This window comes from Methylobacterium sp. NPDC097929, assembly GCF_049543375.1.
In the GTDB taxonomy this organism is placed as follows: Bacteria; Pseudomonadota; Alphaproteobacteria; order Rhizobiales; family Beijerinckiaceae; genus Methylobacterium.
The window spans coordinates 1-57671 of the sequence record NZ_JBMVEP010000003.1; the positions used below are offsets into that span (position 1 = coordinate 1).

Sequence of the window (57671 nt, forward strand, 5' to 3'; positions counted from 1 at the left end):
CTGCCGGACAGCTACCAGGATCACGACAAGCCGGAGAAGATGTACGCCGAGGCCGGGCTCGACGCCGAGGGCATCCTCAAGGCCGTCCGCGCCGCCCTGCCGGAGCAGAAGGGCGGCCGCACCGGCCACCTGCGTCTGGCCTGAGCCCGTTCGGCGCGGTGCTTGCCGCACCGCGCCATCGATGAGACAAGCGCCGCGCCGTCCCTTGCCCGTGAATCGGCGCGGGGACGGCGGCGGCGTTCCCGTTTGCCTTCGGCCCGGCTTTCCGCCGTGGGGCCGAGGCTTCCCGAGCGAGCACGATGACAGAGCCGACCCAAAGCGGCCCGTTTCCGGCGGGGCCCGTGCTGATCACCGGCGCCAGCGGCTTCCTGGGCGCCGCCCTGGTCGATGTCTTCCGCGCCGCGGGCTTTGCCGTGCGCATCTCCGTGCGCGCCTCCTCGCCTCGCACCAACCTGATCTGGCCCGATGTCGAGATCGTCGAGGCCGACATGCGCGACCGCGCGGCGGTGGCGAGCGCGATGCGCGGCCAGCGCTACCTCGTCCACGCGGCGGCCGATTACCGGCTCTGGGCGCCGGACATGGAGGAGATCGTCCGCACCAACCGCGACGGCACGCGCATCCTGATGGAGGAGGCGCTCAAGGCCGGCGTGGAGCGGATCGTCTACACGTCGAGCGTCGCGACCATCAAACCGCACGACGACGGCACGCCCGCCGACGAGACCCGGCCGCTGACCCCGGAGACCGCCATTGGCGCCTACAAGCGCAGCAAGGTCGTGGCCGAGCGCGTGGTCGACGAGATGGTTCTTCGCGATCGCCTGCCCGCCGTGATCGTGAACCCCTCGACCCCGATCGGCCCGCGCGACGTGAAGCCGACGCCGACCGGCCGCATCATCCTCGATGCGGCGCAGGGAAAGATCCCGGCCTTCGTCGATACCGGCCTCAACCTCGCCCATGTCGACGACGTCGCCGCGGGCCACCTCATGGCCCTGCGCAAGGGCCGGATCGGCGAGCACTACATCCTCGGCGGCGAGGACGTGATGCTGGCGCAGATGCTCGCCGACATCGCCGCCATCGTCGGCCGCAAGGCGCCGACGACGCGGCTGCCCTACGCGGTGATCTACCCGATCGCCTATCTCTCCGAGCAGATCGCCCGGGTGACCGGCAAGGCGCCGCTCGCCACCATCGACGGTGTGCGCATGTCGAAGTACCGGATGTTCTTCTCCGACGCCAAGGCGCGGGCGGAACTCGGCTATTCCGCGCGGCCCTACCGCCAGGGGCTGGAGGATGCGATCCACTGGTTCCGTCAGGCGGGGTACATGAAATGAGCGCCGCGCTTCAGACCGCGACCGACGCGCGCACGGGCAAGGGTCAGCACGACGAGAACTTCCCCGTCGCCTCGCACCTGATCCATCCGCGCTACCGCGGCGCGATCCTCGCCTTCTACAACTACGTGCGGGCGGGCGACGACGTCGCCGACCACACGGGGCTTTCGCCCGAGCGCAAGATCGAGATGCTCGACGCGCTCGCCGACGCGCTCACGGGCAAGGGCGGCTCCGACCCTTCCGTCGAGCCGCTGAAGCGCGAACTCGCGGCCCACCATCAGCCGCCGACCCACGCGCTCGAACTGCTCGACGCCTTCCGCATGGATGCGCGGAAATCCCGCTACGCGGATTGGGACGAGCTGATCCATTACTGCCGCTACTCGGCGATGCCCGTCGGGCGCTTCGTGCTCGACGTGCACGGCGAGGAGCCGGCGCGGGTCTACGACACCTCGGACGCGATCTGCGCCGCGCTGCAGGTGCTCAACCACCTCCAGGATTGCGGCAAGGATTTTCGCAATCTCGACCGGGTCTACATTCCCCTCGACGTCATGGCGAAGCACGGCGCCGACGTGTCGATGCTGGGCGCCGAGCGGGCGAGTCCGCAGCTGCGCGCGGTGATCCAGGAATTGGCCGAGCGCACGCTGGTGCTGCTCGAAGAAGGGGCGCCTCTCCCCAACAGAATCGACGATTTCCGCCTGAGCCTGGAGATCGCCGCGATCCATCGCCTCGCCGTCGTCCTGACCAAGGGCCTGCTGACCCGCGATCCGCTGTCCGAAAAGGTCCATCACGGCAAGGCCGCCTTCGCGCTTACCGCGCTCGGCGGCATCGCCGCCACGCTGGTGCGCCGCCCGTTCCGGTCGCGCGCGCCCCGTCCCGCCCCCGCCGGAGCCGGCCGATGAGCGCCACCGCCACGCCCCTCCCGGGCGAAACCTCCGAGGCGCCGGCCCTGCCGGCCGCCGGCTCGTCCTTCTACACGGCGATGCGCCTGCTGCCGAAGGAGCGGCGCGAGGCGATGTACGCGGTCTACACCTTCTGCCGCTCGGTCGACGACGTGGCCGACGACGGCGGCCCGCGCGAGGTCCGCGCAACGGAGCTCGACCGCTGGCGGGCCGATATCGACGCGCTCTACGCCGGCAACCCGCCGCCGCGGGTGAAGCCACTCGAGGAGCCGATGCGCCGCTTCGACCTCAAGCGCGAGGACTTCCAGGCGGTCATCGACGGCATGGCGATGGATGCCGAAGAGGACATCGTCGCGCCGTCCGAGGCCAAGCTCGATCTCTATTGCGACCGGGTGGCGAGCGCCGTCGGGCGGCTCTCCGTGCGCATCTTCGGCATGCCGGAGGCGGACGGCATCCGGCTCGCGTGGCACCAGGGCCGGGCGCTCCAACTCACCAACATCCTGCGCGACATCGACGAGGACGCGGAGCGCGGGCGGCTCTACCTGCCGATGGAGAAATTCCACAAGATCGGGCTGATGAACCCGACACCGCAGAGCGCCCTGGCGCATCCGCGCCTCGGCGAGGTCTGCTCCGCCGTCGCGGCGGAAGCGCAGGAGCATTACCGCCAGACCTGGGCGATCATCGAGCGCAGCCCGCGGCGGGCCACCAAGGCCGCCCGCCTGATGGCGGCCGCCTATCGGCTTTATCTCGATGCGGTGGTCAAGCGCGGCTGGGCGGCTCCGCGCGCGCGGGTCAAACCCGGAAAACTCTCCCTCCTCCGCGTCGCCCTGCGCCACGGGATTCTTTGAGATGTCGGCAACGGTTCACGTCGTCGGCGCCGGGCTCGCCGGCCTCTCGGCCGCCGCCTCGCTGGCGGAGGCGGGCCAGCGTGTGGTGCTGCACGAGGCCGCCAAGCAGGCGGGCGGGCGCTGCCGCTCCTATTTCGACCCCTCGCTCGGGCTCACCATCGACAACGGCAACCACCTGCTCCTGTCGGGCAACCGCTCGTCCCTCGACTTCATGCGCCTCATCGGCGCGCCGGACGACGCCCTGACCGGCCCCGAGGAAGCCGCCTTCGACTTCGCCGACCTGAAGAGCGGCGAGCGCTGGACCCTGCGCCCCAATCCCGGCCGCCTGCCCTGGTGGGTGCTGCGGGCGGGCCGCCGGGTGCCGGGCACCCGGGCCCGGGACTACCTCGCGCCGCTCTCGCTGATGATGGCCGCTTCCGGCAACAAGCCGGGCCGGAGCGGCACGATCGGCGAACGGATGTCCTGCGAGGGTCCGCTCTACGAGCGGCTCTGGCACCCGGTTCTGCTCGCCGCCCTCAACACCGACCCGCGCGAGAGCGATGTCGGGCTCGCCGCCACCATCCTGCGCGAGACGCTGGGCGCGGGCGGGCGCGCCTGCCGACCGCTCGTGGCCGTGCAGGGCCTCTCCACCGCCTTCGTCGATCCGGCCCTGCGCTATCTCGAAGAAAGAGGCGCCCAAATCCGCTACGGCCGCCGCCTACGGGCCGTGACGCTCGGGCAGGGCCGAATCGAGCGCCTCGACTTCACCGACGAGCCGACCGCGATCGGTCCCGACGATGCCGTCGTGCTGGCCCTGCCGCCGTGGGTGACGACCGACCTGCTGCCGGGCACGCCCGCGCCGCAAACCTTCCGCTCCATCGTCAACGCGCATTTCGCCGTGCGGCCGCCCGAGGGCGCGCCGCTGCTGCTCGGCGTCGTCGGCGGTCTGACCGAGTGGCTGTTCGCCTATCCCGACCGCTTCTCGGTCACCATCAGCGGCGCCGACCACCTGCTCGACGAGAGCCGCGAGGATCTCGCGCGCCGGATCTGGGGCGAGATCGCGGAACTCAACGGCCTTGCACGGGAATTGCCTAACTGGCAGATCGTCAAGGAGAAGCGGGCGACCTTCGCGGCGACGCCCGAGGAGGCCGCGCGCCGTTCCGGCGCCGCGACGCGCTACCGCAATCTGGTTCTCGCGGGTGATTGGACGGAGACGGGGCTGCCCTCGACCATCGAGGGCGCGATCCGATCCGGGACGATCGCCGCGCAAGCCCTGTTCCGGTCCGGGATGTGCGGACGGACACAGGCACAGGGAGTGGCTTGAAGGATATGACGCAGGCATCGAGACAGTCGACGGAGGCGAGAACGATGCGAGAGGCGGCCGCGAGCAAGGTCGAGACGCTGCAGCGTCCCAGGACCCGCGACGTATCCCTCGTCGATGTCGAGCGCGGCGTGCAGAGCGCCACCCGTGCGCTCACCGAGATGACGCAGGCCGACGGCCATATCTGCTTCGAGCTGGAAGCCGACGCGACCATCCCCTCCGAGTACATCCTGTTCCACCAGTTCCGCGCGACCGAGCCGCGGCCTGGCCTGGAAGCCAAGATCGGCAACTACCTGCGCCGCACGCAGTCGAAGGTGCATGGCGGCTGGGCGCTCGTGCATGACGGCCCGTTCGACATGAGCGCGACCGTGAAGGCCTACTTCGCCCTCAAGATGATCGGCGACGACATCGAGGCGCCGCACATGCGCACCGCCCGCAAGGCGATTCTGCAGCGGGGCGGCGCGGCCAATTCCAACGTGTTCACCCGCATCCTGCTCGCCCTCTACGGCGAGGTGCCGTGGACGGCCGTGCCGGTGATGCCCGTCGAGGTGATGCACCTGCCGAAGTGGTTCCCCTTCCACCTCGACAAGGTGTCCTACTGGGCGCGCTGCACCATGGTGCCGCTGTTCGTGATCCAGGCCAAGAAGCCCCGGGCGATCAACCCGCGCGGCGTCGGCGTCGCCGAACTCTTCGTCACGCCGCCCGAATCGGTGCGGACCTGGGCGGCCTCGCCGCACGCGACTTGGCCGTGGACGCCGATCTTCGGCGCGATCGACCGGGTGCTCCAGAAGACGCAGGATCACTTCCCGAAGGTGCCGCGCCAGCGCGCCATCGACAAGGCGGTCGCCTGGGTCTCCGAGCGCCTGAACGGCGAGGACGGCCTCGGCGCCATCTTCCCGGCCATGGTCAACTCGGTGCTGATGTACGAGGTGCTGGGCTATCCCCCGGAACATCCGCAGGTGAAGATCGCCTGCGAGGCCATCGAGAAGCTCGTGGCCGAGAAGGAGGACGAGGCCTACGTCCAGCCCTGCCTCTCGCCGGTCTGGGACACGGCGCTGACCAGCCACGCCATGCTCGAAGCGGGCGGCGATCAGGCCGAGGCCAACGCCCGGGCCGGCCTCGACTGGCTCAAGCCCCTCCAGATCCTCGACATCAAGGGCGACTGGGCGGCCACCAAGCCCGACGTGCGCCCCGGCGGCTGGGCCTTCCAATACGCCAACCCGCACTACCCCGACCTCGACGACACCGCCGTGGTGGTGATGGCGATGGATCGTGCCCAGCGCCAGCACGGGCTGGTCAGCGGCATGCCCGACTACACGACCGCGATCGCCCGCGCCCGCGAGTGGGTCGAGGGTCTGCAGAGCGCCGATGGCGGCTGGGCGGCGTTCGACGCCGACAACAACCACCATTACCTCAACCACATCCCGTTCTCGGATCACGGGGCGCTGCTCGACCCGCCGACCGCCGACGTGACCGCCCGCGTCGTCTCGATGCTGTCGCAGCTCGGCGAGACCCGCGAGACCAGCCGGGCGCTCGACCGCGGCGTCACCTACCTGCTCAACGACCAGGAGAAGGATGGAAGCTGGTTCGGCCGCTGGGGCATGAACTTCATCTACGGCACGTGGTCGGTGCTCTGCGCGCTCAACGCCGCGGGCGTCGATCCGCAGAGCCCGGAGATCCGCAAGTCGGTGGCGTGGCTCATCCGCATCCAGAATCCGGATGGCGGCTGGGGCGAGGACGCCTCCTCCTACAAGCTCAACCCGGAATTCGAGCCGGGCTACTCCACGGCTTCGCAGACGGCCTGGGCGCTGCTCGCCCTCATGGCGGCGGGCGAGGTGGACGACCCGGCGGTGGCCCGCGGCGTCAACTACCTGCTGCGCACGCAGGGCCAGGACGGGCTCTGGAGCGAGGAGCGCTACACCGCCACGGGCTTCCCGCGGGTGTTCTACCTCCGCTACCACGGCTACCCGAAGTTCTTCCCGCTCTGGGCCATGGCCCGCTTCCGCAACCTGAAGCAGGGCAACAGCCGGCAGGTGCAGTTCGGGATGTGATATTTTCGGGAGTTTTCCCAAATTCGGAAAACGGGCGGCGTGGGGACAATCCCGCGCCGCTTTCGTTTGTGCCGACAGATGAGCTGCGCCAAGCCGGTCCCCTGCATCGGCTCCTCCTCGACGCGAGCCTGCGAGACGATTGTTGATCCCCTGGGAACACCTCGACACCGCTGCCATCCCTGGCGAGACGGGCACGTTGCGCTTGATGCGCCGCGGCAGCGAGTTCTCGATCCAGCTCGACCGCAACGAACTCATGAACAGCCGCCTCAGCGGCTCCGAGGAAGCGCTGGCCCGCCTCTCCGCCGAGCGGATCGCGGGTGAGCCGGCGCCGCGGGTGCTGATCGGCGGCTACGGCATGGGCTTCACCCTGCGTGCCGCCCTGGCCTGCCTGCGGGCGACGGCGCAGGTGACGGTGGCCGAGATCGTGCCGGCGGTGCTGGCCTGGGCCCGCGGTCCGATGGCGGAATTGACCGGCCCCAGCCTCGACGATCCGCGTGTGACGATCCGCGAGGCGGATGTGGCCGCGGTGATCCGCGAGCGGCCGGGCGCCTTCGACGCGATCCTGCTCGACGTGGACAACGGCCCCGACGGCCTGACCCGCAGCGCCAACGACCGCCTCTACGACGCCGCCGGCCTCGGCGCGGCCCGCGCGGCGCTCCGCACCCGGGGCGTGCTGGCGGTGTGGTCGGCCCATCCCGACGCGGCCTTCACCCGGCGGTTGAGCCAAGCGGGTTTTTCCGTGGAGGAGGTGGCGACCCGGGCGCGCGGCACGCGCGGGGCCCGGCACGTGATCTGGTTGGCGGCGCGGCGCTGACGCCTTCCTCACGACCGCCGAAGCCAAATGACCGGCGGCTGCGATTCAGAGAGGGAAAGCCGAGGACGGCTAACGGTCGCGCAACTTCGCCGCAGGATCGACGCTGTCGCGCAGGATCGGATCGCTGATCGTCTTCAGCTTTGCATCGCTTTCCAGGCGATAGGCGCGTGCATCCTGGGCGATGGCGTCCATCCGCTCCTGCGCCCTCTGCAGGACTTTCTCGACCGCCCCGACATCGAGAAAGGAGTTCTTTTCGGGATCAAGCGCGGCCTTGGCCTTCTCCCAGTTCTGAGCGGTCCGATCAGCCTTCATCCGCTTTCTCCAGCTTCTCCAGATCGACCAGAAGTCCCTCGAAGGAGGCGACGGCCACGGCCTCGACGATAGTCCGGAAACTCTCAATGGCTGATTTCGCCGGGCGTTCGTTGCCATCGATGGAGACGACGAATTCCGGTTCCGTCACGGAGGCGTCGGTCCGGAATATAGGAATGCACATGACCCATTCCATGCCCTGCCAGACCTGCTTGCGCCGGAAGCGGTTGATGCGGCCGGTCAAGGCAATCGCGCTCGGGAGTGGCACCGTTTCGAAACACGCCTCGCCGCGCCTCCACGTCTGCCCCATAGCGGAACCGTCCATGGGCAGAAGCAGCCTCTCGTCGAGGTCGTCGCCGTAACCTGCACCGTACCGCAGGCGGAGCGACCGGCTGTGTCCCTCGTCGCACATCGCGAGCGAGACGCGGACACGGCGCTTCTCCGCGCCGAGCCGCCCCTCAACGGGTGTCGTGTCGAGCAGTTGCTCGACGAAGGCCCTCATGGCCTCGCAGGCCCTCTGGTAGAGGGCTGGCCGCTCGAACAGGCGCCGCTCGAGTTCCAACTCGGCCGCGGTCGTCGAGTCGGCCACCTGCTTGAAGACGGCAGATTTCTCGAGGTCGAAAGCCAGCACGTCGAGTTCGGTCTTCAACTCGATGAGTTCGAAGCGGCCGACGGCCCGGAGATTGAGGACCCCGGACCCGAACAGGGCGGTCCTAATGGCCGCGGGCAGCCAGTTGGTCGGCCCGATCTCGCCGCCGTCGCTCGAGGCGTCGGCGATCTCGAAGGCAAGGGTGAGGGTGTCGGGATCGAGGTTTCTCTCCTCGTCGAAGGGCCAGGCCGGCAGGTTCGAGACCAACCCGCCATCCACGAAGGTCTCTCGGCCGATCTTCTGAGGCTCGAACACGAGCGGGATACTGATCGACGCGGCGACGGCTTCCGCGACCGGGATCTCGGGCGTCGTCTCGGCGGAGAACAGGGCCAGCCGGCGTGTCGAAAGGTTCGATCCGACAATCTTGAGCGGAAGCAGGCCGCCCCTCCCGAAATCCTTCATCCGCACGATCCGGTCGGGCTCCTGCGGGAAGACCTTCCGGCTCATCAGCGTGCAGAGGGCCTGCTTGAAACGCTCGAGTCGCGCGAGGCCGGCCAGATGCGAGACGACCCAGCGCCCGGCGAGCCCGAGAACGGCGATCCATGCGGCCCAGAGAAGCACGGCGTAGAGAACGCCCGCCATCGCAGCCACGAGGAACGAGAGCAGGAGCAGAAGACCGGATGCGAGCGCCAGCGCACCCACGATCGTCCCGAGTCCGCTCTGAAGGACGCGACGGAGCACGGCAACCCTGTCCCATCCGCCGGGACCGAACAGATCGGGGGCCGTCCTCAGTTCCGGGTCGATTCGCGCGAGTTCGTCGAGGAGTGTCGTGCCGGCTTTCGGATCGACCATGTCGTCGGCGCCGAAGCCGGCGGCCTTCAGCGCCGCGACGATCGCGCCGGCCGACGTGCCCGACACGCCGTAGATCGCGACGTTCTTGTTTTCCAAGGCCTTGAGAGCGCCGATATGCACCAGACCCTTGGCGCCGCCCCCTGCGAAGGCCGTGTAGATGGGCAGGGTCTTCTCGTCGGCCTCGCGGCCGGCTCGCATCTCGATCGCCACGTCCGGTCGTCCTGCCGATTCGCCGCTCGTGGGCTCGGTGAACCCACGAACGACAATTGACAGATCAGGAACTCAACGAGAAGTAGAGCCGCAGCAAAAGTTCACGTTTGTTACGGGCGACGAAGGCCGCCGATCACGCCCCCCGACGCGCCATCAGCTGCTCGATCAGCGTGGCACCCGTCTCCAGGGCGGCCAGTTCCTCGACCACCACCGCCACCGTCTGCGCGATCTGCTCCGGCGTGTGCTCGGAGGTCATGAAGAAGCGCAGGCGCGAGGAGCGCTCCGGCACCGCCGGGTGGATGATCGGCTGCACGTTGATGCCGCGCTTGAACAGCCGGTCCGAGAGCGTCACGGCCTTGAGCGAATCGCCGATGATGATCGGGATCACGGCAAGGCCCAGGCTCGTGCCGGTGTTGAGGCCGTGCTTCTTGGCCAGCGCCAGAAACTGGTGACCGTTGCGGCGCAGGCGCTCCACCCGCTCGGGCTCAGCCTGCATCACCGAGAGCGCGGCCTCGGCCGCCGCGGCCAGCGGCGGGGACATGCCGACGCTGTAGACGAAGCCGCCCGCGGTGCATTTCAGGTACTCGACCAGCGCCGAGGGGCCGCAGATGTAGCCGCCGCAGGAGGAGAGCGTCTTCGAGAGCGTGCCCATCCAGATGTCGACGTCGGACGCATCGACCCCGCAATGCTCGTGCAGGCCCGCGCCGGTACGGCCGAGCACGCCGAGCCCGTGGGCGTCGTCCACCATCAGCCAGCAATCGAAGCGGCGCTTCAGCTCGACGAAGGCGGCCAGATCCGGCGCGTCGCCATCCATGCTGTAGAGGCCCTCGACCACGATCAGCGCCCGGCGATGCTCGTGGCGCGTCGCCTCCAGGAGTTTTTCCAGGGCGGCCGGGTCGTTATGAGCGAAGGAGCGGCGCTGGGCACCGGAGAGCTGCGCGCCCGTCACCACGCTGTTGTGGATCAGCGCATCGTGGAAGATCACGTCCGGCGCTTCCAAAATGGCGCCGATGGCGGTGACGTTGGTGGCGTGCCCGCTGACCAGGACCACGCAGGCATCCGTGCCGTAATGGGCGGCCAGCGCCCGCTCCAGCTTGAGATGGCCCGGTCGCTCGCCCGCCACGATCCGGCTCGCCGAGGCCGAGGTGCCGAAGGCCTCGATCGCCTTGCGCGCCGCCCCGCTCACCGCCGGGTGCCCGTTGAGGCCGAGGTAATCGTAGGACGAGTAGTTCGAATAGGCCTGCCCCTCGATGCGGGTGTTGGCGCCCGCCCGGGTCTCGTGCACCCGGAAGAACGGGTTGCCGAGGCCGATGAGGTCGGCGGCCGAGCGCTGCAGGCGCAGCTCCCGGTAGCCGGTCAGCTTCTCGAAATCCTGGATCGACTCCTCGGCCGCTCCCCTGTCCTCGACCGGGGCGGGGCCGGCGGGCCGCGCGTTGGCGCGGCCGAGCCGGTTGGTGACGAAGCTCGCGAGCGCGGCCCGCCCGTCCTGCGGGCGTGACGGCTGGGTCATGGCAAGATCTCTTTGATGTCCGCGACGTTCTTCTCGACGAGTTCGTTGAACGGCGTCAGCGTGGCGGCGTCGAGGTCGCCGACATGCTTGGTGGCGAGGCTGAGCGTGACGCCCGCCGCCTCATCCACCGGCGCCGCCACCGCCTGGATCAGGGTCTCGGTCAGCTCGTTGACGGTGAGGCCAGAGGAGATGCCCGCGGGCGGCGCGTCGAGGGCGAAGCGCTCCTGAAGGCTCGCCCCCAGTTCCACGCCCATCAGCGAATCGAGGCCGATCTCCGAGAGCTGGCGCACGCGGCTGATGTCGTCCTTGGGCAGGCGCAGGATGCGGGCGATGTCCTCGACGATGGCGTCCGAGACGGTCTTGCGGACCGTATCGATGTCCGCGGAGCGCAGCAGCGCGCCGATATTGATGGCGGCCACCGTGCCGGATTCGGCCTGCTGATCGGTGCCGAGGCTGCCGTAGCTCGGCGAGCGCAGCGTGGCGAGGCGCTCCCGTGCCTTGCCCCAGTGCATGGCGGCGATGGCGATCACGCCCTCGTCGCTCGCACCGCCCTGGCCCTCCAGCGCCTCGGCCATCAGGTCGAGGCAGAGGCGGGCCTCCATCGGCGTTACGCCGACGCGGGAGGCCAGCGTCTCCATCACCGCCTTGTTGCGGGCGAGCACGCCGACATCGCCGATGGCGCCCCAGGCGACCGCGAGTGCGGGCAGGCCGAGGCGGCGGCGCTGGCGGGCCAACCCCTCCATGAAGCCGTTGGCGGCGACGTAGGAGCCCTGGCCGGGATTGCCGATAAAGGTCGTGGCCGAGGAGAACAGCACGAAGTAGTCGAGCTTTCGCCCACGGGTCGCGGCGTCCAAGTGCCCAGCGCCGATCACCTTGGGGGCGATCACCGCTTCCAGCGTCTTCGGCTCGATCGCGTTGATCAGCCCGTCCTGAAGCACCATGGCGCCGTGGATCACGCCGGCAAGGCGGTTGCCCGCGGTCTCGATGCCGTCGATCAGCGTCTCGACCGCGCGGCGGCTGGTGATGTCGCAGGCCCTGGTCTCGACCGTCACGCCGCGGGCGGCGAGTTCGGCGATGACCGCGCGGCCCTCCTCGCTCGGCCTGCCCGAGCGGCCGACGAGCACGATGCGCTTGGCGCCCCGGTCGGCGAGCCAGCGCGCCGCCTCGACGCCGAAGCCGCCAAGACCGCCGGTGACGAGGTGAACGCCCCGCTCGGCGACCACGAAGGGCTGGCGCTTGACCCGCGCCACGGAGCCGGGTGCCGGCGGCGTGACGACGATCTTACCGACATGCCCCGATTGCTGCATGAGCCGGAAGGCGTCGGAGGTCTCGTCGGCGGCGAACGGCTGGTAGGGCAGCGGGCGCAGCCCCCCTTCGGCGAAGAGTGCCATCACCTCGCGGAACATCCGCGCACCGTCCTCGCCCTGGTGCTGAAGCACCTGATCGAGATCGACGCCGAAGTAGGAGAGGTTCCGGCGGAACGGCCGCAGGCCGATATGGGTGTTGGCGACGTAGTCGCGCTTGCCCAGCTCGACGAAGCGCCCGAACGGCCGCAGGCAGTTGAGCGAGCGCTCCATCATCTCGCCGAACAGCGAGTTGAGCACCACGTCGACGCCGTCGCCGGTGATGCGGCGGACATCGTCCACGAAGGCGAGCGAGCGCGAATCGAGCACGTGCTCGGCGCCGAGCGCGGCCACCAGCGCGCGCTTCTCCCGCGAGCCGGCGGTGGCGATGACCCGCGCACCCTTCCACTTGGCGATCTGGAGTGCGGCGAGGCCCACGCCGCCCGCGCCGCCATGGACCAGCAGCCACTCGCCCTTGCGCAGACGGGCGCAGGTGCAGAGCGCGTAGTAGGCGGTGAGGAAGGCGACCGGCACGGTGGCGGCGGCCGCCGGATCGAGCCCCGCCGGCATCGGTGCCACGACCATCTCGGGCACCACCACGTGGGTGGCGAAGCCCGACTGGGCGAAGGCGACGACGGGATCCCCCACCGCGAAGTCGACGACGCCCGCGCCGATGGCGGTGACGCGGCCGGAGACTTCGAGGCCGAGGCGGGGGCCGGCGAAGCCGTCCTCCAGAATCTCCTCCGGGAGCATCGAGAGTGCCCAGAGCACGTCGCGGAAGTTCAGGCCGGTGGCCGCCACCGCGATCTCGACCTCGCCGGGACCGGGGGCGGCGCGCTCGGCCGGCCCCCAGACCATCTCGTTGAGGCCGCCCGTGTTGGAGCGCTCCAGCCGGGCGGCCGGGGCCGCCTCGCCGGCCGTGTTCGCGGCGCGGCCGGGATGGAAGCGCACGACGCGGGTGGCGTCGGCGTCGAGCACGATCTCGGTCTCCTCGGTGCCCGACAGGATCAGGGCGCGCAGCCGCTCGGCCGCGTCCTTCGAGGAGAGGGCCGGCGCGAGGTCGATCCGGCGGACATCGAGATTGGCCGCCTCGTTGGCGAGGGTCCGGCTGAAGGCCCAGACGCCGGCCTCGACCGCGGCCGCCTCGCCGCCCGCGTCGCGGGTGGCGCCGGGGGCGACGACCCAGAGCCGGGTCTGGCGGCTGCCGAGATGCTCGGCGCAGCGCTTCAGGCTGAGGCAGCGGTCGCGCAGCCGCGTCGCCGCCTCACCCTCGCCGGCGAAGGCGCCGGCCAGGAACACCACGGTGTCGGGCGTCTCGCGCTCCAGTTCGAGCAGCGACTGCTCGGAATCGAGGATGATCGAGACGTGGACGCCGCTGGCCACCAGCAGGGTCGCGAGCGACGAGGCGGTCTCGGCACCGAAATCGTCGTCGGAGCCGACCACGAAGGCGAAGCTCTGGCCGTGGCCGAGGGCCGGACGGACCGGGGCCTCGGCCACGAGGAGCAGGTCGTCGCCGTTGGCGGAGGCGGCCCGGTCGGCCGAGACCCGCACCAGCCCCGAGGCGCTGAGGCGGCGCTGCCAGCCCGTCACGTCGTCGAGGCGCGAGACCGGCATGCCGGGAGCCGCCTCCTCGAACCAGTCCGGCGCGAGGCCGAAGACGAGATCGCGGAACAGCGAGGCGCCCGGCTCGACGGCGACCAGCAGCCCGCCCGAGGCCAGGGCCGCGGAGAGCTGTCCCGGCAGGGCCTTTTCGGAACGGTGCAGCACGTCGCTGGCCAGGACGAGGTCGAAGGAGGCGGCGGGCAGAGCCTCGCCGGCCTCGGCCACGGTAACCGAGCCCGGCAGGGCGAGGCGGGCGCGCTCGGCCAGCCGCCGGTCGGTCTCCAGCACGGTCAGGCGGGCATCGGCCTCGCGGGCGAGCGAAGCGGCGCGGGCCGAGAGCGGCCCGAAGCCGACCTGAAGGATGCGCAGGGCGCGATCCTGCGGCAGGCGCTCGCGGCTCCCGGCGACGATCCGGGCGATCACCTCGGCGGAGGCGCGGGCCGTGGCGCCGCGCAGGTGGAACGCGTCGAGCGCCGCCGGCGGCAGGCTCGCCGCGGTCACGGCCTCGCCCGCCACGATCCGCCCGACCAGCGCCGTGGTGTCGGCGAGCAGCACCAGCTCGGCGGCCAGTTCCGGATGGTCGGCCGCGATCCAGCGCATGGTCTCTTCGGGCGCGGGCAGGGTCACGTCCCGGCGCAGGCGCCAGGTTCCCTTCTCCAGCGTCGCGAGGCCGCTGCTCTCCAGGGCGTAGAGCGCGTTGACGGCCCAGGCGTGCAGCGCCTCGGGCAGGCGGCGGTCGAGGATCACCCTCCCCTTCTCGGACAGGCCCTCGGCCAGCCGGTAGGCGAGCGCGGTGGCCCAACCCTCCAGTAGCAGGTGGCCCGGTCCGAGATCGGCCGTGTCCGGCGCGGTCACGGCGGCAAGGCTCGGACGCACGCGCTCGGCCACGCTCGGACGCCGCTCCAGCGGCAGGGCGGTCGGCTCGGTGGCGCGCTCGACCCCTTGGGTGATGGCGTAGGCATCGAGGTCGCTGCCGCCCTTGACGCGCAGGGCCTGGAAGCGGCCCTCGCAGATCGTGGCGACGACCTCGCCCTCGGCATCGGTCAGGGTGAAGTCGGCCAGGATCGAGCGCTCGTTGCAGCGCCGTGTGCGGATCTCGGCCCGCGCGATGGCGCCGCCGGGGCGCAGCAGGCGCACCTCGCCGAAGCGCACCGGCACGTAGGCCTTGGTGGCGCCCTCACCCATCAGCTCGGCGAAGAGCAGGATCAGGCCGTGGAAGCAGGAATCGAGGCGCGCGGGCACGAGGCCGTAGCGGGCGTCGGCCTCGGCCGGGATCAGCTCGGAGACGATGGTGGTCTCGTCGATGCGGGCCGAGGCCGCGACCTGCCGGAAGTTCTCGCCGAAGCCGAGGCCGGAGGCGAGCGCCCGGCGGTAGAGCCCTTCCCCCGAGATCGCGTGCTCGGCCGGCACCGCGAGGTCGCGGCGGGCCGGCGCGGGGAAGTCGCCCTCGATGATCTTGGCCGAGGCGTGGAGCTGCCAGGGCGTCGGGGTCAGGCGCGGACGGCTGAGGATCTGGATCTGGTTGCCGGAGCCGGACAGGCGCACCAGCACCTCGCGCAGGGATTCCTCGGCGAACACCATCGGCGAGAGAATCTCGACGTCGGAGAGCGTGACGTTCTCCGCGCGCAGCGCCTGGCGGGCGACGTGCAGCGCCATCTCGACGAAGGCCGCGCCGGGCAGGATCACCTGTCCGTCGATGCGGTGGTCGTCGAGTTCGGGCACCAGGGCGGCGTCGAGATGGCCGTGCCATTCGAGCCCATCGGGCGCGAGCCGGGTTCCGGCGAGCGGGTGGTAGGGGCGCGGCGCGGCGCCGGCCCCCTCGGTCGTCTCGGCGAGGCGGAACGGCCGACGCTGCCAGGGGTAGTGCGGCAGGGCGACGGCACCGGCGGGGTCGGTGCCGAACACCGCCGCCTCGTCCACGGCGGCACCCGCGACCAGGGCGGCGGCGACCGCCTTGGCGATCGGATCGCCGCCGACGGGCTTGCGGTGCAGCACGCCGACCGAGGACACCTCGATGGCGAGCGGTTCGATGGCGTCGCCGATATGCGGCAGCAGGGTCGCGCGCGGGCCGACCTCGACGAAGACGCGGGCACCCTGGCGGGTCGCCTCCTGCAGCGCCTCGCAGAAGCGCACCGGCTCGCGGATGTTGCGCCACCAGTAGCCGGCACCGAAGCGGGCGCCGGGCAGCACCGTGCCGGTCACCGTGGAGACCATGGCGGTGTGGCCGGCGGCAGGCTTCAGTCCGTCGAGGTCGCGCAGGAGCGGACGCTCGGTCGGGTCCATCAGGCGGCCGTGGAAGGGGTATTCGAGGTCGAGCTTGCGTCCGCGGCGGCGCTTGCGGGCGAGCGCCTTCATCGCGGCCTCGATGTCGGACTCGGGGCCGGCCACCGTGATCGCCTTGGGGCTGTTGTAGGCGGCGATGTCGAGGGTCGGGTAGTCGGCGAGGAAGGCCTCCATCTCCTCGACCGGCCCGAGCAGCACGGCCATGGTGCCGAAGCCGCGGGTCGATTCCTGGTGCTTGCTGCGGAAGAAGATCACCCGCACCGCCTGGTCGAGGCTCAGGTTTCCGGCGGCCTCCGCCGCGGCAATCTCGCCGACGCTGTGGCCGAGCACGAACCGGGGCTTGAGACCCCGGGCGCGCAGGGCCGCGGTCGAGGCGCTCTGGATCGCGAAGATCAGCGGCTGCGACACCCGGGTGAGCGAGAGGCGCGCGTCGAGATCCTCGGCGAACATCGCCTCCTTCAGCGACCAGCCGGAGAGCCGCTCGAACAGCCCGTCGACCTGATCGAAGCGGGCGCGGAAGGTCGCGTTCTCCTCATAGGCCTCGCGGCCCATGCCGACCCACTGGCTGCCGTTGCCGGAATAGACGAAGGCGACCTCGGCGTTGCGCTCGACGGCGGTGCCGACCACGGCCGCATCGCTCTCCTCGCCCTCGGCCAGGGCGCGCAGGGCGGCCGGCACGTCGGTGGCGGGGGTCAGCGGCAGGGCCAGCCGCGTGGAGAGACGCTCGCGGCGGTGGAACGCGGCGGCCGCCACGCGGGCAGCTTCCTCCGGCGCGGCATCGTCGAGGCGCGCGGCGTAGTCGAGGGCGAGATCGTTCAGGGCGGCCCGGCTCTGGGCCGAGAGCAGCAGGATTTCCGGCGCGCGACCGGCGTCCTTGGCTGCGGCGACCGGAGCCGGGTCGGTCAGCACGACGTGGGCGTTGGTGCCGCCGAAGCCGAAGGAGTTCACGCCGGCGAAGCGCTCGGTGCCGTCGCGGGGGAGCGCCAGCGGCGCGCGGTTGACCGCGAGCTTCAGCGCCTCGAACGGAATCTCGGGGTTCAGCTCGGGCGCGTGCAGCGAGGGCGGCAGCAGGTCGTGCTCGAGGGCGAGGCTGGCCTTCAGGAGGCCCGCCAGGCCCGAGGTCGGCTCGGTATGGCCGATGTTGGTCTTGATCGAGCCGATCGGCAGCGGCGCCTGGCGCGGCTTGCCGAGCTTGGAACCGATGGCGCCGGCCTCGATCGGGTCGCCGACCGGGGTGCCGGTGCCGTGCGCCTCGACGAAGGCGATCCGGTCGAGGTCGATCTCGGCATCGCGGTAGACCTGCTCCAGGAGCGCGCCCTGGGCATGGCCGGAGGGCAGCGAGATGCCGGTGGTGCGCCCGTCCGAGTTGACGCCGCTGGCCGCGATCACGCCGCGCACCGCCCGTCCGCTGCGGGCGGCAGCCTCGGCCGATTGCAGGATCAACACGACGCCGCCCTCGGCGCGCACGTAGCCGTCGGCGCTGGACGAGAAGGCCTGACACAGGCCGGTGCGCGAGAGCATCTGCGCGTTGGAGAAGGAGATGAAGTTGAAGGGGCTCGCCAGGATGTTGGCGCCCGCCACCACGGCGGTGTCGACCTGACCCGCCTCGATCGCCGCGATCGCCGCGTTGAGCGCCACCAGCGAGGACGAGCAGGCCGTGTCGAGGGTGAAGCTCGGGCCCTTCAGGTCGTAGATGTAGGAGATGCGGTTGGAGATGATCGAGAGCGTGTTGCCGGTGGCGGCGTAGGCGTCGCCCGAGGACGGGTCGAGAATGCGCAGGTTGCCGTAATCGAGCGCCGAGGCGCCGACGAACACGCCGATATGGCTGCCGGCCACGGCCGAGGGGCGCAGGCCCGCATCCTCGAACGCTTCCCAGGTCAGCTCCAGCAGCATGCGCTGCTGCGGGTCCATCTGCTCGGCCTCGCGGGGCGAGATGCCGAACACGCCCGGATCGAACGACCAGATCTCATCGAGCACGCCCGCCGCCCAGGTGTAGCTCTTGCCCCGCTCCTGCGCCCGCGGATGGCCGTAGGCCTGCAGCGACCAGCGGTCCTCGGGGATGCGCGAGACGGCGCAGCGCGCCTCGGTCAGGAGCTGCCAGAGGCCCTCGACGTTGGAGGCGCCGGGCAGGCGGCAGGCGCGGCCGACGATCGCGATATCTTTGCGGTGAGTCACGTCGATCCGTTTATGCTCGTGAAGCAGGGACCGGGCCTCGGCCGGTGAAGGGCGACTTCACCGAAACCCAGAACGTTTCGCAAACCGTCCGTCGTGTCGCGGCCGCCCTGAGACGGCCGCCGACCACCGGAAGTTTCACGGGGCGTTCTAGTATGACCGTCAGGACCGTCCAACCCGCTTGGCTGCAACCTCTCCCTTAATCCAGAGAGATTGGGAGATTGTGTGGCACGTATTCATCAGTGAAACGTTGACGGCTGAGGCTCGATGCGCGGTCGAGGTCAACAAAAATCAGCATCGGCGAGCAACGCGAAGTCGAAAATTGCCACAATTCCGCCGCGACCTGGGCGAAGATTTTGTGAAGACTATCGATACTAGTCGATGCGGAAGATCAAGAAATCTGTCCCGCCCGCCCGCGCGGGAGCGAACAATTCTTCATCCGCGCAAGTCGCCCCTCGCCCGCGGGCCAGATCAAAGGCGGCTCAACTCCTCTCAGCCCTCGCCCGCTCTCCGCGCGCCGCCGAGGGCACTCAAGCAACGCCGACGCCGGAATAGGCGAAACCGTGCCGCTCGGCCTCGCCGGAGGCATAGACGTTGCGCAGGTCGACGAGGACGGGCGCGCGCATCAGCCCCTTCAGCCGGGCCAGATCCAGCGCCCGGAAGGCGTTCCACTCCGTCACGATCACCAGCGCGTCCGCGCCCTCCGCGCAGGCATAGGCATCCTCGGCATAGGCCACGCCGTCGAGCAGGGGCCGCGCCTGCTCCATCCCTTCCGGATCGTAGGCGATGATCGCCGCGCCCGCATCCTGCAGGCCGGCGATGATCGACAGGGAGGGCGCGTCGCGCATGTCGTCGGTATTGGGCTTGAAGGTCAGGCCGAGCAGCGCGACCCGCTTGCCCCGCACGGAGCCGCCGCAGGCCGTGATCACCTTGCGCGCCATCGCCCGCTTCCTCTGATCGTTGACGGCCACCACCGTCTCCACGATCCGCACCGGCGTGCCGTGCTCCTGCGCCGTCCTCACCAGCGCCAGCGTGTCCTTGGGAAAACAGGAGCCGCCGTAGCCGGGGCCCGCATGCAGAAACTTGCCGCCGATGCGGTTGTCGAGCCCGATGCCGCGGGCGACCTCCTGCACGTTGGCGCCCACCTGCTCGCAGAGATCCGCGATCTCGTTGATGAAGGTGATCTTGGTGGCGAGAAAGGCGTTGGCGGCGTACTTGGTCAACTCGGCCGTGCGCCGGCCGGTCAGCAGGATCGGCGCCTGATTGAGGTAGAGCGGGCGGTACACGTCCTGCATCACCGCGGCAGTGCGGGCATCCTCGGCGCCGATGACGATGCGGTCGGGCCGTTTGAAGTCGCCGATGGCCGCGCCCTCGCGCAGGAATTCGGGGTTGGAGGCAACCCCCACCTCAAGGTCGGGGCGCGCCTCGCGCAGGATGCGCTCGACCTCGTCGCCGGTGCCCACGGGCACGGTCGACTTGGTCACCACCACGGTCGGGCCGGTGAGCGCCTCGGCGATCTCCCGGGCCGCGGCGTAGACGTAGGAGAGGTCGGCAAAGCCGTCGCCGCGGCGCGAAGGCGTGCCGACCGCGATGAACACGGCCTGGGCCCGCGCGACGGCGGGCTTGAGGTCGGTGGAGAATGTCAGGCGGCCCTGGCGCACGTTCTCGGCGACCAGCGCGTCGAGGCCGGGCTCGTAGATCGGCATGCGGCCCTCTTCGAGAGCGGCGATCTTGGCCGGATCCTTGTCGATGCAGACCACCTCGTGGCCGAAATCGGCGAGGCAGGCGCCCGATACCAGGCCGACATAGCCCGACCCGATCATCGCGATTCGCATCGATGTCTCCGCATGAGAAGCCGGGCCCGCTTCGACGGTTGTTGCGGTGCACTCTCTAGCCCGGTTCGCCCGGCGCGCAAACCGGCGCCCCGCCTCACAGCCGATAATGCGCCGCGGCCCGGGACAGGTTCGGATTGTAGTAGGGGTCGGCCCGCAGCACCGGCGCCCAGCGCTCGCGCATGACCCGCGATTCGGCCTCGAAGCGGGCGCGCTTCTCCGGCGTGTCCTCGGCCCCGCGGCTCTTCGACTCGTGGTGGACGAGCCGGGCATGCGGCGTCCAGACGATGCGGTGGCCCGCCGCCCGGATCTTCAGGCACAGGTCGACGTCGTTGAAGGCGACGGCCAGATGCGCGGCATCGAACCCGCCCACTTCGGAAAAGACCGCCGCGCGCAGGGCGAGGCAGGCGCCCGTCACCGCCGAGACCTCCTGGGCCAGCACCATGCGGGCGAAGTAGCCGGGCTCGGCTCCCGGCAGGCCGAGATGGCTGTGGCCGGCGATGCCGCCGATGCCGAGAACGATCCCGCCGTGCTGGATCGTGCCGTCAGGATAGAGGAGCTTGGCGCCGACCGCGCCGACCTCCGGATCGCTGGCGATCGCGGCGAGTTCGGTGAGCCAGCCGGGCTCGATCACCTCGATGTCGTTGTTGAGGAACAGGAGAAGGCTTCCCGCTGCGGCGGCGGCTCCACGGTTCGACAGGTCCGAGAAGTTGAACGGACCCGGCGCCGCCAGCACCCGGAAGCGCGGATCGGAGGCGTAGCGCGCGAACAGATCCCGCGTGGCCGGCTCGGTGCTGCCGTTGTCGACGACGATGACTTCGAGAGCCGGGTAGTCGGTGCGCGCCAGCAGCCCGTCGAGCGCGACGGCGAGCAGGTCCGCCCGGTCGCGGGTCGGGACAATCACCGAGACGAGGGGCGCCGGCTCCGGCAGGGGACGGACGAGCCGGTTGAAGCCCTGCGCCCCCCGCTCCGCCCGCGCGCCCCTGCGGGCCGCCACCTCCTGGAGCGCCCGCAGGCGCGCATCCTCGGCCCGGGCCAGCGCCCGGTCGGAGAAGGTGCCGGAGCCGGCCGCCGCCCGCCAGTGATAGAGAATTCTGGGGATGTGGCGCACGCGCGCGCCGTCGAGTCCCTCGGTCAGGCGCAGGAGCAGGTCGTGGTCCTGGCTGCCCTCGAAGCCGGGGCGCAGCCCGCCGAGCCGGCGCAGGGTCTCGACGCGCACCGCGCAGAGATGGTTCACGTAGTTCTGGCCCCACAGCAACTCGCGGTCGAAGCCCGACTTGAAATGCGGCTCGAAGCGGCGGCCCTGGGCATCGACCTTGTCCTCGTCGCTGTAGATCAGTTCGAGGGCGGGGTCCGCCCGCACCGCCTTGGCGACCTCGAACAGCGCGTTCTCCGAAAGGAGGTCGTCGTGGTCGAGGAAGGCGGCGTAGGCGCCGCCGGCCAGTCCCAGGGCGTCGTTGGTCGCCCGCGCGATGTGACCGTTCTCGGTCCGGCGCAGATGGCGGATGCGCGGCTCCTCCGCCGCGTGGCGGGCGATCAGCCGGGGGATGCGCGGGTCGGTGGAGGCGTCGTCGGCGATGCAGAGTTCCCAGACCGGGTAGAGCTGCGCGCGCACCGAGCGGATCGCCGCGTCGAGCACCCGCGGATCGGGATCGTGGACCGGCATCAGCACGGAGAGGAGCGGCGGCGCCTCCCAGACCGCGATCTCGGCGCGGATGCGGGCGCGGTCGGCCTTCGACAACCGATCGAAGCGGGCGATCCAGGCGGCGTAGCCGGTCTCGGCACGGTGGGCGAGCGCGCGGGCGATCAGCCCGCGGGCGCGCACCTTCAGGCCGAGCAGGCGCCACGTGACCGCCTGCGCCGTCAGGCCCGGCTGACGTGAGGCCGCGCGCGCCACGATCATACCCCGGCCGCGGCGACGGATCGCGAACGCCTCGAGCGAGAAGGGGTTCGTGCGCGAGAGCGCGCTCAGGCGCAGGGCCGCGACACCCGGCGGAAGCCGCCCGGTCCAGGCGAAGGCGTCGCCGCCGACCGGCTCCTCGGCCAGGACGAGGCTCTCCCCATCCGCCGACACCGCGCTGAGCAGGGCGCGCGGAATGCCGCCGCCGCCGGGATCGCGCCATGTCAGACTCACCCAGGCGCCGCCGAGGCGCACGCCGGTGAGGTCGATGCGCAGGTCGATCCCGTCCGCGCCCGTGACGGGCAGCGCCCGGCGGCCCAGCCGTGCCCGCTCCGCCATGGCCCCTCAGGCCTCCCAGCTCTTCGACACGGAGGCGCGCACGGCGTCGCTCAGCACCGTGTCGTAGAGCACCATGTCGCGGGCAAAGCGCATGCCCCGGAGCAGTTCGGCCAGTTCCAAGGTCTCGTTGGGGATCGGCAGGGGCAGCGGCAGGGGGGCCTCGATCCCGAGATGGTGGAACATCGAGGCCATGAAGGCTTCGAAGTAGTCGCGGTGGCCCACCACGTCGATGCGCGACAGCACCTCGACCGCGATGATGGAACTGGCCGGCATCAGCCGGTCCTCGGGCACGTGCGTGCTGAGCTGGCGCGTCAGGGGATTGTAGAGCAGGTGATAGGCCGGCTCCGGCATCATCCGGAACAACCGCTTCAGGCTCTTCACGTCGGTGAAGTCGTAGTCGAGCGTGAAGGCCGCGGCCTCGACGAGGTTGCCCAGGCGCCAGTGCTGATCGGGATTGGCGGCGATGGTCGCCCGCTCCCGCAGCCAGAACAGGCGGCTCGCCAGTTCGACGAAGGGATCGTGGACGAGCAGCATGGTGACCGCGCCGCTCTGGACGAAGTGCCCCTCGTAGCGCGGGAAGATGATCGAACCGGCCATCAGGCAGGAATCGAGCGTGACGGTGTCGAACATCGCCCGCAAGATCTCGTCCGGAAACCGGCCGATCCCGAAATACGACTGCCGGAAATAGGGGAAGAGAGAGGCCTGGATCACCGTCTCGGGACGGATGTGCCCGTTGAGCAGGATGGCCTTCTTGTCGGTCAGTCCCGCATCCGGCGTGCGCCGGTAGATCATGACGTTGGTGTCGACGTCGTAGATCTCGAGCCGCTCGATCCCCGCGAGCCCCGGCACGTCCGTGTCGCGGATCTCGAAATGGCACTGGCCCGTGGCGTGCCAGCCCAGATGGATGAAGTTGGGATCGGTGTGGATGGCCGAAACTTCGGCCACCCGGCGCCCCTCGATGGAGACGGAGACCCGGCTGATCGCCAGCGGGTTGTCCGGCACCACCCAGCCCCTGATCACGTCGCCCTCGTCGGACGAAAGGAGAAACCGCATCCTTGCTCGCCGTCCTCGGCCCTTGCCTGATCCGCGATTCCCTTCGGCCCGCCGACCGCGGTGCCGGCGGAGATCCCGGCCCACCTGCCCGCGCCTGAAGCACCTGCCCGCGCCTGAAGGAAGAGCCGGTCGCGACCTTGCCGCGTGCAACGCCCTCTTAGCCGATTTTTTCAGGGGGCGCGCAACGGCGCGGATGGAGGACGAGCCTGCCGCACCGCCGCCGCGCGCGAAGGATGAGAAAATCCGCCAACCTCCCGCTTGCGGAGCCGCCCGGCACCGGCTATAGCCGCGGCCTCGCAGGACGCCGGGGTCACCCGGCTCCCTGCCGGGGCGCGTAGCTCAGCGGGAGAGCACTACCTTGACATGGTAGGGGTCACAGGTTCGATCCCTGTCGCGCCCACCATCCTAAACCCTTAGGGTGATTGACGAATCTCAGGCCCCGGAAACGGGGCCTTTTTCGTTGGGTCGGAAACCCACGCGAAAACACCCCACTCGGAAGGGCTGTCCGGCAGAGTGGTCGGCGACGCGGGCGCCGGCGCACGACCGGACCACGAGGCGTCACGGCCCCATGCAGTCACCGCCCGCGCGGCCCGCGCGAGGGCACGCGTGCGGCCTCCCGCGGACGCACTTCGATCCGACGTCGGGCCGCGGTTGACCGTGGACCCTCATCCGCGTTGCCGGGCCGAACACGGCGCGGTCGCGCCGAGCGCCGTGAGCCCCATCGTCGGCATCCGTGTCGCTGTCCGCTCCGTCGTGCAGCGCAAGACGTCGCCGGCCCGGAAAGGCCCATCGTAGACGGTGGAGCGGTCCCCTACTTGGCGTCGGCGGGCTGGGCTGTCGCTTGCGGGCCGGCGGAGGCAAGCGGGAAGGCGACCTTGCAGCGCTGGCCGCCGGGCAGCTTGAAGTCCGGGTTCGGCAATTCGAGGCGCACGCCGAAGGTGCCGCTCGCCGCGTCGAACACCTGATCGACCACGCTGACCTTGGCCTCGTAGGCGCCGCCGATCGGCTGGTCGAGCACGACGGTGGCCGGCATCCCGAGCGCGATCTCCTTCCAGCGGGAGACCGGCAGGTAGGCCTCGACGTAGAGCGGATCGAGCTGAACCAGGGTGAAGATCGCGCTGTCCTGGCGCACGAACTCGCCCGCCGACATCAGCCGCTCGGTGACGATGCCGCGGATCGGGCTGCGGATCATCCGCAGTTCGAGCTGCGCCTCGGCGCGCTGGAGTTCGATGCCGTTGAGCTTGTGCTTGAGGATCTCGGTCTGAAGGTCGCGCCGGCCGATCTCGTAATCGGCCTCGACTTGGTCGAGCTTCTCCTGGGTGACGATGCCCTTCGAGAGCTGGCTCTGGCGGTCGAGGCGGCGCTTGTAGAGCTCAACGCGGGTCTGCTGCGCCTCGATGCCGGCCCTCGATTCCGACTGCGCCCGCGACAGGGCGACGTTGGCCTCTTCCACGCTCGAGTCGAGACGGGCGATGATGTCGCCGGCCTCCACCATGGCGCCGCGGTTCACCGGCACGCTCTTGAGGATGCCCAGGGTGGCAGAGCCGATCTTCAGCTTCTGCGCCGGCTCGACGACGCAATCGACGCGGGCTTCCTGGGCCTGGGCCGCGGCGGGGAGGCAGAGGGCCGCAAGGGCCGCGAGGGCCGCATGGATCCCGGCTCGTCGCGTTCCGGCCTGAAGGGTCATCGCGAACATTCCTTACTCAGCGTGGCCGGCAAAAGCCAAAATGCGGTCCTGCATCTGGTCGGACTGCAGGAGGTCGGCGCGCATGCGCCCGTGCAGCCGCTCGGTGCGCAATTGGGCGTGGCGCAGCAGGCGGCGGCCCAAGGCCTGGCCGCGCTTCGGGCCGAGCAGTGCCATGATGCGCCGAGCCAGCCCGCGGCTGATGAGCCCGCTCTCCATCAGCGGGTCGTCGAGGGAAAGGATCGCCTGGAAGCAGCCCGGCTCGCCCTGACGACCGCTGCGGCCGGCGAGTTGGTCGTCGATGCGCCGCGCATCCTGCCGCTCGACCATGATGACGTGCAGGCCGCCGAGTTCCGCGATGCCGGGGCCGAGCTTGATGTCGGTGCCGCGCCCGGCCATGTTCGTCGCCACCGTGATGCGGCCGCGCTGCCCGGCCTCCGCGACGATGGCGGCCTCCTGGCCGTCCTGAGCCGCGCTCAGCACCGTGTGCGGCAGTCCGGCTTCGGTGAGGTACGCGCTCGCCCGCGCAGAGGCCCCGACCGAGCGGGTGCCGACGAGGACGGGGCAGCCGCGCGCGTGCAATTCGGCGATGCGCGCCGTCACCCGCCGCCACTTCGCCGCCTCGTCGGGCAGGACCTCGTCGAGCAGGTGGCGCCGCTGCACCGGCCGGTGCGTCGGGATGCGCACCACCGGCAGACGATAGACGGTCCAGAACTCGGCGGCGACGCCGCGGGTGGTGCCGGTCATGCCCGAGAGCCGGGGATAGCGGCGGAAGAAGCGCTGGTAGGTCATCCGGGCCAGCGTCGAGCGGGCTCCGGACAGGTCGCAGCCCTCCTTATGCTCGACCATCTGGTGCAGGCCGTCGCTCCAGCTCCGGTCCGGCATCACCCGGCCGGTATTTGCATCGACGATGACCACCTTGCCGTCACGCAGGATGTAGTGCTCGTCCCTGTGGAACAGGTGCAGCGCCGAGAGCGCCTGACGCACCAGCCCCTCGCGGGTGACGCGCCCGCGCCAGGCCGAATCCTGGCCGGGCGCCTCGCTCCGAGCGAGGTCGGCGATCCGCGCGCGGCCGGGATCGGTGAGGACGATCCGGTGCTCGGCCGCCTCGATCCCGTAATCCTCAGGGTTCTTCAGCTCCGCCGCGATCTCCATGGCGCGGGTGAGCACCTCCGTGCCGAACTGCGAGCCGGCCGGGGCCGAGATGATGAGCGGCGTGCGGGCCTCGTCGATCAGCACGCTGTCGGCCTCGTCGACGATGGCGAAGTGCAGGCCGCGCAGGCGGAGCTGGGCGAGCCGGCTCGCGCTCGCGTGCAGGCTCTCGAGCTTGAGGCGCACGTCGCTGGCGCGCTGGCCCAGCGCGATGCGGTCGCGCAGGTAGTCGAAGGCGAGATCCTTGTTGGTGCAGTAGGTGATGTGGCAGCCATAGGCCTGCGCCCGTTCCGGCTGCTCCTGCTTCTCCTTGATGACGCCGACGGTGAGTCCGAGCGCGGCGTAGAGCGGACGCATCTCCTCGGCGTCGCGCTCGGCGAGGTAGTCGTTGACCGTGACGACGTGGACCGGAAGGCCGGCCAGCGCCGCCGCGCCTGCGGCCAGCGTCGCCGTGAGGGTCTTGCCCTCGCCGGTGGCCATCTGGGCGACGCGCCCGTCGAGGATGGCGGCGGCCCCCATCATCTGCACGCCGTAATGGCGCTGTCCCTTCACGCGCCCCGACATCTCGCGGATCAGCGCGAAGGCCTCTGCGATGTCGGCATCGCGGAAGGTCTTCCGGGCGCGCAGGGCCCCCGTGATCGCCTGGATGCGGAATTGCAGCGCTTCTTCGGACAGCTCGGCGATGTCGTCGGCCTGCGCCAGGGCCGCGCGGGCGATCCGCGCGTAGCGGCGGGCGGCCCAACCGGCGAGCCCGACCCGCACGCCGCCGATCACCCGCGCGGCGGCCTGATCGAGCCGGCTCGCCTTGAGCGGCTTGCGCTCGGAATAGGCGCGGGCCGGCGGCACGCGGAAGGCGGCCCCGGGCGCTGAGCCGGCGGAGAGGACGAGGGGATCAGACACGGAACTGGCTCAGGAACACCTGCCGCAGGCTGCGCAAGGCGCGCCACGCGATCGGCTCCGCCCCGTGATCGAACCGGATATAGACCCGCTCGCCGAGCACGTTGAAGGGGAGGCCGCCGGCGAGCTGGACGTCGAAGACGAAGATGCTCTGGAGCGCCACGGGCTTTTGCGGGTTGCTGGCATCCACGGCGATGATGCCGCCGCCCTGCGTTGCGAGAGCAAGGCTCGGAATCTCCTGCTGCGCCCCCGGCACTTCCCGCAGGATCGAGCCAGCGCGCACTTCCTCGGGCTTCTCGGCCAACCGCGCAGCGACGCCCTGCGTCCTGCTGCGGACCAGATCCACATCCGTCTGCGGCACCACCACCCGCACCACGGGGTCGTCGGCGGTGAGCACGTAGCCGATGCGCTCGCCCCGGCGCAGATACCGCCCCGGCAGGTCGACGGCGCCCGGCACGATCAGCCGGCCGGCCTGAGACGCCCGCACGGTGAGGCCAGCCTGCCGCTCGCGGTAGACCCGCAGGATCTCCTGCGTGCTGGCGATCTGCTCCTGGAGAATCTGCGCCTGCACGCGGTCGCCGAGCCGGGCGGCGTCGTAGCGCAGGCGCAGTTCGACGAGTTGCGCCTCCAGCACTGCGACGCGGCTGTCGAGACTTGGGTCTTCGAGCGTCGCCAGGGCCTCGCCGGCCTGCGCGTCGCGGCCGGGCTCCACCAGCAGCGTGGTGAGGATGCCGTCAGTCTTCGTGCGGATCTGCGTGTCGTCGGGCGCCCAGACAACGCCCTGCGCCATCGTCGTGTAGGGCAGGGGCACCACGAACAGCAGGGCCAGCAATGCCGCCGTGGCGACGCTCGTGAGAGTCGCCGCCCGGCGCCGGCGCCGGTTCAGCTTCGGATCGGTGAGGATGAACTTGAGGCCCTTCAGCAGGGGCGAGACCACGGTGCCGAACAGCGCGAGCCCGGCCAGCAGCACGCCGAACACGAAGTACTGCGTGGCGATGAAGCTCGCGATCGCGATCGAGACGGTGGTACGGTAGATGAAGGCGGCCACAGCGTAGACGAACAGCCAGGGCCGCTCGCCATCCGCGGTCACAGGACTCTTCGCGCCCTCGATCTTCAGCGCGTAGCGCTCGATCAGGTAGAAGACGTAGCGGTTGGCCCGCGAGCCGAGATTCGGGATCTCGATGAGGTCGGCGAAGATGTAGTAGCCGTCGAAGCGCAGGAGCGGGTTGCCGTTGAACAGCAACGTCGAGACGCTGCCGATCACCATCACGTTGAAGGCCGCCGCCCGCACGAGGCCGGGCTCGGCCGTGGCCCAGACGATGGCAGCGAGGCCCGCCAGGAACAGCTCGACGAAGATGCCGGCGGCCGCCACCATCATCCGCTGCCACTTGCTGGGGAAGGCGGCGGAGGTCGAGGCATCGACGTAGGGCGCCGGGAACAGCACGAGCAGCATGACGCCGACCTCGTGCACCTCGCCGCCCCAGGCCTTGGCGGCGCAGGCGTGCCCGGCCTCGTGCAGCGCTTTGATGATGGGGTAGAGGCACATCATCAGCGCGACGTTCTGCGCCGAGAGCATCTGGCCCGCGACATCGCCGGTCAGCTCGCCCGCGTGCAGGCCGGCCACGACGAGGCCGGAGATCACCACCGCGAGCCAGACCGCGAGCCCCCAGACCGAGAAGAGCGGCCGGAGGTACGGCGCGAGCCGGTCGAGCAGCGGATCGGGGTCGAAGAGCGGGAAGCGCAGGGCGAGCGGGTTCTTGACCCGGGCGATCAGGGTGCGGCGCGCGGTCGATTCCGAGCGCTCGGCGAGCTCGGCGAGATCCGGCGGCAGGTCGCCCTGGAGCAGGTCCGAGCCGTGGAGCTGCGAGATCAGGCGGATCGTGTCGTCCTGGGTCGGCGGGTCATCCTCGTTGCGGTGGGCGGCGGCTTCCCACACCTCCTGCAGGGTGCGGCGCCCGTCCATCATGCACAGGATCAGGTTGGCGGCGGGCGAGAGGCGGTGGAAGCGCCCGGTCTGGTGATCCTGAAGGACGTACCAGACCTCGCCGCGAAAGCTCTGCCGGTGGATCTCGGCGTGGCGGCGCAGCCGCGGGCGCAAGTTCGCGACCCGGTACCACGACTGGCTGAACAGGGATTGGGACACGCCTCGAACCCCTCACGGCCACCAGTGCCAGGCCGCGAGGCGCAGCCAATCGACGATCGGCCGGGCCCAGATCCAGGCGAGCAGGCGCCGGTCGACATCGACCTTGGCGATGCCCTCCATGCCCGGCCGCAGCCGGGTGGCGCCGTCCTCGATCCGGCCCTCGACCCGGAACAGGTTGCGGCCGTTCCTGGCCTCGGCCACCGGGGTGATGGTCTGGATCGTCAGCACTTGCGGCTGGTCGGGCAGGGAGGTCGCGAGCATGTGCCCGGTCTGCCCCTCGTGCAGGTCGGCGATCACCCGCTCGTCCACGCTGAGCACGACGCGGTAGCTGTCGAGCGGCGCGATCTCGAACAGCACTTGCCCGCGGCTGATGGCGCCGCCGATGGATTGCGAGAGGTCGCCGGAGACGATCAAGCCGTCGAAGGGCGCGGTGAATTTCGAGCGCGCGATCTGCTCGTCGAGCAGGCGGATCTGCGCGTCGGCCTGATCGATCTGGCTCTTCACCACGTTGATCGTGGCGGGCTGCCGGGTGGCGAGCGCCTTGTCGTACTCGTAGGTGCGCTGCTGACGCTCGGTGACCCAGCGCAGGCGCTCCAGGGCGAGATCGCGGTCCTCCAGGGCGGCGAGGAGGTCGCCCTTGCGCACCGTGTCGCCGGCGCGGTGCCCGGCGGTCTTCAGGTAGCCGTCGTAGGAGGCGACGACGGAGCGGCGCACGAGGCCCTCGACGCGGGCGTCCGCAGTCACGCGGTAATCGATCTTGATCACCGAGAGCGCCAGGACCACGGCCAGCACCGCGGCAAGGCCGAGCTTGAGCCCGGTATGGTTCGGACCGAAGACCAGCCGCGCGCTGTTCATCAATGCGTCGGCGGCCTTCAGCACCAGCCAGCGGTCGTTCTGCCGCTTGGCTTCCAGGACCGGGCCGATGGCGGCGGCGCAGGCGCTCACCTGCTCGACCGTCTCGAGGCTGAACGGCTGGTTGGCGGGCCGTTCCAGGGTGATGGCGCCGACGAAGCGGTCATCGACGAGCATCGGCACGGTCAGCACCCGGCCACCATATTGCAGGCGGGCGAGGTCGGCATGCGCCGTGGTGACGGTGGCCTCGTTCTCGGGCGGCGGGAACAGGATCAGGCTGCGCTGGTCGATCGCCTCGTTCATGCAGGCGCCGAGACGGCGCACGAGGTTCATCTCGCGGCCGAACTGCGCCGAGTGCGAGATCGCCGTGATCCGGGCGCTCCCGCGCCGCATGAAGCCGATCGCCGCGCGCTGGCAGGAAAAGGCGATGGCGAGGTCCGTCACCGCGGCGGTGCAGGCGGCGGAGAAGCGCGATTGCTCCAGCACCCCGGCGAGCAGGTCGAGGACGGAGCGCGAGCGGGCCAGCGTCCGGCGCTCGCTCCGTCCGATCAACTCGGCCTGCTTGGCGACGAGCCACGCGCTGCCCCACTGCACCTGACGGATCGCGGCGCGCAGCTCGTCCTTGTCGAGGCTGTCGAGGGCGAAGGCGGTAACGGCGAAGCACGCCTCGTCCAGAACCAGCGGCAGCGCGATCCACGCGCCCGCCCCCTGCGGCGCGGCGCCCGGATGCGGCCCGGCCTCCGCCATCGCCTGCACGACCGGGCGGTTCTCGCGAAGGGCGGCCTCGGCGGTCTCGCGCAGGCCGGCCTCGCATTCGGACTGAGCCGGGAACACGGCGAGCGGGGCGAGCCCCACCGAGGTTCCCGGAAGCAGGACGCAGGCCCGCGGGGCGCCGAGCATCGGCGCCTGGAGCGTGAGCCACGCTTCCGCCGCCGCTTGAAGCGTCTGGGAGGTCCGGAGCACCTGCCACAGAGCGGGCTCCAGCAGGGAGAGGCGCGCGGCCGGACCCGCTGCGGACACACCCGCCGCGGACGAGCCCTCCACCGCCAAACGCTCGCTCATGGCCCCCGGATTCCTTAGATGACGGCGCTCAGGGTCTTGTTAGGGGAGGGCCGCACCGTCACGCCGTTCGGCGCGGCGGCGGAGCCGGATGGTCAAGCGTCGAGGTCGAGGCGTCCGTGCCGGTTCTCGTACTCGGTCAGCACGCCGCCGAGGACGGAGTGGAGGCGCTTGGCCGCGAGCGGCGTGAGGATCACGCGGTTCGAGAGATCGACCACCACGCTCTCGGTCTCGGCGAGGTTCCAGGTCCGGTTGGTGCCGAAGAACAGATCCACCTGCTCGCGGGTGCCCTGCACGTTCACGACGTTGGCGAACTGCGTCGACATGCTGTCTTCACGCCATTCGATCGCACGCACCTGATCGGCGGCTCCGGGCTTGCTGCTCTCGCTCACGACTGCTCCCTCATCTGCGCGCATCCCCGCGCGACGTAACCTCGGGCTCCTCGACATCGACGGCGGGCCGATGCCATGCTGGATCGCGAAGCCCAAGTTCTCGTTAAGACATTGCACGAATAAAGCCGTCGTTGAACGACGGCTTGCCTTGCGAACCCAGCGAAACCAAGTCGCCTTGCATTTATGGCACACAGGGCGATAGGAGCTATTGCACGGCTTGTGCGATTCGATCACGAATGGAATGTGGCGGCGGCGATGGCCACGACGAAAAATGCGTTGATCCAGCGTCTCAATTCAAAACCTCCTTCGTGCCGGAGGTTTGATCGGGTCTCTTGCCGTAGCCTGAGCTTGGCTTCACGCTGATGCCGGGTGGGGGAGGGAGCTGGATCTCGGCGTCGGAGGCGCCGGGCGCGGTGTTTCCGCGCGTGGACCGCTTCCTCGAAAGCGAGGCCGCCGCGCACGCTCTCAGCTTCGCCTTCAGCTCGGGATTGATCGACCGGCTCGCCCGCCGGGCGGATATCGCGGCGGCCGGCCTTGCCGACGAGTTTCGGTTCGAACGGCCGCAATTTGCCTGCCTGACCGGCCTCCTCGTCGGCGCCGGCATCGCTACCGAGCCCGCGCCGGGCCGAATCGGGCTGAGCGAGGCGTTCCGCGCCGTGCTGCCCTGCCGCGACCTCATCGAGGCGAAGCTCGCCTTCGCCGCCGCCGCATCCGAGGATCTGCGCCGGCATTTCCCCGCCTTCGTCGCCGACCTGCCGGCCTTCATGGCGGCCTCGCGCACCTTCGAGCTGTTCCGCTACGACCGCTGCTTCGAGATCACCCCGGACAACCTCGACGCGACCCGGCGCTGGGTCGCCTACACCACCTGCCTGACCCGCTACGAGGCCGGGCCGGGCCTCGACCGGATCGAGCCCGGCCGGCATCGGCGCCTGCTCGATCTCGGCGGCAATAGCGGCGAGTTCGCCGCCCAGGCCTGCCGCCGCGCCCCGGCCCTGAGCGCAACGGTGTTCGATCTGCCCGTCGTCTGTGCGCTGGGTGCCGAAAACCTCGCGGACCGGGCGGAGGGCGCCCGCGTCGCGTTCCTGGCCGGCGACATGCGGCGCGATCCCCTGCCCGAGGGGCACGACCTCGTGACCTTCAAGTCGGTCCTGCACGATTGGCCGGCGGACGAGGCCCGTGCCCTGCTCGAACGCGCCGCGCGCGCGCTCGCTCCCGGCGGGCGTCTCGTGATCTACGAGCGGGCGCCCATGGCTCTGCGCGAGCGCCCCCTCGGCTACGTCCAATCCGCCGACCTCGTGTTCCAGCCCTTCTTCCGGGATGCCGAGCTCTACACCGAGACGCTGGCCGCTCTCGGCTTTGTCGATTGCAGCGTCCGCCGCCTCGCGCTCGAAACGCCGTTCCACCTGATCGAGGCGCGCAAGCCCGGCGGTGCGCGATGAGCGCGCCCTTCGTCGTCGCCATCAGCGGACCGCCGGGCAGCGGCAAGACCACCCTGTCCCACGCCCTGTCGGAGCGCTTCGGCGGCGCGCCCGTGCTCGCCTACGACGCCTACGAGGAAATCACCGGCTGGCCGCCGGAGCGGGTGGCGGCGTGGCTCGCGGACGGCGCGCCCCTCGACGCGGTGCCGGTGCCGGGGCTCACCGAGGATCTGGCCCAGCTGCGGCGCGGCGAGCCCGTGCCTGACCGGGAGCGCGGCGGCACGCTGCGCCTGTCGCGGCGCGTGGCGCGCCCCGTGATCGTTCTCGACACCCTGCTCGGCCGAGCCCATCCCGGCACGGGCGCACAGATCGACCATCTGGTCTGGCTCGATCTGCCCCTGGACGTCGCGCTGGCGCGCAAGCTGCGCAGCTTCACCGGTGAAGGGCAGCGCGACCCCTCTGCGGCCTCCGGGCTTCTTGCGGGGCTTGATGCCTATCTCGGACGCTACGACACCCTGCTGCACCCGACCTACGCGCTCCAGCGCGAACGGGTCCGGCCGGCGGCCGACCAGATTCTCGGCGCCGGCACGCTCGCCGAGCACCTCGACGCCATTCAATCCGAAATCCAATCTACCCTCACGCCCGTCCCGACGCCGACGGCGTGAGGGGCGATGCTCGCGGAGCCGATAACTCGATGTTCAGGTCCGAACGCTCCGCGCCTCCGCGCTTGGTCGTCGCCGGCGGCGGGCCCGCCGGCTGGATGGCCGCGCTCTATCTGAAACGTGTCCTGCGCCGGGCCGGCTGGACGGTCACCCTCGTCGGGTCGGCCCCCGCCGCGGGGGCCTCCGCCGCCCTGGCGACGCGGCCTGCCTTCACCCGCTTCCTCAAGGGATTCGGCATCGACGAGGCGATCTTCATGCGCCGCTGCGCGGCGACCTATCGGCTCGCCAGCCGCTACGACGATTGGTTCGCCGAGGGTCAGGGCCACTGGCATCCGTTCGGGGCCTGCGGCCCGCGGATCGCCGGCCGCGACCTGTTCCACTACTGGATGAAGCTTCGCAGCGAGGGCGCCGAGGACGAGGCCGGAGATTACGCCGATTACGCGCCCCAGGCGCTGATGGCGGCCGCAGGGCGCGGGCCCCGCCCCGTGGCAGACCGGTCCTCGCTCACCGAGTCCGGCGATTACGGCTATCACCTCGACCGGACCGCCCTCGTCCGTTTCCTGCGCGAGCTGGCGCTCTCCGAAGGCGTGCGTGGAGTGACCGGGCGGGTCCGCGAGATCGAGCGCGACCTGTACGGCGATGTCGGCGCCCTCGTTCTCGACGGAGGGCTGAAGGTCGAGGGCGATATCTTCCTCGATTGTACGGGTGCCACCGCGCAACTCATCGGCACTGCGCTCGGCGAGGCCTGGGTCGCGGGCGGCGGCCCCGGAGACCGCGTGGCCCGCCTGTCCCTCTCGCGATCGCCCGAGGTGCTGCCCTTCACGGCCTATCGCGGCCGGGCGGAGGGATGGACGGCGTCGCTGCCGCTGGCCGATCGCACGGAGCACCTCTTCGTCTACGACAGCCGGACCACGCCGCCGGATGCGGCGGCGGCCACCCTGCGACGCGTCTTCGATGGCGAGGCGGGCATCGTCGACGCGGAACTCCGTCACGGTCGCCGCGCCGCACCGTGGCAGCGCAACGTCGTCGCCCTCGGTGCGGCGGCCGGAGCGGTCGAGCCGCTCCTCGGTTTCGATCTCGATCTCGTCCTGGCCGGACTGGAGACCTTTCTCGCCACCCTGCCGCGGCAGGGGGAAGGGGGCGATGTGCTCCGCCGTGCCTATGCCGCGCGCCTGAACCGCTTCCACGACGATGCGGCCGAGGCGGTGGCCGCGCATTACGTTCTCGGCCGCCGGTCGGAGCCGTTCTGGGCGGCCGCCCGCGCGGTGACGATCCCCGACCGGCTCGCCGACCGCCTCGACCTCTACGAGTTGGCCGGGCATGTCGCGTTGAGCGAGGAGGCGCCGTTCAGCGAGGGCGATCACTACCTCCTGTTCTCCGGTGCCGATTTCCTGCCGCGTCGGCCCTTCGCTCCGGTCGATGTCGCCGATGGCCGCGAGATCGCCCGTCTGCTCGCCAGCATCCGTGCCCAGTCGGCCCAGATCGCCGAGGCCATGGCGCCGCATGTCCGTCTGATGGACGCGTTGCACGGCCAGGCACCCGTCGCCGGGCCTGCGGTGCGCATCGCGGCGGCTTCGGCGCCGGTCGGCCCGGCGGGCTTGCGCCGGACGCCGGAGGGCGCGCGTCTCGCCGATCTGGTCGCGGGGCTCGGCCAGCCCTTCGGCTACGAGCGCTCGGTGAAGGCCTCCCCGGCGGGATTGCAGACCGACCGCTTTCTCATGAGCCTGCACCGCGCGAGCCTCGGCCTCGCGCCCGAGACGACGCTCGACCGGCTGGCCGCCGGGCTCGGACTGCCGGAGCGGGAGCGCGCGGAGGCCGCCGGTCTGATCGGCGGGGCGGACATCCTCCATCTCGGCTACGAGGACGGCCCGTCGGGCGCGCTCTACAAGCTCTATGTCGAATGGTCGTCGCGCACCGACGCGGCCTGGACCGGAGCGGACGAGGCGGGCGCGGAGCCGATGCTGGTCCATCGCGCCTACAAGTGGAAGCCGGGGGGAACGCATCCGCCCGTCGTCACCCTCTACCACTGGCCACGGGTGCGCGGCCCCGAGGAGATCGAGACGCGGTTGAACCGGATGGCCGGCGAGTGGGGGGCGGTCGGCGCGCCCGCCCGCGACACCGCCCAGGCGATCCTGCTTCTGGCGCAGGAGCGCGGGCGCGGTGCGGTCCACTATCTCGAAGCCCGCGAAGAGCCGGGACGGCGCCTGTCCTACGACCTCAACCTCTATGCCTGCGGCCTGACCGTGGCCGATGCGGAGCCGCTGCTCGGCCAAGCCTTCGTCGATCTCGGGACGCCGCGCGAGGCGGCCGCAAGGGTCCTGCGAGAAAGGCTTCAGGAGACCTTGGGGCATGTCGCCGGGGGTGTCGGGCGAGACGGGCAGCCCTTCGTCACCGTGTATTCCGGCGTCGCGGGCGGATGACCGGCCTCGACCCCGCCCGCTTGGAACTGTCGGCGCCGGGTGACCGCTACGCCGATTACTGCCTGTGGAATTACGAGCCGGTCGGGCCGACGGCGGGACGCCTGCGGCAGGCGAGCCTGCTCTGGCACTCGCTGGCCTGCGCGGGCGCAGATCCGAAGCTGTTCGCGATCTGCGACGCGCTGCGCGACGGCCTCGGGCCCGGCCGCAGCGTCTGGGGCGCCAAGCTCCGGGACGGTGTCACCACCTGGGAGTTCTACTTCTACGATTACGCCCGGCTGGAGCGCACGGCCTCGATCGAGCGCGTGCTGTCGATCCTGGCGCCGTTCGCGCCCTGCGATCTGCGCTATGCGGGCGCGCGGCCCTACTTCATGTTCTCGCTCGACCTCGACGACAGTTTGGCTCGGGGCGAGCGGAACCTCGATCGCCTCAACATCTATGTCGGCAATCCCGGTAGCAGCGTCTCGTCCGGACTCAGCTACGGGCTCACCGCCGACGGCCTCGTCTTCGACAACCTCTACAGCTTCTTCGACGCCGCTCGCGAGCGTGACGCGATTGCGGCCAAGGCCGCCTGCTCGGCCCATTTCGATCTGCCCGGCCTCGATCTCGACGCGATCCTGTGGCCCGAACTGATGCGTTGCGGCGTCGTGGTCGTGGCCAACAAGCGCCTGTGCGACGGCGTCTATTTCTCGCGGGTGGGCATCGACGGCCTCATCGCCTTCCTCGACCGGCTCGCCTATCCGCCCGCGATCCGCGACTTCGTGCGTTCGGAGCGGCGGCGCCTGTCACACCTGCTGTTCGATGTCGGGATCGACTACGCGGTGATCGACGGCAGGCTGACGGTGACGAAGAGCGCGTATTACGGTCTGCTCTGAAGGGCTGGGACGACGCCATGGGACGCTACGACCACGCTGCCTACGTCTCCCTGACGATGGAGTTTCGCTGCAACCTCAAATGCGTTCACTGCATGATCGAAGGCACGATGGACCGGCTCGCGCCGGAGTCGGATGCGCATTTCGAGGAGGTCCTCGCCCTTAACGCCCGCGAGCGGCGCTGGGTCGGCCTGATCTTGACCGGATCCGAGATCACCCTGCGGCGCGACCTGCCCGAACTGGCGCGCCGGGCGCGGGCGAGCGGCTTTGCGCATGTCCGCATTCAGACCCACGGCATGCATCTCGGCCAGCCGAGCTACTGCCACCGGCTGGTCGAGGCGGGCGTCGACGAGTTCTTCGTCTCCATCGCCGGCAGCGATGCGGCGAGCCACGACGCGCTGACCCTGGTGCCGGGCTCGTTCGAGCGCGCCCTGCGCGGCCTGGAGACCCTCGACGCGATGGAGGGCGTCGAAACCCTGACCAACACCGTCGTGACCGAGCGGAGCTACCGCCTGCTGCCCGATCTCGTCACGCGGCTCGGTCATCTCCGGCGCCTGACCCAGATGGAGTTCTGGGTCTACTTCCCCATGTCCGAGCGCGACGAGAAGGGCCTCGTCGCCCGCCACGCCGATGTCCTGCCTTATCTGCGCGAGGCGGTCTTGCGCGCCCGCGCCTTCGGGCGCGCCGTCGAGGTGAAAAACTTCCCCGAATGCCTGCTCGGCGAACTGGGCAATGCCCTCGTCAACGGCCAACCCGAACTGCACATCGACCCGGATTTCTGGCGAGAATTCGAGCGCAACGGCTTCTATCAATGCGCCCACCGCGAGGCCTGCGCCTCCCGTGAATGCCTCGGCCTGAATACCGCCTACGTCGCGAAATTCGGGCTCGAAGCCGATCTCGTTCACCCCTTGCCCGCGCCCCGGCGGCAGGCATGGAGCCGGGCTCCGGCCTGAACCGGCGGTGCCGCCTCTCCGGCAAGGGACGCGTCGAAACAAGGTTCCTTCGCGATCCGATCGTCTCGTCCCGCCGGCCACCCTTCGGGACGATGCCCTATTGGTTCCCGAGCCGGGGCCACCAGTCGTGTAGGACGTCGAGATCGGTCCGCGTACCCTTCTGGGCGAGGGCTACCTGCTCGGCCCGGAACTCGCTCGCAGTGACGCCGAACTGGGCGCGGAAGCTGCGGCTGAAATGGACCTTGCCGCGAAACCCGAAATCGGCCGCGAGCCGGGAGAGGCGGCGGGTCTCCAGCGGGTCGCTGAGGGCGGCCCGGACGGCCAGGAGCCGGCGTTCCTGGACCGAGCGCATGATGCCGCCGTAGGGGGCGAACATCCGGTAGAGGGTCGCGCGCGACACGCCGATCTCGTTGGCGATCATCTCCGGCGACAGGTCCGGCGAGGCGAGGTGGGTGCGGATCGCCTGCTCTGCGAGCGTGAGGTGACAGGTAGCGAGCGTCGGCGTCGCGGCGGACTCCTCGGTCCGGGACGGATCGAGGAGCGCGCGCAGGAAATCGAGCGTCTGCGCCACGACCTCCTCGACATCCGGCTCTTCGATCAGCGTGCTGCGTTCACGCAGCGCGATGAGATGGGCGGCCAGAAGTCGGTTGCGCCCGGCATCGAGCCGGGGCGGCAGCGGGTTGTCGGCCAAGCCCGGCAACAAGGCTCTCGGGACGACGAGCGCGATCGTGTCCGACGAGGCCGCGAGCGTGTCGACCTCCTGGGCGAGGTCGATGATCGCGACCTGAGATGACCAGATCGTGGTTTGCTGCCCGCTGATGAGGCCGCTGAAACCGCCGACATTGTAGAAGTGGAAGAGGATGTGATCCGACGTGCGGGCGATGAGGTCTCGGTCGCGGCGATAGCTCTGCGCCCCGAACACCACCCGTGCCACCATGATGTCGCCGATGACGGCGCCGCTCGCCGAGCCGGTGGGGCTTTGCTGACCCGGATGGAAGGCCCGCGGCTCGAACAGGGGGCCGACGACGCCTTTCCAGATTTCAGCCGCTGTTTCGTGAGGCAGCCCGGTCGTGAGGTAATCCAGCCGCTGGAGAAGGGTCACGTGACGATCGACTTCCAAGGAAACGAGCGGGAGCCTTTTCCACTTTCGGCTATGGTCGCCGAGATTTGGCAGAAAAGGAGGGAAGATTCGTGATTATGCCGTTCCCGACGAGCTTATTGGAAGAGATACGATTGATATTGGAAAATATTCCAACATAGACTGCGAAACATCACTCGCGTCCCTACTATATAACCCTGAGTTGTGCCGCGCCCTCAAGGCATCAAGGAAGCTAAAGTAGCCTGTGGGGGTTTCAAGAGGCACCGTCCTCTGCAGTCATTGCTTGGACGATGGCCGGGGCATTCGTTGCCGCTGGCCCAGCGCTCCCGATTTCATCGTGCAGAGCAAATCCCATCGCATAATAGCGTATGTTTTAGTTCATGCGCTCGTCGATTGGCGAAATTTTCAATAGAATTTTGCAAAATATCTTTGGGATAAAATCATCGCAGCCCGATTTGTAGTATTTTTCTATTCATTTAGAAGAGATTCTGATGACAACATTCTGCCAGTGCTTCGCCAGCCATGCAGATCGATTCATCAATGGCGTAGCAACCCTGTACACGCGTGCCGGCCTATCGGAGCAACCGCCCAGCTTCGACGGTGTGTCGAGCCGGGCACAGCCCTTTGACAATTTTTGCGACGACCTCGCGCGCGATGGCTTCCGAACCCGCGCAATTGAGAATGGGCCGCGATGACAGATCCTCTTGGGAGGCCGTTGCGGACCTGCCAACGAGGTCAGCATCTGAGACGCTGGATCAATCGAAAAAACGGAACCATCCCTCCGCAGCGTGGGGCGGTACTGATATGCAGCGGAGGGCGAAGATGCGGAAATCGCACAAGCGTCGCAATGTGGGGTCGGAATGAGTAAGCAGCTTCTCATCTACGAGCGTGCCGTGCCGGTCACTCGGCAACGTCACGGATCATGGTCCGTGAAGGCCGGTGCGTCGTTCGATTTCGCCCGCGGCGTCAATTCGGTGCCGCTCATGGTCGCCGAGTTTCCGAATTCGGCGGCCGAATATGCCATCGTGTTTGGCGGTGCTGCCGACGAGATCATTCCGGTCGCTCTTCTCGGAATTCGCGACAACGAGAACTTGTACGTATCCGAGTCGGGTTCGTGGAGCGGTTCGTACGTCCCGGCCTTCCTGCGCCGTTACCCGTTCGTGTTTTCGAGCGACAACGCGAACGAGGCCGATGCCACCTTCACGCTCTGCGTCGACGAGGATTTCTCGGGCTGCAACGACGAGGGTCGCGGCGAGCGCCTGTTCGACGCCGACGGCGAGCGGACACAGTATCTGCAGAACGTCCTGGGCTTCCTTCAGGCTTATCAGGTGCAGTTCCAGCGCACGAAGCTGTTCGTGAAGCGCCTGCAGGAGTTCGGCCTTCTGGAGCCGATGCAGGCGCAGTTCACGCTGCGCAGCGGTCAGCGCTCGACGCTGTCCGGCTTCAGCGTGGTCAGCCGGGATCGCCTGAAGGCCCTGTCGGCCGAGCAGCTCGCCGAGCTGATGCAGGCGGACGAGATGGAGCTGATCTACCTGCATCTCGCCTCACTGCGGAACCTTGCGCCGATCGCCGAGCGCATCGGTGCCCCGGCCGAGGCTGCGCAAGCGGACGAGACCGCACCGGCCTCCCCGGCCGACTTCGAGACCTCGGGCAACGCCTGATCTCGAAGCGCTCCCGGTCGAGGCCGGGAGCCATGGGCCGACGCGCAGCCGCTGAGCGCCGGCCGAAATCCAAAAATAGCGGTGGTGATGATCCCGGCGGCTTAGCAGGCCTGCCGGGACCTGTGTCTTTGCGCGCCCGGTCAGGCCGCGCAGGTTCCGGTTGGAGAGAGCGGCATGGCTTTTCCGTTCAAGTCGGAAGGCTTCTGGGGTCCCCTGTTCCGCCGCCGCGACCGTGCGCGCATGGCCGTGGAGACGCCGCGCGCCGCGCGCCCGTCGAAGCGTCAACTCGTCCTGCATCTGAAGACGAAGGCCGGAAAGCTCTTCAACCGCGATCGACTGATTTTCGATCCGTTGGAGCCGCGCGTTCTTCTCAACTCCGACATCACCTATCAGATCGGTGCACCGACCGACGCTGCGACCGTCGAGCATCAGCTTCTCGTCAAGCTGATCCAGCGCGACGAAACGATCAACAGCACCACGAAGACGGTGCAGCGCATCCAAGTCTTCGATTACACGAATGGAACGCAAGGCACGAACCCGCTCCATACGTTCGGCATCATCGATGCGAGTTCAAACCAAGCCTACACACTTCAAGGATCGGGCGGCAAAGAAGCCATCACGGTCGATGCCGATTCCTTCAAGCTTCTCGGTAACACGCAGAAGCCGATTCTCGCCTTCACGGATCCGACGGGTGCCGGCGCGAGTCCGAACAACAATCTCGACAACACCATCTCCCTCCTGAACACGCCGACCGGCGCCGCGCGTTCGGGTGCGGAGTTCAAGCTGACGGGCGTCAATTCCGGCGAGATCGCGTCCGGCAAGTTCGCGGGTCATTTCTCGAACGTCGCCAACCTCGTCGGTGCCGCTGCGGGCGACGACACGCTGACGGTCGGCGCGAGCGGCAGCCTCAGCGGAACGTTCGGCGGCGGCAAGAAGAGCCTCCAGCTCGACATCTCGTCGATCGTGGCGGGAAGCATCGACGCGACGCTGTCCGGCAGCGGAAGCAGCTACACGCTGGCCAAGACCAGCGGCTCCTCGGCGGCGACCTTCGGCAGCCTTGCCTTCACCGCGCCGACCACGAGCCTCGGCGTGATCCTGGGCAGCGGCGACGACACGCTCCACCTGGCCAGCCTGCCGCCCGCCCCCTCCTTCACGATCAGCGGCGGCGCGGGCGCGGACAGGATCGTCTTCGACACCGATCTCAACGCAGCGTCCGGAAATCTCGCCGTCACCTTCGATGGCGGCGCGGGCGACGACAGCATCGCCGTATCGGCCAACCTGAGCGCGCTGGCGGGCGATCTCGGCATCGTCTTCAAAGGCGGCGAGGGGGCCAACACACTGAGCGTCGCAACGGGCAAGACCCTGTCGGCCAGCGGCCAAGTCACCATCGCGGCCGACGCGACCGTGACGCCCGTCCTCACCACATCCGGACTCGATCGTTCCGGCAGCGCGACGGCGCAGATGGCTGTCACCGTCAACGACGGGGCCGTCATCCGCGGAACCGGCGTGAAGGTTGCCGTCCGCAGCGACATCGCGATCGCCGATACGGCGCCGGCCGACACCTCGACCATCAGCGTCACCGCCAACGGGCTCGCCGGAATCACCCTCGCCGGTACGGTCGATGCGGGGACGGGCGACGCTGTCCTGACCACGGACGTCAACAACGCCGTCACGCTGACCTCGACCCTGACGTCGCAGCTCAAGAGCGTCACGCCGAGACAGACCAACAGCTCGACGATCGCCGTCGGTGCCAAGGGGGCGGTGAACGGCGGGACCGTGAAGATCGCCGCCAACACGGTGGCCAAGGTCGACGTGAAGGCCATCGGGCTCGTTCTGCCCGGCGTCCTGACGGTGACCGACGCCGCGGCCGGCACCTTCGATAAGGTCAAGAGCGCGATCAAGGGCGAGGGCAGCTTCAGCGACATCTTCACGCCCGCCGAACTCGCAGCCAAGGCCCTGATCAAATCGGTCGAGACGACAATCAACAACACGACGCAGGTGACGGTCGCTCCGAGTGCGGTGAGCACAGACCCGCGGATCAAGCAGACCGGCCCCGGCACCATCGCCGGCAGCGATCCTGCCCTCGCGCTCCAGATTTCGGCCGACGACAAGACCGACTCGACGATCACGCTCGTCGCACGGGATGCCACGGCGGTGCCGGGGTTCCAGTTCGACGACCCGGCGCTCGACGCTGCGGCGAGCGCGGCCGCGAAGGCCGCGGCCGCCATCAACATCCTCAACGTGTTCGGCCTGACCGGCACGCAGACCGTCACGCGCCTCACGAGCGTCGATCTCGGCGTGCCGGCCGCCGGAAGCCTTCCCGCCGGCGCGCCCGCCGCGGGCGATATCGCCCTCGTGTCGGCGCAGGGCGCCGCCGGGATCCATGCCGCCAATGCCGGTAGTCTGGCCGTGCGCATCCGCGCCGCCACCGACGCGACCGATCCGGCCAACCCGGAGACGGGCCTCGTCGCGGGCGACGGCGAGACCGACAATTCGCTGCCCGCGCCGATGAAGGCCGGTGCGGCCCAGATCAACGTGAACGATACCGTGCGGGTCGCCGTGCGCGGCGTGTCCGTCGCGGCCGCGTCCCTAGCCGTCGCGGCCACCAACGACACCACGATCGAGTCGCGCGCCGTCCAGGCCCGCAACCTGCTGACCGGCTCCACCAAGGCCGTCGTCGAGACGGCGCGCCTGACCGCGACCGGCGGCGCCATCTCCGTTGTCGCGATGGATGCGACCAAGGCGCAGGCCATCGTCGAGCCGATCCGGACCGACACCCTCGAGGAGGAGAGCGACGCGGAGGAGACGAAGCGCGAACTGATCGGGATCGCCCGCAGCTCCGCCGTCAACACGGTCGAGCGCGACATCACGGCGACCGTCACGGATTCGGTCGTCACGGGCGCGCAGGGTGTTGCGCTGACCGCGCAGAACGCCCTCGACCTGACCACCAACGCGAAGGCCGTCGTCGCGGCGAGCAAGCTCGGCGTGGCCGGCTCCTACGCCGTCAACATCGTGCTCGGCAGCACCACGGCGACCGTCCGCGGCGGAAGCATGAGCGCCGCGACCGGCGACATCTCCGTCAACGCGTCCGACGTGACCAACATCGATTCACGGGTGCAGACCTCGGTCGGAGGTGAAAGCAAATCCGGCGGCACGGCCATCGGCGGTGCGGCGGCCTTCAACATCGTCGGCTACCGGCCGGACGGCCTGACCGGCAGCGACAAGCTCGCCGACAAGGTCGTCGGGATGGCCATCGACGCCATTCTCGGCAGTGGGTTCTTCACCTTCGCCGCCACCCAGGCGACCCGTGCACGGATCGAGGCGGCCACCGTCGCGGCAACGGCCGGCGGCGTCGGAGTGAAGGCGATCAGCGCCGGCACGGTGAACGCCACGGTCAGCAACACCGTGACCGTTTCGACCCCGGAGCAGTCGCGTCTCGACGAAGCGAAGGCCCAGGCGACGCGCACGGCGATCAACAAGGCCCGGACCTTCCTCGGCAAGGCGACGCTGAGCAGCGAGCCGGGCGCGGTGACGAGCGCGGGCTCGCGCAGCATCGGCGGCCTGATCGCGACCAACCGCATGAACCGTTCGGCCACCGCCGAGGTGATCAGCGGCGCAACCATCACGAGCGGGGGGGAGCTCGGCGTCCGCGCGACGGACCTGTCGACGATCAACGCCAACGTGAAGCTCGTGGCGTCGAGCCAAGCCGCCAGCGACGGCGGACTGCCGACGAAGCAGCCGCAGATCCAGTCCGACTACAAGCTGAGCGCGAGCCAGCCGGTGGCGATCACCCTCGGCCAGCGCGTGGCCGTCGATTTCTCGACCCTGCTCGGCGAGCAGGCGATCAAGACCGTCAGCACCCTCGACGCGATCAAGTCCAACCTGCCGTCGACGACGAAGCAGGCCCAGAGCGGCACGACGCCGGGCAAGGCTCCGACGCTGAAGGCGGTCACGACGGGCGATGTGGTCCTCGTGAGCCCCGGCCATCCGGCCGGCAGCGGCGAGGTCGGCTCCTATTACCGCTACATCAAGACGCCGACCGCACCGGCGACGTCGGATTCGATCGACCTGTCGAAGGAGAACTTCACGGGCCCGAGCTGGGAGCTGATCGGCGCGAAGGGTGACGTTTACGCCTATATGGGCGCGGATCGCACCGCCGCGAACAAGCTCGACCTCAAGACGGCGACGTTCTCGAATCGCGATCTCTGGCGCCGGGTCAGCGAGACAGAGGCCGCGCCGGCCAACACGACCGGATCCGGCGGCACCTCGGCCGGCGGCATCGTCGTGCGCAACGAGATCAAGGGCGGCGTCACCGCCGCGATCAGCGGCTCCACCGCCACGACGAAGGTGAATGGCGGCGTCGTGGTCGCGGCCGAGCGCGGCGCGACGATCACGTCGAAGGCCGATGCCACCGTCGAGGCGATCGCCACGATCCGGGAGCAGACCGGCGAGACGGCCGAAGGCACGGCCGGCAGCGGGACGGCGAGCACGGTTCCGGGTCAGACCTCGGCCTTCGACAAGTCCAGCACGTCGAATTCGAGTGCGCTCGCGATCAACGCGGTGATCGCGACCAACACCATCCAGTCGGCAGCCGACGCCTCCATCACCGATTCCGAGGTCACGACCGCGGGCGACGACGGCGCGGTCGCGGTCGAGGCGAAGACGACCGGCTCGATCGAGGCCGAAGTCCAGGCGCAGATCACCGCGCTGTCGAGCGGCCCCTCCGGTACCGAAGACGCCGCGGCCGATCCCGCCGCCGGCGGCTCGACCGGTGGCACTCCGACGCCGACGACGGGATCGGGGCAAACGACCGCGCCGACCACCACGGCACGGGCGGGCGGCATCCAGCTCGCCTTCAACGCGATCGGCTACGAGAGCAGCAATCTCGGCTTCGACACCCTCAACGCCCTGGTCGGGACCAATCTCGGTAACCCGGCGACGGCGCAGGCCAGCGCGCGCATCACCAACACCCGGGTCACGGCCACGGGCGCGGTCAGCGCGACGGCCGAGTCGGCCGGCACGATCGCCTCGACCCTGAGCAACGAGGTCACCGCCGCGGCCAAGGCCGCGAGCGTCAACTCCCTGGCGGTCTCCGGTCTCGTTGCGATGAACCGCGTCAGCGGCGCCGCCGAGGCGGTGATCGATGCCCGGACCAAGACGGTCTCGGGCACGGACGTCACGGTGTCCGCCACCGATACGGTCGGGATCGAGGCGGAGACCGCCCTGGCGGCCTCGGCGTCGTCCGAGAAGACCGGCTCGGTCAGCGGCCTCGGCAAGAACGCCGAGGCGCTGCTCGGCGAGTACACCTACACCACCGCGTCCGGCAGCCGGCAGGTCAAGTTCGGCGAGAAGATCCGCCTCAGCGACAGCTGGGCCGGCAAGGGCGAGAAGGGCGCGGTGTACCAATACATGGGCGCCGACTTCACCGCCGCCGAGGATCTCGGCAACACGGCGCGGGACTTTGCCGACTTCGCGCTCTGGAAGAAGCTCGACGCCACCAACGTCGTGCCGGGTGCGACCGGCGGCTCGGCCGCTCCGACCGGAAAGATCGCGGCGGCGAAATCCTCGGCGATGGCTCTCGGCGGCATCTTCGCCCGCAACGACGTATCGGGTCAGGCCAAGGCTTGGATCGTCAACACCGCCGTTCAGGCCACCGGTGACGTCAGCGTCAGCGCGAAATCGGAGGCGTCCATCAACGCCACCGACGAGAGCGAGGTCGAGGCCGAGGGCGGTTCGGCCGCCAACGGCGTGCTCGTGTCCAACAACGTGCAGAACGGCGCGCTCGCCTACGTCAAGGACAGCACCGTCACGAGCGAGGACGGGGGCGTCAGCGTCTCCGCCGAGAACACATCGACGATCGAGGCGAGTGCGGCCGGGTCCGTTGCCGGCGAAACGACGGCGGTCGGCTTCACGCTCGCCTTCAACACGGTCGGATTCCGGCAGCAGAACCCGCTCTTCAACGCCGTCGACACGATCGTCGGCGATCCGCTCATCGCCACCGCCACCAACGGGGAAAACCCGGCCGGCGCCAAGGCCTACATCACCGCCTCCACGGTCACGGCCAAGCGCGACGTCTCCGTCACCGCCGACAGCCAAGCCAAGATCACGGCCGAGGCCGGCAACAAGGCCGAGCAGGCCGATTCCGAGGAAACCGTCCACAAGGCGGAAACCGGTGCGCGCGGGATCTCCGCGGGCGCGGTGCTCGCCATGAACAAGGTCAGCGCCCGCGCCGAGGCGTTCATCGGCGCGGAAACCGTCGCCGCTCAGGCTCCGGCTCAGACCGCCGCCACCGTCGCCTCGACCGATGGCGCCGTGACCGTTTCGGCCAAGAACCAGGCCGGCATCGAATCGACCAGCACGATGATCGGTGCGTCGTCGGTCTCCGGCAGCGTCGCCGAACTGGCCAAGAAGGCGGTCGCCACCGCCCTCAACATCTACGACTACTCCTCGAAGTCCGGCACCAAGGCGCTGAAGGCCGGCGACCGCGTGCGGCTGGCGGCCGATTTCACCGCGCCGGCCGGATCGAGCTCGAACACCGACGCCAAGCGGACCGAGGAGCCCACCCTAAAGGGACGGGTCTTCATCTTCGTCGCGGCGTCCGATGCCTCGGTCGATCTCGCAACCGAGGATTACACCAACGCGGCCCGTTGGTTCGCGGTCGATGACGGGGCCATCGTGTCCACCAAGCCGACGGCGACCGGCACGACACCCGGAACCACGACCGGCGACACCCTGGACAAAGACACGACCACCATCAAGACGGCGGAAGGCACCACGACGATCACGCGCCAGAAGGCACGGTACACGTCGAACGGCGGCTTCCAGGACATGATGGCCGGCCAGGGCGTGCTGCTCTCGAAGACCGACACCCTCTCGAAGGGCGAGAAGGGCACGATCTACATCTGGCGCGGGGCGGACAACACGCGGGTCACGCTCCACGGCGAGGACTACACCAGCGACAACTGGATTCCGGCTGCCGCGAAGACGGTCATGCCGAAGCTCGATACGGTGGCCAACCCGCCGGCGCCGCCGACGCCCGCCGCGGGCTCGACGGCTCCGACCCCGACCGCCCGCACGCCCGGCTCGTCGTCCAAGGCCTTCGGCGGCCTCATCGTGTTCAACGAGGTGACCGGCGGCGCGGGCGCCCGCATCACCGATGCCACGGTCACCTCCGCTCTGGACCTGACGGTCCATGCCGCGGATGCCGCCGACATCTCGGCCACCCTCCTCAGCACCGTGACGTCGTCCGGCGGCACCTCCTTCCAGTCGAAGACCGGCACGGCCGGCACCAGCGGCGGCACCGGTGGCGGTACGCTCATCGCGGCCAACGGCATCGCCGCCACCAACGTCGTGCGCGGCGGCGCCGATGCCAGCGTGCTGCGGTCGACGGTGGAATCCACGACCGGCAACCTCGAAGTCAGCGCCGAGAACGAATCCGGTGTCGATGCGCGCATTCGGGCGTCATCGACGACGTCGGGTGGCCAGGGGGTGTCCGGCGCGGTGACGCTCGCGTTCAACTCGGTCGGCTACGAGACCCAGAACCTGCTCTTCAACGCCATCGACACGCTGATCGGGCAGTCGGCCATCTCGGGAGCCTTCGGCGGCGAGATCGGCGCGGGCGCCAAGGCGACGATCGTTCAATCCTCGGCGAAGGCCGGCGGCGACCTGACCGTCTCGGCGACCTCCGCCGCCAAGATCAACGCGACCGTCAGCAATGCCGCGACCTCCTCGGCCGATGTCGCGATGGTCTCGGGCGGCGCCGGCACCGGCTTCGGTGTCGTTCTCGTCTCGAACAAGGTGAGCGGCAGCGCCGTCGCCCTCATCGACAACACCGGGGTTACCCGTGACATCACGGCCGGCGGCGCTCTGGCCGTCACGGCGACGGATGCGGCCGGCATCACCTCGAACGTCCAGATCGTCACGAGCTCGACCGTCACGAAGAGCGACGGCGGTGCCGTCACCAATCAGTCCAAGCTCAACAAGTACCTGCCGTCGGACTTCTCGACGAACCCGAACGAGGTTCAGTCGGCCACGATCCAGTCGAACATCGTCAAGAACCGCGCCGACTGGGCACCGGCCGAATTGCTGGCCTTCGAGGAGAAGGTCACCGCGCAGATCACCCGCGTGAAGGGGCTGATCGAGGAGCTTCAGGCCGGCCCCGCGACGCTGCTCAAGCAGGTCGAGACGAAGCTGCTCGAACTCAGGGCAGGCAAGGTTACCGCGGAATTCCTGGACAAGATCAACAAGACCCTCGTCGATGGGCTCGAGGGCATCGATCTCACCAAGATCCCGAGCACCGACCAGACCGGACTCGCGACGCGGATCACAGCGGCGGCCGGCGCGCTGTCGGCACCCTTGGGCGACGAGGCCGCTGCCGACGCGGCGCGCCTTGAGGCGCTGAAGGTCGCTGCCGAGGCGGCGCGCCTCGGCTATCTCGACGAGGCCGCGCTGCGCAACAGCGCCGACCCGGCCGAAAAGAGCGTCGGTCAGTTGATCCGCCTGCAGGTCGCCGTCGATCGCGCGGTCATCGAGACCGCCGGCAAGATCCTGGAGCTGAAGGACGGCCTGAACAGCTTCCTGAAGCCGTTCGGCCTCAGCACCGACAGCATCGGCGCGATCGACCTCTCGGCCTACGGCCAGCTTCCGAAGACCGCGAACGCGCAGGACGTCACCTTCGGCACGCGGGTGCGGATCGCGGACGGCTATGCCAAGCCGACCTACAAGGCCGGACAGGGCGAAATCACGGTCAAGACCGGCGAAACGATCGAAGATTTCTCGGGCAAGATCTACAAGTATGTCGGCGCCGACGTCCTGGTCGAGATCAGCTCGAGCGACCCGGATTTCACGGATGGGGCGAAGTGGAAGCTGATCGCCGACAAGTCCAGCGCCTACAAGGCCGGCGACATCTTCATCTACATGGGCGGCGACGCGAAGATCGACCTCGCGGCCACCGACTACACCAACAAGCTCCTCTGGAAGCGCGCTCTCGAGTCCAACTTCATTCCGGACGGCCTGAAGCTGCCGACCACCGGCACGGGAACGGGGACAGGAACCGGCACGACCACGCCGGCCCCGGCCACGGCTTCGACCGAGACGGTGGCACCCACGGGCGACCCGTCGGCCAACAACGCTGCCAAGACCGGTACGGTCGCGGCGCAGCCCTCCGCCTCGCTCGCGATCGGCGGCCTCGTCGTGCTCAACAGCGTCCACGCGGACGCCGTCGCGCGCATCACCGGCGTCACCGCCGAGGCGGGCGGCACGGTCACGGTTCAGGCGAGCGAGACCGCCACGATCAAGGCGACCGCCGACAGCGCCGCCAACGTCAAGTCGGCGAGTTCCTACAAGCCGACGAGCGGCACCGGCACCCCTGCTCCGGCCCCGACCACGCCGGCCGATCCCTCGACGGACCGGACGCTCGGCACGAAGAGCCAGCCGACGAGTCTCGCGCTCGGCGGCATCATCGCCACCAACGCCGTTCTCGGCACGGCGCGGGCCGAGATCGTCGACAGCACCGTCACCGGCGGCGGGATGACCGTCGATGCGACCAACACCGCCACCATCGACGCCACGGCCAAGACCGCGACCTCCAGCGACCAGGGCGCGGTGTCGATCACGCTCGCCTTCAACACCATCGGCTGGAAGGAGCAGAACGTCCTGTTCCGCGCCGCGGATACGATCACGGGGCAGCCGCTGATCGCCGCCGGCAGCGGCAACGACGCCGACCCGTCGGGCGCGCGCGCGCAAATCCTGCGCAGCACCGTCACGACGACGGACGCCAGCGGCACGCTCGCCGTAACCGCGCGTTCGGACGCGTCGATCAACGCCCAGCTCACCAACAAGGCCAGCGCATCGCAGGCGGTGCTCAAGGATGCGAGCGCCTACGCGATCGGCTTCGCGCTCTCCGGCAACCTCGTGAATTCCGAGGCGGTGGCGCGGATCGACAGCAGCAACGCGGCCGGCACTGCCATTGACCCGACGAAGACGCTCGACGCCGCCGGCGCGGTGACGATCTCGGCGACCAGCAACGGCAGCATCACCTCCCTGAACAACCTCTCGGCGATCGCCAGCCTCACCAAGCCGAGCGTGCTGCAGGACTTCGCCGACAAGATCCTCGGCAACTATACCTACACCACCGAATCGGGCTCGAAGACCGTCACGTTCGGTGACATCGTGTTCGCGAAGGTCGGTGGCGTCGAGAAGCTCTACGTCTATTTCGGCGACACCAAGCTCGTCTCCGACCTGAAGACGGAGAGCTACACGGAGGCCAATGGCTGGCGGGAGAACAATCTTCGCGAATTCGTGAAGTTCCTGCCGCCGGGCGTGCTCAACCTCGGCGACAGCAAGGATGTCGCCGGCTCGGCGACGCCGCCGGCCAACAACGCGAACACCACCAGCGGCCAGACCCCGTCGAAGCCCTACGCCGTCGCCGTCAGCGGCATTCTCGTGACCAACGACGTGCGCAGCGCCGCCACGGCGACGCTCACCGGCATGACCGTCGTCAAGGCCGGCGACATCAGCGTCCAGGCGGAGCAGAAGGGCGCGATCACCGCGACGGTGAACAGCAAGGTCGAGTCGAAGCTGAAGCCGGGCACCAAGGCCGGCGACAAGCACTCCGTCGCGGCCCAGGCGGTGATCGCCTCGAACGTCGTGATGGGCGCGAGCACCGCCACGATCGACCGCAGCCCGCTCGGCGACGCGGCCGCGAACACGACCGTCGGCAACGTCGCGGTGGGCGCCCGCAACACCGGCGCGATCACCGCCACGATCGACAGCACGGTCGATTCGAGCGAGACCGCCGTCGGCATCACCGCCGCCTTCAACAAGATCGGCAGCCCCAGCACCAACGCGGTGTTCGACCTCGCCGAGTTGCTCGTCGGGATCGATCTCGACAGCCAGATGACCAAGGGCGGCCAGTTCGCCGCGACCGCCTCGATCTCGGGCCAGCCGATCAACGCCATCGGCAAGGTTTCGGTGGAGGCTCTGTCCAAGGCGACGATCAACGCCACCATCGAGAACGCCGTCACCTCGATCGGCTCGGCCGCGACCACCGTCGGTGCCGTTGCCGGCTTGAACTTCGTGCGTGTCGGCACTTCCGCCACCATCGCCGACGTGACGAGCCTCAAGGCGGCCGGCGGCGTGGCCGTCAACGCCCGCAGTGCGTCCACCGTCGACGCCGTGGTCAAGGCTCCTGTCACGGCGGTGGTCTACAACATGCCCGACACGAGCGGCGCCTCGGGCGGCACCAACACCTCCGGTAACACCGGCAATACGGGCAACACCGGCGGGACCGGCACCGCGACGACCACGCGCTCGATTTCCGTCGCCGCGAGCTTCGCCCGCAACACCATCCTCGACGTCGTGCTCGAAGCCGGCCTCGACCGGATCGGCGACCTCACGGCGAGCGCGGGCGATGTCAGCGTCACCGCCGCCAACACCGCCACCATCACCGCGAAGGTCGCGGCCACCGCCATCGCCGTGCTGCTGAGCACCGAGGACGGCAAGAATCTCGGCGTGTCCGGCAGCGGCGCCTTCGGCGTCAACACGATCCTCGGCGGCGTCGAGGCGCGGATCGCCGACAGCCGGATCACCGCGTCCGGAAGCCAGGCTCCGAGCGTCACCGACGGCCAGGGCAACATCACCGTCTCCGCCAAGAGCGCGGCCACCATCACGGCTTCGGTCGAGGCCGCCGCGGCGGCCGTCATCGTCGGCAAGGGCACGGCCCAGGCGGTGGCGATCGGCGTCTCGCTCGCCTTCAACATGATCGGTTACAACCTCAGCCTGATCCCGGTCGATGGCACCAGCAGCCTCGCGGCCGACAAGGCGCGCTCGCTCGACGTCAAGGCGAACGTCACCAAGTCACGGCTGGCGGCCGGGCGCCGGGTGTCGGTCGAGGCCGAATCGGGCGGCCGGATCGAGGCCCGGACCCTCGCCACCGCCATGGCGGTCGGCGTTTCGACGGGCGGCAGCTCCGGCGGCTCCAGCACCGACGGCAACGTCGCGCTGTCCGGCGGCGGACTGTTCGTGCGCAACAAGGTCGTGACCTCGGCCTCCGCCGTCATCGACGGCACCGGCAGCAGCGACGACGCGGTCACCTCCGGCGCGGGCGGGATCAACGTCTCGGCCACGGACACCGCCGTCATCCGGGCGACCTCCGTCGCCCTCGGCCTCTCGGCCAACCTGAGCGCGGATGCGAGCAACACCGCCTCGAAGTCGACCCTCGCCATCGCCCTGTCGCTCGCCGACAACTCGATCACCAGCGAAGTGGCCGCGCGGATCACGCAGGTCGCCAATCTCGCGACCCTCGGCGACGTCGCCGTGGCCGCGAACCGCAGCGCCGACATCTTCGCGCAGACCTACGCCGCCGCCGTCGGCGCGCAGGTCTCCTCGAAGGGCGATGGCGCCTCGGTGAGCGGGGGCGGCGCGCTCTCGATCAACACGATCAAGGGATCGACGATCGCCGAGATCACCGATTCCAAGGTCGGGGACAGCGCCAATGGCGGCGCCAAGGTCGGCAGTCTCTCTGTCTCGGCCACGGACAGCGCCAAGATCGCCGCGCTGTCCGGCGCGGCCGCGATCACCCTCGCCGGTTCGGCCGACGGCAAGGCGACGGGCGTCGCCTTCGGCGTCTCCGCCGCGCAGAACGTCATCGGCGGTTCGGGCACGGCGGTGCGGGCCACGGTGGCCGGCACGCCGGTGCGGTCCACCGGCGCCGTCGGCGTGCGCGCCGAGTCCAAGGCCGATATCGATGCGACGACCGTGACGGTCTCGGTCGGCGTCTCGGGCAGCGGGACCGGTGACGCGCGCACGGCGAGCCTCGGTGGCTCGGGCGCGCGCAACGCCGTCAACGTCGCCACCACGGCGGAGCTCTATGCGGCGGACGGCGCGTCTGTCGCCATCGAGGCGGGCAGCCTCGCGGTGTCCGCCAAGAACGCATCGACCATTTCGTCGGATGTCGGCGCGGCCTCGGTGGCCGGCTCGTTCGGCCAGGGCAAGTCGGTCGCGGTCGCCCTCGCGGCCAGCGTCGCGATCAACGAGATCGGCGGCAACGTCACGGCGACCGTGAAGAACGCCGACGTCACGACCCTCACCGGCGGCGTGACCATCGACGCGACGCGGCAGGGTACCATCGAGACGCGCGCCGCAGCGGCCAGCGTCGCGGTGAGCGCGAGCGCCGACAAGAGCATCGCCGTCTCCGGTGCCGGCGTCGCCGCGGTCAACAAGATCAACAGCAGCACCACCGCCACGGGCCAGAACGCATCGATCGACGCGAAGGGCGATGTCGCCGTCTCGGCAAGCAGCAGCGCCACGATCAAGTCGCTCGTCGTCGGCGCCGCGGCATCCATCGGCGGCGGGGCCGGCGATGGCGGCGCGGGCGCGCTCGGCATCTCCATCGCCTATAACGAGATCGGTGCCTGGACCGCCTACGACGAGTCCGCCCACACGCTGAGCGAGGCGCCCGCGCTCGGGAGCCGCGCCAACGTCTCGGCCACCCTGGTGGGCAGCCGCGTCACCACGACGGGGGCGCTCTCCGTCGCGGCGAGCGCCAACAACACCATCACGACCGACATCGTCGCGATCGCGGCCGGCGTCACCGTCGCGGGCGGCAAGGCCGGCGCGGTCAGCGTCGGCGGCACCTTCGCGATGAGCAATATCGGCCTCGCGGTCGCGGCCTCGATCGACGGCGACAAGACCGGCGCGACGCCGGGCTTCCAGGCTGCGAGCGCCACCGTTTCGGCCCAGGACATCTCGACCATCACGACGCAGGCGCTCTCGGCGAGCCTCTCGCTCGCCGCCGCGTCCGGCAACGCCGTCTCGATCGCCGTCGGCGGCAGCATCGCGCTCAACTCCATCGCCAACGATGTCTCGGCGAATGTGAAGAACGTCGGTCGCGGCCTGCAGACCGTCGGCGCGATCCTCATCTCCGCCAAATCGGCGGGCGCCATCACGGCGAACGCCGCCTCGGCCGCCATCGCCGTGGCCGCATCCGGCTCGAACGCCGTTCCCGTCAGCGCGGCGGTGACCTTTGCGCGCAACGTCATCACCACCAGCACCCGTGCGCAGGCGAGCGAGAGCACGCTGACCACGACCGGCGCGGGCGGTACCATCAGCGTCAAGGCCGAGGCCTCGGCCGCGATCAACGCCGCGATCCTGGCAGCGTCCCTGGCCGCGGGCGTCGGCGGCAGCAATGCCGCGGGCGTCGGGCTCGGCGCCGCCATCGCCGAGAACCGCATCGGCGTCTGGTCCTCGACGGGGACCGATGCGAACACCAGCTACGCCCTGGCCAACAACGGCGGCACCGTCGTCGAGGCGTCCCTGACCCGCGTCGGCGTCGATGCGAAGGGCGCGCTGAGCGTCGAGGCGACATCGAAGAACGTCATCAAGGCGAACATCGCGGCGATCTCGGCGGGCCTCGCGGGCGGCGGCTCGAATGCCGTCGGTGTCAGCGGCGGCGCCACGGCCGTCATCAACGCCATCGGTGTCACCACGCAGGCCTTCATCGAGGGCAACGGCGTGGGCGGCAACGCGATCGAGGCCGGCGCCGTGACCGTGAGGGCGGCCGATACCTCGAGCATCACCGCCAACGCGCTCACCGCCGCGGTCAGCGCCGCCTTCGGCGGCTCGAACGGCGTCGCGGTCTCGATCGGCTTCGCGCTCGCGCTCAACACCATCAACGCGGCCACCCGGGCCAGCGTGAACAACGTCGGCGACGGGATCGACGCCGGCACCGGTGCCGTCCTGGTCGATGCCCTCAGCAACGCGACCATCACGGGGACGACGACCGCGGCCGCCGTCAGCATCGGCGGCGGCGGATCGGGCGGCATCGCCATCGCCGGTGGCGGTGCGCTCGCCTTCAACACCATTCGCCCCGTCACCCGGGCCGTGATGGCCGCCAGCACCATCACGCAGAGCGGCACCGTCACCGTGACCGCCGCGGCCACGTCGAAGATCTCGGCTCTCGTCGCGGCGGCCTCCCTTGCCGTCGGCGTTGGCGGTTCGGCCGGCGTCGGCGTGGCGATCGGCGTGGCGATCGCCGCCAACCAGATCGGCGACTGGACGTCGTCCGGCGAGGGACGCAACCGCGTCGATACCGCCGCCGCGACCCAGGGCTCCGTCGTCGAGGCGCTTCTCACGGGCAGCAGCGTCAAGACGAGCGGCGCGCTGACGGTCGGGGCGAACTCGGCTCAGGCGATCGCCGCTCAGGTGGCCGCCGCAGCGGCCTCCATCGGCGGCGGCGGTTCGGCCGGCGTCGGCGTCTCGGCAGCCGGCGTCTCGGTCACGAACGCCATCGCGGTGGCAACCCGCGCCGTCGTCGACGGCGACGGTGCGTCCGGCATCGAGGCCGGCAGCGTCTCGGTCCGCGCCTCCGACATCTCCACGATCGACGCCTTCGCCGGGTCCGCCTCGCTCGCGGGCTCGGGCGGCGGCGCGGCCGGCGTCTCCGTGGCGGTCGGCTTCACACTGGCGCTCAACAGCATCGCCGGCAACGTCGAAGCGGCGATCAAGAACGCCGACACCCTCCTGCGCACGACCGGACCGCTCGGCGTCTCGGTCAGCGCCTCGCGCGCCGGCCGCATCAACGCGGCGGCAGCGGCGGCGGCGATCAGCATCGCGGGCGGCGGCTCGGCCGGCGTCGGCGTGTCCGGCGGCGGTGCCTTCGCCTCGAACCGGATCCTCGGCTCGGTCAGCGCAACGGTCGATGCGAGCCGCATCACCACGACCGGCAGCGGCGGACTCACGGTGACGGCGACCGGCTCGTCGGAAATCACGGCGATCATCTCGGCATTGGCCGCGTCCGGCGGCGGCGGCGGTGCGGCCGGCGTCGGCGTCGCGCTGGGCGTCAGCGGTGCCGAGAACCGCATCGGCGAATGGTCCAGCACGGGCCAGAATGCCGAGCGTGTGGACACGCTCGGCAGCAGCGGTGCCACGGCCGTCCAGGCCTCGGTCAAGAACTCTTCTCTCGACATCGCCGCGGCCCTGACGGTTCAGGCGACGGCGAGCCAGAAGATCACGGCGACCGTCGTGGCGGCATCCGCCGCGATCCAGGGCGGCGGTGCGGCCGGTGTCGCGGGCGCTGCAGCCGGTTCGGTGGCCGCCAACGCCATCGGGGTCGAAACCTCGGCCACGATCGACGGTGACGGCGCCGGCCCGGACGGCATCAAGGCCGGCAGCGTGACCGTCTCGGCCGCCAACACGGCCCAGATCTCCGCCGTCACGGGCGCCGCCTCGCTCTCCGGAGCCGGCGGCGGCGCGGCCGGCGTCGGTGTGGCGATCGGCTTCGCGCTCGCCATCAACAGCATCGCGGGCGGCATCCAGGCGTCGATCTCGAACGTCGATGCCGGCCTGACCACCCGCAGCGGCGGCGTTTCGGTCGGCGCGCGCAACGATGCGCGCATCCGGGCCAGCTCCGCAGCGGCGGCCGTCTCCATCGGCGGCGGCGGTGCCGCGGGCGTCTCGGTGAGCGGCGGCGGCGCCGGTGCGTCGAACGTCATCACGGTGCGTACGAACGCCTTCGTCGCCAACAGCGCGCTGATCGTGCGCGGCGGCAAGTCCACGGTGTCGGCCGGCTCGAATGCCGACATCCAGGCCCTGATCGTCGCGGCGGCGGCGGCCGCCGGCGGCGGCGGCGCGGCGGGCGTCGGTGTCTCGGTCGGCGTCGGCGCGGCGGCCAACACCATCGGTGCCGGCAACCAGATCCAAGCCTATCTCAGCAATGCGAGCGTCGATTCCGACAATGCGCTCGACGTGACGGCGGTCTCGAACCAGACGATCCGGGCGGATGTCGGGGCGGTCTCGGCCTCGATCCAGGGCGGCGGCGCGGCGGCCGTCAGCGTGGCGGGCTCCGGCACCGGCGCCTCCAACACCATCGCCGTCGCCACGCGCGCCTATATCGACGGCGACGGCGCGACCGGCATCACGGCGACGCAGATCGCCCTGTCCGCCAAGGACACCTCCGCGATCACCGCTTCCGTCAGTTCGGCGGGCATTGCGGGCGGCGGCGCCGGCGCGGCCAGCGTCGGTGTCACGGTCTCGGTCTCGATGGCGACCAACCGCATCGGCAACACGGTCGAAGCGCTCATCCGTAACGCCGATACCGGCGTCACCACGACCTCCGGCGACATCGCAGTCGAGGCCGAGAGCAGCGGGTCGATCCAGGCGATCGCCACGGCGGCCTCTGTGAGCG

The 57671-nt window shown here is 70.0% G+C and carries 26 protein-coding genes and 1 tRNA gene (1 of these 27 running past the window's edge); 14 read left to right on the top strand and 13 right to left on the bottom strand.

Translation table 11 applies throughout. From position 1 onward, the window contains the following. The first annotated feature begins 299 nt into the window (after positions 1–299). From hpnA to ACPCJR_RS10435, 6 genes are all read left to right on the top strand, one after another. The gene (hpnA, locus tag ACPCJR_RS10410; RefSeq protein ID WP_391512368.1) at positions 300–1325 is read left to right on the top strand and encodes a hopanoid-associated sugar epimerase; all 1026 of its coding nucleotides are present in this window, start codon (positions 300–302) and stop codon (positions 1323–1325) included. Next, entirely contained in the window at positions 1322–2221 is a 900-nt protein-coding gene (gene hpnC / locus ACPCJR_RS10415; RefSeq protein WP_391512367.1) for a squalene synthase HpnC, read from the top strand. Before hpnA ends, hpnC begins: the two co-directional genes overlap by 4 nt. Continuing rightward, positions 2218–3069, top strand: a complete 852-nt coding sequence (gene hpnD / locus ACPCJR_RS10420; RefSeq protein WP_391512366.1) for a presqualene diphosphate synthase HpnD — start codon at positions 2218–2220, stop codon at positions 3067–3069. Before hpnC ends, hpnD begins: the two co-directional genes overlap by 4 nt. Before the next feature lies 1 nt (position 3070). Continuing rightward, positions 3071–4372, top strand: coding sequence for a hydroxysqualene dehydroxylase HpnE (gene hpnE / locus ACPCJR_RS10425; RefSeq protein WP_391512365.1), 1302 nt, complete (start codon positions 3071–3073; stop codon positions 4370–4372). A gap of 44 nt (positions 4373–4416) precedes the next feature. Continuing rightward, complete coding sequence (gene shc / locus ACPCJR_RS10430; RefSeq protein WP_391512364.1) at positions 4417–6420, top strand: squalene--hopene cyclase; 2004 nt, start codon at positions 4417–4419, stop codon at positions 6418–6420. A 142-nt stretch (positions 6421–6562) separates the two neighbouring features. After that, on the top strand, positions 6563–7234 hold the full coding sequence (locus tag ACPCJR_RS10435; protein ID WP_391512363.1) for a spermidine synthase: 672 nt from the start codon (positions 6563–6565) through the stop codon (positions 7232–7234). Between the two features lie 69 nt (positions 7235–7303). Here ACPCJR_RS10435 and ACPCJR_RS10440 read toward each other — a convergent pair whose 3' ends face one another. The 7 genes from ACPCJR_RS10440 to ACPCJR_RS10470 all read right to left on the bottom strand — a co-directional run bounded on the left by ACPCJR_RS10440 (position 7304) and on the right by ACPCJR_RS10470 (position 23228). Next, entirely contained in the window at positions 7304–7546 is a 243-nt protein-coding gene (locus ACPCJR_RS10440) for a hypothetical protein (protein ID WP_391512362.1), read from the bottom strand. Then, positions 7536–9194, bottom strand: coding sequence for a patatin-like phospholipase family protein (locus ACPCJR_RS10445; protein WP_391512361.1), 1659 nt, complete (start codon positions 9192–9194; stop codon positions 7536–7538). The genes ACPCJR_RS10440 and ACPCJR_RS10445 overlap by 11 nt, the downstream gene beginning before the upstream one ends. A gap of 133 nt (positions 9195–9327) precedes the next feature. Continuing rightward, positions 9328–10704, bottom strand: coding sequence for an aminotransferase class I/II-fold pyridoxal phosphate-dependent enzyme (locus ACPCJR_RS10450; RefSeq protein ID WP_391512360.1), 1377 nt, complete (start codon positions 10702–10704; stop codon positions 9328–9330). Beyond that, a complete protein-coding gene (locus tag ACPCJR_RS10455; protein ID WP_391512359.1) occupies positions 10701–18107 on the bottom strand; it encodes an SDR family NAD(P)-dependent oxidoreductase in 7407 nt (2468 codons plus the stop codon). The genes ACPCJR_RS10450 and ACPCJR_RS10455 overlap by 4 nt, the downstream gene beginning before the upstream one ends. Positions 18108–18634: 527 nt before the next feature. Beyond that, positions 18635–19939 carry a UDP-glucose dehydrogenase family protein gene (locus ACPCJR_RS10460; RefSeq protein ID WP_391512358.1) on the bottom strand — a complete coding sequence of 435 codons (1305 nt, stop codon included), beginning with the start codon at positions 19937–19939 and terminating at the stop codon, positions 18635–18637. 94 nt (positions 19940–20033) lie between these two features. Further along, positions 20034–22175, bottom strand: a complete 2142-nt coding sequence (locus tag ACPCJR_RS10465; RefSeq protein ID WP_391512357.1) for a glycosyltransferase family 2 protein — start codon at positions 22173–22175, stop codon at positions 20034–20036. Positions 22176–22181: 6 nt separating this feature from the next. Continuing rightward, on the bottom strand, positions 22182–23228 hold the full coding sequence (locus ACPCJR_RS10470) for a hypothetical protein (RefSeq protein ID WP_391512356.1): 1047 nt from the start codon (positions 23226–23228) through the stop codon (positions 22182–22184). Between the two features lie 328 nt (positions 23229–23556). Between ACPCJR_RS10470 and ACPCJR_RS10475 the strand changes: the two genes are divergently transcribed. Continuing rightward, a tRNA-Val gene (locus ACPCJR_RS10475) sits at positions 23557–23631 on the top strand. Between the two features lie 408 nt (positions 23632–24039). Here ACPCJR_RS10475 and ACPCJR_RS10480 read toward each other — a convergent pair. The 5 genes from ACPCJR_RS10480 to ACPCJR_RS10500 form a co-directional block, all read right to left on the bottom strand. Then, positions 24040–24915 (bottom strand): efflux RND transporter periplasmic adaptor subunit, encoded by an 876-nt coding sequence (locus ACPCJR_RS10480; RefSeq protein ID WP_391512355.1) that lies wholly within the window; start codon positions 24913–24915, stop codon positions 24040–24042. Positions 24916–24927: 12 nt separating this feature from the next. Further along, positions 24928–26964 carry a preprotein translocase subunit SecA gene (locus ACPCJR_RS10485; protein ID WP_391512354.1) on the bottom strand — a complete coding sequence of 679 codons (2037 nt, stop codon included), beginning with the start codon at positions 26962–26964 and terminating at the stop codon, positions 24928–24930. Continuing rightward, a complete protein-coding gene (locus tag ACPCJR_RS10490; protein WP_391512353.1) occupies positions 26957–29104 on the bottom strand; it encodes a PqqD family peptide modification chaperone in 2148 nt (715 codons plus the stop codon). Before ACPCJR_RS10490 ends, ACPCJR_RS10485 begins: the two co-directional genes overlap by 8 nt. 12 nt (positions 29105–29116) lie before the next feature. Next, on the bottom strand, positions 29117–31018 hold the full coding sequence (locus tag ACPCJR_RS10495) for an HlyD family efflux transporter periplasmic adaptor subunit (protein WP_391512352.1): 1902 nt from the start codon (positions 31016–31018) through the stop codon (positions 29117–29119). Positions 31019–31110: 92 nt separating this feature from the next. After that, positions 31111–31407: a DUF3467 domain-containing protein gene (locus ACPCJR_RS10500; RefSeq protein ID WP_003606160.1), complete on the bottom strand. Its 297-nt coding sequence runs from the start codon at positions 31405–31407 to the stop codon at positions 31111–31113. Between the two features lie 413 nt (positions 31408–31820). On the opposite strand from ACPCJR_RS10500, the gene ACPCJR_RS10505 reads away from it, so the two are divergent. From ACPCJR_RS10505 to ACPCJR_RS10525, 5 genes are read left to right on the top strand one after another with little or no spacing between them, the layout of a single operon-like run. Then, positions 31821–32846, top strand: coding sequence for a methyltransferase (locus ACPCJR_RS10505; protein ID WP_391512351.1), 1026 nt, complete (start codon positions 31821–31823; stop codon positions 32844–32846). Then, the gene (locus tag ACPCJR_RS10510; RefSeq protein ID WP_391512350.1) at positions 32843–33490 is read left to right on the top strand and encodes a uridine kinase; all 648 of its coding nucleotides are present in this window, start codon (positions 32843–32845) and stop codon (positions 33488–33490) included. Before ACPCJR_RS10505 ends, ACPCJR_RS10510 begins: the two co-directional genes overlap by 4 nt. Before the next feature lie 29 nt (positions 33491–33519). Further along, positions 33520–35907, top strand: a complete 2388-nt coding sequence (locus ACPCJR_RS10515) for a tryptophan 7-halogenase (RefSeq protein WP_391512349.1) — start codon at positions 33520–33522, stop codon at positions 35905–35907. Then, the gene (locus ACPCJR_RS10520) at positions 35904–36779 is read left to right on the top strand and encodes a hypothetical protein (protein WP_391512348.1); all 876 of its coding nucleotides are present in this window, start codon (positions 35904–35906) and stop codon (positions 36777–36779) included. The genes ACPCJR_RS10515 and ACPCJR_RS10520 overlap by 4 nt, the downstream gene beginning before the upstream one ends. 17 nt (positions 36780–36796) lie before the next feature. Further along, positions 36797–37729 carry a radical SAM protein gene (locus tag ACPCJR_RS10525; protein ID WP_391512347.1) on the top strand — a complete coding sequence of 311 codons (933 nt, stop codon included), beginning with the start codon at positions 36797–36799 and terminating at the stop codon, positions 37727–37729. Positions 37730–37826: 97 nt separating this feature from the next. Here ACPCJR_RS10525 and ACPCJR_RS10530 read toward each other — a convergent pair whose 3' ends face one another. Next, complete coding sequence (locus ACPCJR_RS10530; protein ID WP_391512346.1) at positions 37827–38831, bottom strand: helix-turn-helix domain-containing protein; 1005 nt, start codon at positions 38829–38831, stop codon at positions 37827–37829. Between the two features lie 857 nt (positions 38832–39688). On the opposite strand from ACPCJR_RS10530, the gene ACPCJR_RS10535 reads away from it, so the two are divergent. Continuing rightward, on the top strand, positions 39689–40489 hold the full coding sequence (locus tag ACPCJR_RS10535; protein ID WP_017484802.1) for a SapC family protein: 801 nt from the start codon (positions 39689–39691) through the stop codon (positions 40487–40489). A gap of 174 nt (positions 40490–40663) precedes the next feature. Then, positions 40664–57671 carry the 5' end (the start) of an LEPR-XLL domain-containing protein gene (locus ACPCJR_RS10540; protein ID WP_423479146.1) on the top strand. 29087 nt of this gene lie beyond the right edge of the window, so only the first 17008 of its 46095 coding nucleotides appear in the window; its start codon is at positions 40664–40666; its stop codon lies off the right edge, out of view.

Coding starts and splice junctions, on each gene's coding strand:
- ACPCJR_RS10495 (WP_391512352.1), bottom strand. CDS start 31,018: ATGAGCGAGCGTTTGGCGGTGGAGGGCTCGTCCGCGGCGGGTGTGTCC.
- ACPCJR_RS10465 (WP_391512357.1), bottom strand. CDS start 22,175: ATGGCGGAGCGGGCACGGCTGGGCCGCCGGGCGCTGCCCGTCACGGGC.
- ACPCJR_RS10510 (WP_391512350.1), top strand. CDS start 32,843: ATGAGCGCGCCCTTCGTCGTCGCCATCAGCGGACCGCCGGGCAGCGGC.
- ACPCJR_RS10460 (WP_391512358.1), bottom strand. CDS start 19,939: ATGCGAATCGCGATGATCGGGTCGGGCTATGTCGGCCTGGTATCGGGC.
- hpnE (WP_391512365.1), top strand. CDS start 3,071: ATGTCGGCAACGGTTCACGTCGTCGGCGCCGGGCTCGCCGGCCTCTCG.
- shc (WP_391512364.1), top strand. CDS start 4,417: ATGCGAGAGGCGGCCGCGAGCAAGGTCGAGACGCTGCAGCGTCCCAGG.
- hpnC (WP_391512367.1), top strand. CDS start 1,322: ATGAGCGCCGCGCTTCAGACCGCGACCGACGCGCGCACGGGCAAGGGT.
- ACPCJR_RS10525 (WP_391512347.1), top strand. CDS start 36,797: ATGGGACGCTACGACCACGCTGCCTACGTCTCCCTGACGATGGAGTTT.
- hpnD (WP_391512366.1), top strand. CDS start 2,218: ATGAGCGCCACCGCCACGCCCCTCCCGGGCGAAACCTCCGAGGCGCCG.
- hpnA (WP_391512368.1), top strand. CDS start 300: ATGACAGAGCCGACCCAAAGCGGCCCGTTTCCGGCGGGGCCCGTGCTG.
- ACPCJR_RS10450 (WP_391512360.1), bottom strand. CDS start 10,704: ATGACCCAGCCGTCACGCCCGCAGGACGGGCGGGCCGCGCTCGCGAGC.
- ACPCJR_RS10520 (WP_391512348.1), top strand. CDS start 35,904: ATGACCGGCCTCGACCCCGCCCGCTTGGAACTGTCGGCGCCGGGTGAC.
- ACPCJR_RS10480 (WP_391512355.1), bottom strand. CDS start 24,915: ATGACCCTTCAGGCCGGAACGCGACGAGCCGGGATCCATGCGGCCCTC.
- ACPCJR_RS10515 (WP_391512349.1), top strand. CDS start 33,520: ATGTTCAGGTCCGAACGCTCCGCGCCTCCGCGCTTGGTCGTCGCCGGC.
- ACPCJR_RS10470 (WP_391512356.1), bottom strand. CDS start 23,228: ATGCGGTTTCTCCTTTCGTCCGACGAGGGCGACGTGATCAGGGGCTGG.
- ACPCJR_RS10440 (WP_391512362.1), bottom strand. CDS start 7,546: ATGAAGGCTGATCGGACCGCTCAGAACTGGGAGAAGGCCAAGGCCGCG.
- ACPCJR_RS10535 (WP_017484802.1), top strand. CDS start 39,689: ATGAGTAAGCAGCTTCTCATCTACGAGCGTGCCGTGCCGGTCACTCGG.